Origin of the sequence: Paenibacillus sp. 2RAB27, assembly GCF_052115445.1 — a bacterium.
Classification (GTDB): Bacteria; Bacillota; Bacilli; order Paenibacillales; family NBRC-103111; genus Paenibacillus_E.
In genome coordinates this window covers 403,700-461,370 of record NZ_JBFRGR010000002.1, presented here as the reverse complement: position 1 = coordinate 461,370, position 57,671 = coordinate 403,700, and the positions used below count along the sequence as shown (strand labels likewise).

The window sequence follows — 57,671 nt, the reverse complement described above, 5'->3', positions numbered from 1 at the left end:
TCATTGATGAGGAAGCGCTGGTCGCGGAATTGCGTCAAGGAAGGCTATGGGCCTGCTTAGACGTCACGCAGCCTGAACCGCCAGACGTCCAACATCCGTTCCGTTCGCTGCCTAATGTTACACTGATCCCGCACATTGCTGGAGCGACTAACAACGGCCTGCATCGGCTTGGCAGCTTTATCGCTCGAGAAATCGATCTCTTCGTTCAGGACAGTCCGCTCTTAGGCGAAGTGAAACTATCAGGGCTTCATTCGATGGCTTAATGGTTGTAGAACACAAGAAGGCTTACGCTTGCATCATGCTTGCGTAAGCCTTTCTGTGTTAAGTTCCGTTATTTCGATATTCGGCTGGCGTAATACCTGTATATTTTTTGAAAACTTTATAGAAATAGGTGCTGTTGTTATAACCGGTCTTCTGCGAGATTTCCTCAATGGGAGCATGCGTGGAGAGAAGAAGTTCCTTTGCTCGCTCTATTCGGAATTCGTTCAAATAATCGGGAACCGACTGGTTGGCGAGCTTTTTGAAAATACGCCCCAGATAGGCAGGAGATAAGTCGAGGATCTCCGCAATTTTAAATAAGGATAATTCCCGGTCGGCGTAATTCTGATGAATGATGTTATCAATGGATGCGATTAGGTTATCGTGTTTTGAGCTTTTTTTGTCTTTGAAGCCTAGACAAAGCTGATCGATCAATTCGCAGAAATGATTGTGAACATCTTGAAGCGTCTCCAGCTTATGCATGTGATGGATAAAGGAACTGAAATCGTAATCCAGGGGGATACCAGTATTCTTATCCATTTGGAGTGCCGTCGTACTGAGCGAGAAAGCCAACTGATTAAATAACATGTTATACACGATATAGGATGGCGGGTCGACGGCACGTACAACCTCACCGAACCATTTCTTAGACTCTTCCGCTTTGCCAAGCTTAAGCGTCTCCAACATGTTGTTCTCAAGTCCAAGAGGATGGATGTACGGTGTGATCGTTTGCGGACGATGCTGACGGCTATGCAACAGACAACGGTAACCGTCGGTGAATTTGTATTTTAACTGTTGCAGGGCTTCTAGATATAAGTCTGATATCTCAATTAGGCTATCGCCCGTTCTGCTAATGGAGGCGGACAGCGAGATACCGAGGAATTGCTCGGCAGCGTCTTGCACGTTTTTTACGGTATCCATCCATGCATGATCACTTTGGAAGCTGCCATTCAGAAGAACCGCAATGGTCTTTTCATCGATATCAATGCACTCGCAGATGCCGATTTGTGAAAACAGTTCAGAAGCGATGTTCATCATGCCGTATCTGAGCAGCACCCGGTCTTCAAAGTGATATTGTTTGGAAAATGAATCAAATCGGTCGATTACGAAAAGAACAATGATAAAATCACTTGTCGGATCCATCACGATATCGAACTCACTGAGTTGTGTTTCGATATCTAGTGGTTTCCTAAATCCGCTATTATGAACAAGCTGACGCAAGAAATTTTGCTTTAACTTATCGTGATTATTGCGTTTTTCCTTCATTAAAGTATTTAATTTGGATGTGACTTTCTCTATCGGCTTGTATAGCGTTCTGGATAAGAAGAAGGAAATGCTGAGCCCGACTAACAGAATGACTAAACAGATCCAAAGAACGGTTTTCTTGATCGTTTCAACTTTTCCCATAATGGTGTCATAAGGCAGTACCCGGATGAAAAGCCAGTTGGTAAATTCATGTTTGGAGTACACAACTAACGATTTCACACCCTCTACATCATCGACAAAATAATCGGAAGCTTGATTGGCGGAAGCAGTCCTTATTTTTTGTACATAAGGCTTATCCTTCAGATCTGCCAGGAAAGGCATTGAATCGGTACTGGTTACCAGGGTGCCTTTGTTATCAATGATAAACGTTGACCCATTTTTGTTCATATCAAGGCTTGTAATGGCGTCCTTCATCCATCGCTCGGGTACATTAAGCATAATCATATTGTCGAGGTCCTTGGACTGGCCTTGCAGATCATAGAAGACGAAAGTATACACATTGGCCATTTTGACTTCCTGAAAAGGGGTTTGAACCGGTATTGCCCGGGGAATAGGGGCTAACCGTTTGTAATTTGTGAAATGCTCCACCAACATGCGCGCATCGGCATCGTAGAAATCATCAAGGCTCTGAACGGTATTGACGGAGGACAAGGTGGCAGAGTAAACCGTTTTGGAGTTTTTGCTGTACAGATAAATGGAATGGATGAAATAGTTCATATTCAAATAAGCATTTAAGCGATTTAAAGCGGCATTCGTTTCCACATTACCTGGGGATGTATAGTGAAGGAGCTTATCGAGCAGCGGATCGGCGTATATTTGCAGCGCGTAGTTAGTCGAATTTTCAATCATCGATTTGGCGCTGTAGCTCGTCTGGGACAAACTGCTTTTCTCCGATGCATAGATGTTCGATAAGGCGATCTTCTCGAAGCTCGCGTAGAGAGTAGAGGACAAGGTTACGATGGTGAGGATAATACAAACGATGAGCGAAAGAAAGATGTTGGCGTAAAGCTTATTGGATGTGCGAGCCGCTGTGAGTTTCATCGTAATGTCCATGCTCCTTCGTTATTCGGGATCGTTGCCATTATTATAATGAATATTTAGTAAACAGGTAAGAGCACGTACAAAAAGTGTAAGGCTGAACAAATTCGTTTAGTTGCATTTCACAAAAAAATGGAGACTTTTCACCGGTTTGTGAAGTATACGGGGAACTTGATCGTAGTCTACTATGGAATTAGGAAACCGGTTGTCCTAAACAAAGCGAATTGATGGAGGGCTGCATGGAGAGTAAGCATTCTGTAGAGAAATATGTGTTCCAAATCATCGGCTATTTCTTCATATCGCTGTTCGCAGTCATGTGTTTGATTCCGTTCCTAATGATCGTCATAGGCTCATTCACGGAGGAATCCCAAATTATTAGAAACGGATATAGCCTCATTCCTAACAAGCTTTCATTCGATGCCTACGCATTTATTTTTAAAAATCCGAAGCAGATCGTATCGGCCTATCAAATTACGTTGTTGGTTACAATCGTCGGTACATTAGTCGGGTTGTTCCTAACAGCGATGACAGCTTATGTGCTGCAGCGAAAAGATTTCAAGTACCGAAATGTATTCGCTTTCTATTTCTTCTTTACTACCTTATTTTCCGGTGGACTTGTGCCATGGTACATTATGATCGTCAAGTATTTAGGATGGAAGGATTCGCTCTTGGCCTTAATTGTGCCTGCCTTATTAAACGTGTTTTATATCATTATCATGAGAAGCTTCATTAGCTCGACGATTCCAGATGCCATTAGCGAATCGGCGAAGATCGATGGTGCCGGCGATTTCCGTATCTTCTTCTCCATGATACTTCCGCTGACTAAGCCGGCTCTGGCTACGATTGGCTTGTTCATTGCGCTTAATTATTGGAACGATTGGTATCATGCAACCTTGTTCATCAACAAAGAAAATCTGTACCCACTGCAGTATTTTCTCTATAAAATCTTGAGCAGCATCGCCTTTGCCAACTCATCCGTGGCTTCGCAAGGCTCTGTCGTCATGGATACGCCGAAAGAATCTTTTAAGCTCGCCATGACGGTCATCGCAACAGGACCGATCGTTCTTCTTTATCCTTTTGTTCAAAAGTATTTCGTTCAAGGTATTACGATAGGCTCTGTCAAAGGATGACGCCGGCTGCGGCCGTTGATCATAGATGAGTGAATCACTAAAGGGGAGGATTTATCGATGAAATATGTAAAGACACTGATGACAGTCAGCTTAGCGGCAGTCATGCTTATGGCAGGATGTTCGACAAACTCAAGCCAAGGAACGGCATCACCTAATCCAACAGCAGGCTCGAATACGGCAACAGCATCGAACAAACCGGACATTTCTAAAGAAGTGAAGCTGAAAATGTACCTGATCGGGGATCAGCCCAAGGACATCGGGCTTGTCTATGACGAAGTCAATAAGATGCTAAAACGTGATATTAATGCGACTGTTGAGCCTATTTTCCTCTCTTGGGGAGATTATCTGCAGAAGTATCCTCTTCTGTTCGCTACAGGTGAAGATTTCGATTTGGTTTTCTCAGCAAACTGGATCAAATATGGTGAGCAAGCAGTTAAGGGGGCATTCCTTGAGCTTACGCCGGATCTGTTAAATAAATATGCACCGCAGACAATGAAGGAAATGCCGAAAGAAGCCTGGGAGCAGGCGAAGGTACAGAATAAAATTTATATGGTTCCTGCCTCGACCAAAGATTTCTCTATGGCCGTTGTCGGTGTCAGAGGCGATTTGAGAGCGAAGTACAACATCCCTGAGTTGAAAACGATCAATGATTTTGAGAAGTACCTTGAAACCATTTCCAAAAATGAACCGAACATGGTGCCTTTCGATGAAGGCATTAATGCTTATACGATGTACGACTTCATGGTTGGGACTGAATTAACACCTAAGCTCATTATTGGTAATTCGCTCGTTTCTGTGGACTTAAAAGATAAGTCTGGCAAATTGATTGATATCGCACAAACGCCGCAATATTTGGAATTTGCGAAGAAAATGGCCGATTGGAATAAAAAAGGCTACTGGTCCCAGAATGCTCTGCTGAATAAGACGCCAATCAAAGATTCGTTTCTTGCTGGCAAAAGTGCATCGATGGCCGGAAACATTCAGGATATGAGTCTCGGTGTAACGGCAGCGAATCAGAAACATCCAGAATGGAAAGTTGAGCTGTTTGATCTATACAACGGCAAGGCAACCTATGTTAATCCGTATATTGGAAATGGAATGTCGATCAATGCCAACTCCAAAAACCCAGAGAGAGCGTTGATGCTGCTCGATTTGTTCCGGAACAACGCGGACTATTTTAACCTGACGACTTATGGCATTAAGGGCAAGCATTACGAGCTAACTGCGGACAAAAAAATACAGGCGCTAGGCGGAACGGATTCAGGCTATAAGATCGACTCCGGTTCACCTTGGGGCTGGCGAACAGAAGGATTGATTAAACCGCTTGCCGACGAACCGAAGGAAGTTGCAGCCATTAAGGCTGGATGGACGAAAACCGCGATTACGAATCCGCTGCTCAACTTTGTGTTCGATACAACGAATGTGAAGAATGAATTGGCAGCGATCAAAAACGTCAAGGATCAATATCGGAATCCGATTACGCTCGGTGTCGTGAATGATCCAGCAGATGCTGTAAAGACTCTCAACAACAAAGATAAAGAAGCCGGTCTAGATAAAGTGATCACAGAAGCACAGAAACAGCTGGACGACTATGTAAAGAATAATAAATAACGTTGGTGAAAGGATGAGAGAGGCTGCGGTCATCAGGCAACAGTCACTCTCATTTTTATTCCATAGGAGGACATCCGTATGCATACGAAAGGTTTTCTAGGCGATTTGCGAAGGAATCGCACACTATATCTGATGATTTTACCAGCGTTTTTATTTTTTCTGATCTTCTGTTACTTCCCTATGGCGGGAATGGTCGTTGCCTTTAAGTCTTATTCCTACAAGGATGGTATTTTTGGAAGTCCCTGGGTTGGTTTCGCTAATTTCGAATTCTTTTTCAATTCAGGGAAAGCTTTTCTTGTAACGAAAAATACGGTCATGTACAACTTCTTGTTTATGATTGTGAATAACCTGCTCGAAATGAGCATTGCTATTGTGTTATTCGAGCTGGCAGGTAAATATGTCAAGAAATTTTTGCAATCGGTCATCTTTCTGCCTTATTTCATCTCGTGGGTTGTAGCGGGAGCTATTGTCTATAATTTTCTCAATTATGAGTTCGGCGCGGTGAATACATTCTTGAAGTCGTTAGGTTTCAACCCTGTAAACTTTTATAATAATCCGAGTTTGTGGCCTTATATTCTAGTTTTTTTTAGCGCATGGAAGTCGGTAGGGTATGGAACCGTTATCTACCTTGCGAGTATTGCAGGCATTGACTCGGAAATGTACGAAGCGTCCAAAATTGATGGAGCGAATGTGCTTCAGCGGATTGTCCATATTACGATCCCATCCATCATTCCGACCATGATTGTTCTGCTGCTGCTGAAAGTCAGTCAAATCGCAAGAGGGGACTTCGGCTTGTTCTACCAGCTGATCGGCGATAATGGACTCTTATATGATAAAACCGATATTATCGACACGTTCTCCTTTCGGGCGCTCCTCGATTTGCAGGAATTCGGCATGGCAGCAGCAGTTGGCTTATATCAGTCCGTCCTCTGCTTCCTCATTATTGTGTTTACCAATGAATCTGTGAAACGAATCAAGAAAGAAAGCGCCTTATTCTAAGAAAAGGATCGTTGAGAGTGAGAGGGGGGATGCTCGACAGTAGGAAAAGTTAGCTTGAAAGGAAGGCAAAAATGGGTATAGGGCCTTACGAGAAATCGTAAGGCTATTTGAGTTCTCAAGCTAATTGAAAATGCTTAGTTTAAACGAAGCGCACTTCTCTCAAAATGTTCTTCTTCCGGGCTTCAGTTGGGTAATCGTATTCATCAATCACGCGGCGAAGAAATATCATTAAAATATTCTCCACGCTTCAGGGCATCGACAAATCGCTGGAGCCATTCGTAATAGGTATGCCCATGTCGAAGTTTATATAGATCTTGAAGAGCGAAATTACGCTCCTCGTCTGTAATATGTTCGTCAAGAATCAATTCAGTCAACTTAGGAAGAGCTTTACTTATGGCTTCTGTCATTACATTGATTTCGCGCTGGAGCTTTAGCGTGAAAAAGTTTTGAAAAGCAAGAAAAAAATCAACCTCAGCAGCATACAATTCTTTTCGCTCCTGTTTTTCCTCTAGTTTTTTGACCATTTGGGATTCTACCAATGATCTAACCGCATAGCTCATATTACTTTTACTCATATTCATTCGAATCTTCATCTCATCGAGAGTCATCGGCCGATCTTCAAAGAACATAATCCCATACAATTGACCAGATGAATGAGTTGCTCCGTACAAATCCATCGTTTCTGCGATAGCATCAATGATGTCTTGTCTGATACGTCCCCTTTGTTCTGCTGCGTGATTTTCTTCTATTTGTGACATTAGAATGCTCACTTCCCTATTCTTGATCGACTAATAGATTCAATAGATTTTGTTTGAATTACAACTATTATAGCAAAAAAACACTTGAGACAGTCGAGAAAAATGAAGGGGGGCTTTTACATAATCTTAATGATGAGTTTACGTTCAGTTGACACAATGAAGAAATTACTAGTGTACAATAATTATTGTACGAAATAGATAAAAGCAATAAAAAGGTTATAAAATCTTAATAATTCAAAAATAATTGAATGAAAAGAGATTTTCTTTTCTGCTTAATTAGTTTCGTATCGCCCATCACAATCGAAATAGAATCGACTCAAAACTATGAAATTAGGAAAAGGGGATTTAACGATGAAAACGAAATGGAAATCACTTACGTCAATGTTACTTATTACAGGTTTATTAGCAGGCTGTGGTACTGCGAAGCCGGAAAACGCAGCTAGTAGCGGCCAGCCGAGTCCAACAGCAGCTGCAAACAAACCAGCGGAAATCACCGTTTATTCCGCAATGGAAGAAGAACAAATTAAAACCTATCTTACTTCTTTTAAGTCTCAGTATCCTATGATTAAGGTAAACATTGTTCGTGATTCGACAGGGATCATGACAGCTAAGCTAATTGCAGAAAAGGAAAATCCTCAAGCTGACCTCATCTGGGGATTGGCCGCCACAAGTTTACTAGTTATGGATGATCAAAAAATCTTGGAGCCTTATGCGCCTAAAGGTGTCGATCAAGTGCTCCCTGAATTTAAAGATAAATCGAGCGTTCCCAAATGGGTCGGTATTGATATCTGGGAGACTGCCATCATTGTAAACAAGGTAGAGATGGAAAAACGTCACTTGGCTATTCCCCAATCGTACGAGGATTTAGCTAAGCCGGAATACAAAGGGTTAATTGCTATGCCGAATCCCGCATCTTCAGGTACAGGATACTTGACGGTTAATGCACTTATTCAATTGTACGGTAAGGATAAAGCTTGGACTTTTATGGATAAATTGCACGATAACATGATGATTTATACCCATTCTGGATCCAAACCGGCGAAAATGGCAGCTTCAGGAGAAGTTCCGATTGGTATCTCATATGGATACAGCGGCATTTTGGAGAAGAAAAAAGGGTCACCAATTGAAGTTATTTTCCCTAAAGAAGGATCAGGTTGGGATATGGAAGCCAATGCATTAGTGAAAAAGAAAGATATTAAGCCGGAAGCGAAGTTGTTCTTGGATTGGGCGATCAGCGCTGAGCCTATGAAGGAATACAATAAAAATTACGCTATCTTAAGCATTAAACAAGAAGGAAACCAAATTCCTGAAGGCTACAGTAAAGATCCGGTATCCCAATTGACCAAATTGGATTTGTATCAAGCCGCTAGAGACCGTGAAGCTGTACTGGCAGATTGGGCAAAGAAATATGATTCCAAATCAGAGCCAAAGAAGTAGAAAGTAGATTACTGTGGGATGCCGATGTTGGCATCCTTCCCATTTTCAGGGATTTATGTAGGGGAATTCGTTAAAAAGGAGCATTAGTTATGAAGCCAGGGTATTTATCGCTTCGCAACCTTTCTAAGCACTTTGGGAAGCAAACTGCGCTGCAGGACATAAATTTAGATATTCATCAACATGAGTTCATCTGTCTGTTAGGGCCAAGCGGATGCGGGAAAACAACGTTGTTGCGCATTCTTGCGGGTCTGGAAAAAGCAGATAGGGGCTATTTGACCATCGAGGGAAGAGATATCACTTCTGTACCAGCTGGAAAACGGAACTTCGGCATGATGTTTCAATCGTATGCGCTATTTCCTAACCTAACGGTTTCCGAGAATATTGCGTACGGACTTCGCAATCGTTTAACCAAGTCCCAAATCATTGATCGCGTGGACGAGCTTCTAGGATTAGTGGAATTAAAGGAACAGCGCCATAAAGTACCCTCACAATTATCGGGGGGCCAACAGCAACGTGTAGCTCTTGCGCGAGCGCTCGCATTTTCACCAGATTGTTTGTTGCTAGATGAGCCATTATCTGCACTTGATGCAAAGGTTCGTGTCAAGCTGCGACGTGAGATTTGCCGACTGCATCAACAATATGGGATGACGACAATTATGGTGACGCACGATCAGGAGGAAGCCTTAACGATGGCTGATCGCATTGTCGTTATGAATCAATCGCGAATCGTTCAAATCGGCAGCCCGAATGACGTGTATGAACGTCCGAATAGTCCCTTTATTGCCGATTTCATTGGAGCAGTCAGCTTTATCGAAACGAATAACGGAAAGCAAGATAACCCAATACTGGCAATTCGTCCAGAGCATGTTCAATTGGTTCGGGAAGCTCATGAGAAAGGCAGACAGGGGATCGTACGGGAAATCGAATATCGAGGGACACATTATCGCTTGGTTCTAGAATTAGTGGATCATCAGGATTTTCCGCTTAGGCAGTTTCTTACTGTTGATCAGCAGGCGCAAGCTATGAAGACTTTTAACATCAAACTAGGTCAGAAGGTCACTTTTAACTTGCTGCCTGAACACGTCATCCGATTTGATACGGTATCCGATATTGCGGTTGGGTGAGGAGGTGAATGGTATGGATACGTGGTTAAAAAGAGTACGTCCGAATGCAAACGAATGGAGTCAAAATAGTATCATTTTTATAATGATTATCGCCTTATTCTTTACGATCCTAATGCCGCTTGGCGAACTCTTAATCAAAGCAGTTAGTAATCAAGATGGGAATTTTGTTGGACTTGCTAATTTTTCCAAATATTTTTCTACACCGACACTTGTATCTTCATTATGGAATTCTATAAAAGTTTCATTCATTACGACTATAGTCGCTGTGACACTCGGATTCGGATTTGCCTATGCGCTTGAGAGAAGCGGAATCCGAGGGAAATGGTTTTTTCGTTCCGTAGCGTTACTTCCACTTTTTGCACCTTCGATGCTGCACGGATTAGCATTAATCTATTTGTTTGGCAATCAAGGCCTTATTTCAACTGGGTTCTTTGGTTTGCTGCCTGAATTTCGAATCCAACTTTACGGGCCGATCGGGATTGTGTTATCCGAAATTTTATATACTTTTCCACAGGCATTTCTGATGTTATCGGTAGCTTTTGCAAGTTCGGATTATCGCTTATACGAAGCAGCAGAGACGCTTGGTGCGTCGAAATGGCGTACGTTTTGGACGGTGACTGTACCAGGTACCAAGTTTGCGCTCATTAGTACGGTATTTGTTTGTTTTGTCCTGACGTTCACTGACTTTGGAGCACCTAAGGTTGTAGGCGGACAATACAATGTTCTTGCGACCGATTTGTTCAAGCAAGTGATTGGTCAACAGAATATGCAAATGGGGGCCGCCGTCGGTGTGCTGCTGCTAATTCCAGCGGTGATCTCGTTTGCCATTGACCGAATTTCCCAGCGAAAACAGAGCGGATGGCTAAGCGCCAAATCAATGCCTTATCGAATTGAAGCCAATAAACTGCGCGATGTCCTATTATTCCTACTTTGTTCAATTGTATCTGCTGTCATTCTAAGTATTATTCTTGTGGCGCTCTATGGATCAATCGTGAAGGTATGGCCATACAACTTACAGCTATCTTTGTCCCATTATGATGGATTTCTTGACGGGGCAGGACCGTTTGTGAATAGTTTGATCATTTCGGCTGGTGTTGCTCTGATTGGCAGTGTAGTGACATTCCTATTTGCCTATCTCATTGAAAAATCTCGCGGTTATGTCGTATTGCGAAATAGCGCATATTTTCTATCCATGCTGCCACTTGCCCTGCCGGGATTAGTACTAGGTCTCATCTATGTATTCTTCTTTAATAATCCGAACCAGCCCCTAAATGGGTTATATGGGACCATATGGATTATGATTATATGTAATATTGTACATTTTTATTCGGTTTCATTTTTAACGATGACCTCAGCGCTTAAAAAGCTGGATAGCGAGTTCGAAGCAGCCTCAGAAACGATGAATGTGCCTTGGTACAAGACACTTGTCAGAGTCACGCTGCCGATGTCATTGCCGTGCATTGTGGAGATTGGAATGTATTATTTTATCAACAGTATGGTGACGGTGTCGGCAATTATCTTTTTGTATGCGCCAGACCTGAAACCGGCTGCCGTGGCAATTGTTAATATGGAGGACTCAGGTGATATCGCTCAGGCGGCAGCCATGTCGCTGTTAATTATTTTGGCAAACCTGATTATGCGAACAATAGTCATGTTATCGTCTGGGAGAATGCGTCGGAGAACGGAAGCATTATTGGTTAAGAAAGATAGTTAGTATTCACCTATATGAGGATCTCGGGAGCGATTGGAATGCCAAAATTGATGGTTAACAAGAAAAGTTATTCGGTAGAGGGTGTGTTATTTGATAAAGATGGCACAATACTCGAATTTATAAGTCTTTGGGGATATTGGAGCGAATCGTTGTACCGGAATTATGCAAGTAAAGTATTGTCTGTTGCAACGGACGGAGTCATCGATCCCATCTCAGATTTGTGGGGGACGGTTTATGATCACGCTGGGCATATGATTGATTATAGTAGAATCGGGCCACTGGCCATGGGATCGATTGGCGATTTGCTTGCTATATTAGCATGGCAAGGCTATCGGCTAGGACTTCCCTGGAGTGAATCCATGCGGTTAGCAAGGGAAAGTAAGCGACTGGCAGATGCAGAAATGGAACAGATTCGGCCCGTGATTCCGATGCCAGGAGTTATAGACTTTCTGAAGCAATGCCATGATCACAAAGTGCCCATAGGCATTGTAACGGCTGATGAGACAGCGGAAGCGGAAAAACATTTGCAGTGGTTGGGCATTCGCCAGTTTTTTAAAGTTATTGTCGGGAACGATCTGGTGGAACAAGGTAAGCCTTATCCAGAAATGGTCTATAAGGCCTGCAAAGAGCTTGGATTAGCACCAAACCAAGTGGTCGTGATAGGGGATACCAACAGCGATATGCAGATGGGGAAATCCGCAGGGGTTGCAGTCACTATAGGGTTAATGAGAAAGGATGAGCCACAATCTAACGAATGCTGGCTAAAAGATGCGAATGTGACAGTCTCATCGTACGCGGAACTTCATTTGGAGGAATCCGCAAATGAAGGGTGAGAGCGGATTGGGATGGGTACTTTTAATACTTGCCATCCTCTTTGAATTATCGGGAACGACGTCCATGAAGCTATCCGAAGGTTTCACCCGATTTTGGCCATCTATTTTGATGTTTATTTTATATGGCTGCAGCTTTACCTTGCTCAATTTTGCTCTTACTTACATTCAAGTTGGCGTTGCTTATGCGATTTGGTCAGGTGTCGGTATTGTTCTAATTACGCTTGTGGGACTTGTGCTGTTCAAGGAATCATTTAATATAACCCAATTAGCTTGGATATTACTCATCGTTGTCGGTGTCATCGGTTTGAAGTTAAGCAGTAAAGTTCATTGATATGGCGGTTTGCAGTCTCATGTTTACAATAAATAAACCCGCATTTTACATGTAATTAACCTATTGAACGCAATTTAATTGTACAATATATTTTGTACATACGTGAAATGGTAGATTTTTTAATGAGAAAATTATACGTGTAAAAATTTTATTGAACGTAAGCTATCTTCGATATGCAAATTTTTTTCCATAGGGATGAGAGAATTTTGGGAGGTGGTGCTTACGGATTGAAATGGTCTTTATTTATTGAATCCGACTTTGGTGAGTTTTATTTTTTACTTAATTTTACGAGCTTTTTGAACAGATCCTTAAACAACTAGAGTATGGAGGTTTTCTGTAGTGAAAAGAATTTTATCCGTTACCCTCGCATCAATGATGTTAATCGGTACGTTATCGAACACTGCAGTACATGCAGAGAATGGCGTAGTAAATGCCAATCCCCTTATGGCATCGATTAAATTCGATAATAATTTAAACGACGATGCAAATCAAGGGCATCCGTTGATAGGACATGGAAATTATAGTTATGTAGAAGGTGTATTACCCGGGACCAAAGCTCTGCACGTAGAAAGCGGAAACGGCAATTATGTCGGTACGACGCAAAGCTTGAATGTTGGTAATGACAGTTTTACCACATCCTTCTGGTATAAGGGCGACACTAAGGATAATCAGGTCATATTATCGAACAAGGATTTTGGTAAGAGCTCTAACGCAGGCTGGGCGATTTATACATCACCCAATTCGGTCAATATGAATTTAGGATTCCCGGCCGCATCAGTAAAATTTGGTCGCGACACGTTTAATGCTTCCGCTTGGCGTTACGTGACATTTGTTGTAGACAGAGATAAAATGCTCGGGTCGTTGTATATTGATGGTTACGAAATGGCTGAAACTTCGCTGGGGATCGGAACTTTAGATACATCGAACCCATTAAATATAGGCAGTGACGGAGTGGGCGGCAATGGTGGCAATTCATTCGATATCGCTGATCTGAAGGTTTGGAGTGGTGCACTAAGCAGTGATGCAGTTCAATCTAGTTATAATGGTTACGGTTTAAATAAAGTAGATATGAACGCACTTAACGACAACATATCAGAAGCAAATACATTCATAGCAGGCGGTCTCGGCGAGGGCTTTAGCCAAACCGATTTTGATTATTTGAAAAATGTTTTTAATATGGCAACTTCGGTAGTAACAACGCAAAAAGTAAAATTATATACACAGGAAACCATCAATTATTACGAACGTGAACTAAACAACGCCATATTCATCTATCAAAAAAGTAATAAAACATTAACTCCCGCCGATTTAAATATAGCGGATAGCAGCGACCCGGAATACAATGGTGATACTGTAAATACGCGTCAGGAAGAAGATATTAGAAAAGACTTGCAAGTATTCCCGCAGGCCGACGTCATTGTACAGCCTGGCGACATTACTGGCGGTAACAACGCCAATGAATATGTGTGGATGGATAGTTTTAAAACCGTATACAATAAACTTAAAGCTGAGGGCTTATTTAAGACTACGAAGTTATATGTAGTAAAAGGCAATCATGATATGGGCGGCTCCGAAGCCTTTGTACCTGATGGTACGGCGGGCGCGTGGAACGAATCAACGCAATCGTACAATAACGATTTCTCTAATAGTGCTTATAGAGTAAAGATAAAAGGATATAATCTGATTGGTTTTGATGCAAATGTTAACAACAGTAACACGGTGGGAAAAGCCACCAATTTCCTCAACGAAATTAAAAGTGAAGCGGATTATGATCCGAAAAAACCCATAATTGCCATGTCTCACTACCCGATAGGTGGAACCGTGTGGTCATCGGCATGGAGCAGCGCTGCAAGTAATAATTTCGGTAAATTTATTGCCGACAATAATTTTTCGCAGGTGTTTTATATGTCAGGTCATACGCAATACGATCCGACCGACGAACGTTCTCTCTATCAAGGTGCGGCTACGTATCTCGATTCTGGTGGGTCGAACTATTCCAGTTATCAAGACGACGGTCCGTTCGGCGGATATATAGAAGGCTCATATGGAAGCTATCATACTACACCTCGCATCTCGAATTTCATAGAGGTTTACGGTACAAAATTGATCATCAAGCAGTATAATTTAGCTACAGATGAATTTGTAAGCATACCTCGTGTAGTCAACGTGGGCGAAGGCAAAGATGCCTTTAACTATAGCAAGCGCGATACAAGAGAACTCGTAGCTCCGCAGTTTGATGAGGGCATTAAGATCGATTCCTTGAATGCCAACGAAGTTGCTTTTACAATGAAGCAAGCAAATGACAATGTACGGGGTATGGAATATAATATTCAGCTGATCAACAAGCTCACGGGGAAAGTGGACAAATCGTTTAATAGCCTTTCGTATCCTCTGGACAAACCATACGATGTATACAGGCAATATAAGTTTACAAATTTGTCGCCGGGTACTCCATATAAAATCAGGGTGTTCGCCGACGATTCCATGTATAACCGTTCGTCGCAGGATATTGAAATTAATGTTAACAGTGTTAATTTAAACAGCATCACTACGCCTGCATCGGTATCTGCGAACAACGGAACGGCCAAGACAGCGGAAGCTCTTGGATTGCCCATAAAAGTAATTCTTGCAACCGATGGTGGTAGTGTGGACGCAAGTGTGAATTGGGATTTAAGCGGCATTAGTTACGATCCGTCTATCAAGACGGTGCAGACCTTCTCGGTACCAGGAACCGTAACCCTGCCTCTCGGAGTTGAAAACCCGAACAGCGTTCCATTGACGACAAGCATTAACGTTACTGTTAAAGAAGTTGGAGCAGCTTCCGACTATCTAACACTAGACAAATCCCAGTACATCCAAGGGGAAGCCATTACCCTATCCTATAATGGGGCTGCTTTAAACGGGAAAGATTGGGTCGGCATCTACAAAACCGGAGCTGTTCCTCCAGGTGCCGGTGTATCTTTATTATGGAGTTATCTAAAATCTGGATCCGGAAGAGTTAGTTTAAACAGTGGACTGGCTCCTGGCACTTATGATGCACTCTTTATGCTCAATGACGGTTATACGATAGTGGATCGCAAGACATTCCAAGTCGTTCAACGCGTCCCTGTGAGTGGGGTGACTCTTGATCAACAGAACGTAACAATGACTCAAGGCGAAACCAGAACATTAACAGCTGCCGTTCTGCCCGCGAATGCGAACGATACCCGAGTATCGTGGATAAGCAGCGACCCAACTGTTGTATCTATAAACTCAACAGGAAGCGGCGCTTCGCTGATCGGCAATCGTCCTGGGACGGCGACAGTGACGGTCAAAACTTTAGATGGGAATTTTACGGCTTCTGCGAATGTTACAGTGAACCCAGCAATGCCTCAGTCTACATTGTCAGGTTTACAGCAGGTGGCCCCAGGCCAAACATTCGATGTAATGATGGGATTGAGCAACGTTACGCAAAGCGTATACCAGCAAGTGTATGGGCAAGATTTGACGCTTCACTATGATCCGGTAACTTTGCAGTTCAATTCGGTAACATCATTAAAAGAAGGATTTCAAGTCATCGATCAAAACGAGACGGTGCCAGGACAAGTCCGGATTGTGGCTGCCAGCGTGGGTTCGAAAGTGGATGCCCAAGGAGATATGCTCTCATTCCAATTTACGGCCAAATCTGTGACTCAGGCAACCAATATGACGACAATTTCTGTCGACAATGTTGTGTTTGCCAATGGACAGGGGAATGAACAGCAGGTCGGCGGAGCCTCCCACGAGATACAAATAGCTATACCTAGTATACCTGTAGATAAGTCGATCTTGAATGCTTTGATCGCAGACGCTCAGGCTAAGTACAATGCAGCAGAGGAAGGCAATGGAAACGGCCTGTATGTGATTGGTGCCAAAGCGCAGTTGCAGTCGGCAATCGATGCGGCTAATATGACAGCAAAAGATCCGAATGCCACTCAGCAGCAGGTGGATAGTGCGAAAGTCGCATTGGAAGCAGCAATACAAGTGTTTGAAACTAAGAGAATAAACGCCGATATCAATGGAGGCGGTGTCTCGATTGGAGACTTGGCGATTGTTGCATCTGCTTATGGCAAACAACAAGATCAGGCGGGTTGGGATGCGAGAGCGGATGTAAATCACGACGGTAAGGTTAACATTGTAGACCTTGCTATCGTAGCCAAAGCGATCTTGAATTAAAAACAATCCCACAATTATGTTTGCTTTAAATTTAGGATTGATCGGCAATGAAATGGGAGGGGAGATCAATTTTCTCCCCTCCTCCCTTATCACGGGTATCATTATGACAGAATACATCTTCAATCCTTCAAAACCTTATTTATAAGCATCATGTTGGAAGCAATCCCGTTCATCATGCTGGGCGTCTTGCTTTCCGTTACAGAAAGGGCGAATTGTTCAATGATAAAAAAACTACTTGCATTTAGTCTGGCGTTGCTTTTGACAGTACTCGTACTTCCCCAAGTCGTTACTCATGCAAGCTCCGGCCCGAGCTTTTCACTGTCCGTCTCGGATAAGAGCATATCTGCAGGCGATGACTTCCAAGTGACGGTGAGCGGAAAACAAGTAAGCGACTTGTACGCATATGAAATCAATTTAACCTATGATACCAGCCATTTGGTATTTGTGAAGAATGTTACCGAAGGCAAAGGCTTTACCGTGAATCCTATTGAGAACGGAAATAAGATCCAAATCGCGCATACGCAAACAGGTAATGTTGCAGGCCAGAACGGGAATGTAACATTGGCCACGCTGACATTTCATGCAGCTAGTCAGGGTAAGGACGATATTGTACTGGACAGCGTGAAAATGGTCAATTCGCAGATCGTGTCTACTGAAGTTTCAGGCAATAGCAAGTTATCGGTTGATGTAAAAGCATCTAGTCATTCGGGTAATGGCGGTAATAACGGTAATGACGGTAAGTCTAAACCTACGAAGCCTGCGGCTAATGGATTTAAGAGCGACATTGTTAATGTAACAAAATTGGCTAATACAATCTCGTCCAACGTAGAGGAAGCTAAGAAAACTGATGTGAAAGTTGAAATGGCTGACATTAAAGGACATTGGGGCGAAAAGACCATCGGTATGTTCGTGAAACTGCACGTTATCGATGGGTATGGGGATGGAACGTTCCATCCTGACGGCAACATTACACGCGCCGAATTTGCAGCGATCATTTCTCGCATATTCGATATCAACGGCGGCGCCAATCAGTCGGTTGCTCTGAACGATATTGACAGCCACTGGGCTAAAGACGCCATTGAGAAACTCGCTAGCGCAGGAGTGATTGCCGGATATGGAGACGGGACGTTCAAGCCGGACAAAACGATCAGCCGCGAAGAAATGGTCATTATTCTTTCCCGCATTGTGGACTTTAGTAACGTGGACATGGATGCTTCCAAAGGCAATTTTGCGGATATAGCAAGCGCAAGCTCTTATGCAGCAAATCTAATCAAGGATGCAGCAGAAGCGGGTATTATCAGCGGCAAAGGCAATGCCTTATTCGATCCGCAGGGTAACTCCACACGTGCGGAGGCGCTAACGATCATACTGAATGCCTTGAACCTTAACCCTCAATTAAAAACACTCTTGGACAGCTTGAACGAAGTCGAGCAACATGTTCAAGTTGCAGAATGAACGGTCGTGACCGATAAACTAAATTGCAGATTGTCATACATGCATTCATGAAAAGAGGTCCCGCTATGAAGCAGCGTTCATTCCTGTCCTTGTTCATCATGATCTTATTATTTTTTGGGACTTCCACAACTTCGTTCGCGCATGTTCAAAGTATGGGTTTCTCGGAATTAAAGATTGAACAGAACGAGATTCTCTATGAACTTTTTCTTGATGAAAGAGATTTGATTCAACAATTCGGTATCAACACCAACTTGGATAATCTGGTGAACGAGGAACAGTTCTCGCAAAAAGTTGAATCTTTTCTACAGAAAGGACTTCGCATAGACGCGGATTCGAAGCCCTTCACGATGGAATTGCTTTCGATGAAGATGGCGAATAAGGCTGGCATAAGAGGCGTGGAACTTCAACTGAAGTTTACCGCAGATAAAGTGATCGAACAATGTACTCTTCATTACGATCTGGAGCTGTTTGACCATGTGCCTGCTCATACGAGTGGACTCTTGGTCCATGCAGGGGAATATGTCCAGCAGGATTTGATTGATAGCACGAAAAGAGATATTCAGATCAATCTTCCCCAGCATAACCAGCAGGATACGATTGATAGCACGAAAGGAGATAGTCAGACCAACCTTCCTCAGCCTAAGACTGGTGCTGTTTTATGGAAATACTTTAAGCTTGGAATCGAACACATTTTAACAGGTTACGATCATTTGCTGTTTTTGTTATCCTTAGTATTAATTGCATCCCGCTTCAAGGATGCGTTGAAAATTGTTACTGCTTTTACAATCGCCCACAGCATTACACTATTCTTGGTGGCGTCGGGCCGCCTTCATGTCATTCCATCTTGGGTGGAAGCGTTGATTGCGGTGACGATCTGTTACGTGGCCCTGGAAAATATGTTTGTCCAAAAGGCGAAATGGCGATGGGCACTGACAGCGATATTTGGCCTGATTCACGGTATGGGCTTCGCCGGGGCTTTGGCTGAAACAGGACTTCCGAAAGGCAATCTGATTGGCACGCTCCTGACGTTTAATTTAGGAGTAGAAACTGGCCAATTGATGGTTTTATGCCTTCTACTGCCCCTCTTGATTTGGCTGCGAAGGTTTCCATGGTATCGTAAAATGATGATTTCAACGTCTTGCCTTATTTTTGTAATCGCATTATATTGGTTGATTCAAAGATTGTAAACCATACCCACTTTTCAGGGCATTCGCACTGAATAGCGGGTATTTTTATTTGTCTCAGACCATTACGGGCGAAATAAGATGACGCAGGAATACTGCGTCTTTTTGTATTTCTTTAATATGATACATTATATGGTGTATTACCCCTGATTTCATTTTATAATACGTTTTATATGATGATTTAAATTATATATTGTGTCATTAATAATATGGTGTTATATTTATGACATACTAAATAATGAATTGTGATAAGGGCTTAAGAATATGGCGTGTATCGAAAACAATAAGGAGGATAACAAATGAAGACTCAGAAACAAGTGCTGCTGTTCCAAGAGGGAGACGCTTCAATGAAAACGTTACTAGGAGGCAAAGGGGCCAATTTAGCAGAGATGACTCGTGCTGCCCTTCCGGTCCCTCCGGGATTTACAATTACGACAGAAGCTTGTTTAACTTTTTTTAAGGTGGGAAATCGGATCTCCGATGGGTTGCTTAAACAGATTTCAGCAGCGCTCCAAGAGCTTGAGAAACAAAAAGGACAATTGTTCGGGGATGCTACAAATCCCCTATTGGTTTCTGTACGTTCGGGTTCTGTAAGTTCGATGCCAGGTATGATGGATACCATTTTGAATCTTGGACTTAATGATCTCACCGTACAAGGGTTGGCGGCTCTTACAAGTAATGAAACATTTGCATACGATTGTTACCGTCGCTTGATGCAGATGTTTGGGAACGTGGTTCTGGGCATTGAATCCTACCACTTCGAACAGCTATTGCATCGCTTGAAAGAGAAAGAAGGCGCAGAGCATGATCAAGATATTTCGGCCGTCGGTTGGAAGCTGCTCCTTGAGGATTATAAGAAGTGTATTTTGGCCAAAACGGGCTGTGCTTTCCCGCAGGATGTACATGAGCAATTGAAAATGGCGATAGAGGCTGTGTTTAAGTCATGGAATAACCCACGGGCTCAAATTTACCGTAAAATAAATCGGATTCCAGATGATCAAGGAACAGCAGTCAACATTCAAAGTATGGTTTTTGGTAATAGGGGAGGGAATTGTGGCACAGGTGTTGTTTTTACTAGAAATCCATCTACAGGTGAGAATACATTTTTCGGTGAATACCTCATTAATGCGCAGGGCGAAGATGTTGTAGCAGGTATAAGGACGCCGCTTGCGATAGCTGCTTTGAAGGAAGAGATGCCAGAGATTTACGAGCAATTGTTTGCGGCTTCCAAGCAGCTTGAGAGGCATTACAAAGATATGCAGGATATTGAATTTACGGTTGAAAATAATAAGCTTTACTTGCTGCAAACACGTAATGGGAAGAGAAATGCCCAAGCAGCTCTGAAAATTGCGGTCGATTTGGTCCACGAAGGGTTATTGTCAAAGCAGGAAGCAATTGGACGTATAGAAGTGTCTCATCTTGATCAGCTCTTGCACAGAGGAATTGATGAAGAGGCCATTAAGGATGTGCTGGCAAAAGGACTTCCTGCTTCGCCGGGTGCTGCGGTTGGACAGCTTGTATTTGATGCTGACACTGCGGCAGAGTGGAACCGTGCTGGTAAGACGGTCATTCTGGCTAGAAATGAAACGACTCCTGAAGATATCCATGGCGTAATTGCCTCGGAAGGCATTCTTACAAGCCGTGGCGGGATGACAAGCCATGCAGCTGTAGTGGCAAGAGGAATGGGGAAGCCATGCGTATGCGGCTGCGAAGAAGTCCGAATCATGCCTGATGATAAGCAGATGACGGCTGGAGGCAGGATCATGGAAGAAGGAGATTGGATTACACTCGATGGTGCAACCGGGCGTGTCATTCTAGGTGCCATGCCTTTACGAGAAGCCAAAATGACGGACGAACTTCTCATTGTACTTAATTGGGCGGATGAAATTCGAACACTGAAAGTTTACGCCAATGCAGACAATCCCGAAGATGCCAAAATCGCCAGGCTATTAGGTGCTCAGGGGATCGGATTATGCCGAACAGAGCATATGTTTTTCTCCCCTACTCGCTTACCTGTCGTCCAACAAATGATTCTAGCGGATACGAAGGAGAAAAGAATGCAGGCGCTTGCGCAGCTGCTTCCCATGCAGCAATCCGATTTTGAAGGCATGTTCGAAGAAATGAACGGTCTTCCGGTAACGATCAGATTGCTGGATCCGCCTTTGCATGAGTTTTTGCCAAACCTCGAGGATCTACAAAAAAGACATATGCAGTTGACCTATGAGTTGGATGGGGCAGATTCGGAACGGGAAGAAACGGCTGATCTTCTGCGTAAGGTACAAGCGCTCCACGAGACGAATCCCATGCTCGGACAGCGTGGATGCAGATTGGGCATTGTATTTCCAGAGATTTATGATATGCAGATTGAGGCTATTTTCCGTGCGGCTTCTAAGTGTATGAACAAAGGGATTCGAGTTATTCCTGAAATTATGATTCCGCTGGTTGGCCATGCGAATGAACTTAAACTATTAAGAGAGCTTGTTGATTTTGTTGCCGAACAGGTGTTGGGAAATGACAAATTTAGAGAGTGCCCCTACAAGGTAGGGACGATGATTGAGGTACCACGTGCCGCGCTTACTGCTCGTCAAATTGTGGCGTATGCGGATTTTTTCTCCTTTGGCACCAATGACTTGACACAGATGACATATGGGTACAGTCGTGATGATGCGGAAGGGAAATTTCTAACTCATTATGTCGATCGCAAACTTCTTCCACATAACCCTTTTCAAGTATTAGATACAGAAGGGGTCGGACAATTAATTGAATTAGCCGTGAATGGAGGGCGTTCCATTAAGCCTACTCTCAAAACAGGAATTTGCGGCGAGCATGGCGGAGATAAAGAATCGATTTTCTTTTGTCATTTGACGGGACTAGACTATGTGAGTTGTTCCCCTTTCCGCATTCCTTTGGCACGCATAGCTGCTGCACAAGCATTCATCCTACATGGTAATCCTAGTGAAATAAAAATAACTCAAGTAGTTTGATACGAAAGTTTAGGGAGGGGTAGACGATACAACTTACATCCCGTCAAATGGAGATCATTGAAATTGTTAAGAAACACGCTCCGATAACAGGAGAGAGCCTTGCAGAATTGATCGGAATCGCTCGTCCAACTATTCGTTCCGATCTTTCATTACTTGTGATGCTTGGTTATTTAGACGCAAAGCCCAAAGTGGGTTATTTCCTCGGTATGACACTAGAACGTGAGGAAGTTGCTTTTAAGAAGCTAGACGATATTAAGGTCAAGGATGTCATGGGGTTACCTATCGTCCTAATGGAAAAAGCTACGGTGAATGATGCCGTAGTTACTTTGTTTCTGGAGAATGTCGGAACCCTGATGGTTGTCAGTGATAAACAGGCGTTAGTGGGTATTGTTTCGAGAAAAGATTTGTTAAAAGTAACACTAGGTAATGCGGGTGCTCCTACAATGCCAATTAGTCTAGTGATGACCAGACATCCGAACATTGTGACAATAAATTTGAATGATCATGTCCTGGATGCAGCTCGAAAAATGATTTTCCATCAAATAGACAGTCTGCCTGTTATGAGAACGGACGTTGTACATGACCATGAAGAAATTATTGGACGAATAACGAAGACAACCATAACCAAATTACTTTTGGATCTAGCAACGAATTAGGAGGTAAGCAAGGATGGAAGATAAAGTTCAAACGATATTCGTTTGTTCGGATTCGGTTGGAGAAACTGCGAATACGGTCGTTCAAGCGACAATTCGTCAGTTTAATACTAACCAGGTTTATGTAAAACGGTTCGGATCTATGCGTTCGGAAGAAGACATTCGAAATATGATGGAAGAAGCTTCGCGTATAGGAAGTTTTGTTGTCTACACACTCGTTCTTCCAGAATTAAGAGAGATGATGCGACAAGAAGCGATACGCCTAAATGTGATTAGCATAGATATCTTAGGTCCTGTTATGCAAGCTTTTATTGATACCTATAAAGATTCACCTAAAAAGAAAGCCGGATTGCTGCATCAAATGGACGAAGAATATTATAAAAGAGTGGAAGCCATTGAGTTCGCTGTCAAAAGTGATGACGGTAAAGATACGAGTGCTTTAAAACAAGCACATATTGTTCTTCTCGGCGTTTCTAGGACATCGAAAACACCACTTAGCATTTTTTTGGCTCACAAAGGTTATAAAGTTGCCAACTATCCGTTAGTACCAGAAGTAAAGCCGCCGCTGAACTTATTGATGAACAACAAAAGCAAATTAGTTGGCTTGACGATGAGCGCCGATCAACTAGTCAAGATCCGTACAGAAAGGCTGAAAGCAGTAGGTCTGCCATTCGGCGCTAAATATTCAGCATTAGAGAGGGTTGTAGAAGAATTGGAATATGCGTACGGGATGTATAAACAGCTTGGATGCATGGTGATAGATGTTACTGAGAAAGCCATTGAGGAGACAGCTGGAATTATCTTGGACGCTATGTAAGGATCGATGTTGGCATTCGTTGATGATATAAGATTAATATGTATAGGACATTTGTCCTTAGCCAGCAACTGCGTTCACTCCACAGGGTGAACGCAGTTTTTAATTTCAGGGGGACGTAACTGCGACAATTTTTATAATTTCCGACGTAATTTACAGTATACATTTTAGCGTGTGTTCGCTACGTTTAAACGAAGGAGTAGGTTGCTGCCCAATGGGCTCACCATACTCGAAATTCACATGGAGATGAATGCATAATGGAGACCATACAGCTTCGAAATCGTTTAACACAAGTCAAAAGTAAGCTGCAAGCAGGGCAATTAACGTTGGGTTTCATTGGTGGATCTATAACCGCAGATAGCAGAGTGATGGCGAATTGGCCGGAGCCTGTCGCACGTTGGTTTGTAGAAACATTTCCTCACGCACGCATCACAGTGGAGAATGCTGCGATTGGTGCGACAGGCAGCGATTTGGCTGTTTTCCGTGCAGACCGGGACTTGATTAACCATCAATGTGATCTAATTTTCATTGAATTCGCTGTCAATGACTACAATACACCGTCTGAACAGCGGATGAAGGCGAGAGAGGGGCTAATCCGCAAGCTATTGGCAGACGGACGAAGTGAGCTCGTATTTATTTATACCTACTGTCAGAAAATGTACGAGGACATGTCTCAAGGGAAAGTTCCAGCTAGTATCGCTGAATTCGAAGAGTTAGCGGAACATTATGGCATCAGCACAGTTTGGGTTGGACAGCATGCCTGGCAGGAAATGAAGAAGGGCCGAATGACCTGGGACGAGTGGTTGCCAGATGGGCTGCATCCTACGCATCGAGGCAGTTTGAGTTATGGGCATTGTGTGATTGACTATTTGGCTAAAGAATTGCTAACAGCTCCCGACTTGGAGAGGGACATAACCTCTAATCTGCTCGCAGCGCCGCTTAATAGCAATCATTGGGGACATGTGAGTACGCTCTCCTTCGATGAGGTTCAGTTGGATGGACCATGGATGACTAGACGCGCTGCGGCTCACATATCTTGGGTTGATCAAATATTGAGCACATCAGCGATTGGGGCTAAGCTGTCTTTTTCATTTTCAGGCAAGGGGCTGGCGTTAGCTTTCGATTTTGGCAAAAAATCAGCTGAATTCACGTATAAGCTTGACGGTGGCCCTGCGATTACGACTTGTCGCGATCGGCCTAATTGGTGTGAAGATGGAGGCTGGTTCCGCATCTATTGGATCGCGGATGATCTGAAGGACGGGCTGCATCATATGGAGCTAGAGGTTGTTCACGGTAACAGAGAGGAATGCACGGGGACGAATTTTCATTTGGGACTTATTGGAATAGTCAAGTAAGAGGAGCGATGGCAATGAAACTACTTTTAAATGAAGATTGGCACCTAACGTGGGAGCCGCTCTATCGCCAGACGGCAGATTATTTTCAAGTTAAAAATAAGCAACAGAATTGGCTCATGTCCGATTTGCCTTGTGATGTGCATATGCCGCTCATCGCACAAGGGATCATCGCGGAGCCGCTAGTAGCGGATCAGTGCTTTTCGAGTGAATGGATCGAGGACCGCTCTTGGTGGTTTAAGAAATCTTTTATGCTGACGGAAAATCAGCTGCATGCAGACCAAATTATTCTTCGATTTGAATCTTTGGATGTAGAAGCCGATATCTGGTTGAATGATGGCCATCTGGGCCATCATCGCAGCGCTTTTTATCCATTTGCTTGTGATGTGAAAGGCAAGGTGCAGCAAGGGGTTAATCAACTTTTTGTGCGTGTTACCACTGGTTTGGAGCACTATTCAGAGAATGATCTTGCGCTGATTCGTGAAGCCAAAGTGGTGTACAGGAACGAGCAGATCGGGCATCGAGGCGATCATCGCCGTGGCATGCTGAGAAAACCGCAATATGTATTTGGTTGGGATTGGGGACCAAGGGTCGCGACGTGCGGGATCATGGGCGAGGTGAGTATGGAATTTGCTCACAGTTTTCAAATTCGCGACGTTCAAGTCACAACGACAAGCTTGGATACTGTGAGCAAATCGGCACACTTACAGTTGCAATTAGAACTGGAGAATCTACACCCTTTTCAAACGTTAGAAACGGAATTGAAACTGGAAGTTCTTTTCCAGGGGGAGCAGGTACAGATGATTCAAAAGGATTGTTGTCTTCGTTCTGGGCTGAACTATATCACAATTCCGATGGAGGTGCCTGAAGCTAAGCTTTGGTGGCCCAATGGGATGGGTGATCAGCCGCTGTATGCGGTTCGGGCAACGCTCAAGTCGACTACGCATGTTGTGGAATATCCCTCCTTCTCCTATGGGATACGCACATTGCATCTAAACATGGATAAGATCCCAGATACTCAGGATGAGCGTTCGTTTACTTTTGAAATTAACGGTGTGACTGTCTTCAGTAAAGGTGGAAATTGGATTCCTGCGGATGCCATTTATGCTCGGGTCACGGATGCCAAATATGAAGCCCTGCTCAGTGAAGCCAAGGAAGCTAACTTCAATATGCTGCGTGTGTGGGGTGGGGGTATTTACGAAAGAGATATTTTCTACGACAAATGTGACGAGTACGGGATTCTCATTTGGCATGATTTCATGTTCACCTGCGCGAAATATCCAGATCACTTAGCTTGGTTTCGGGACGAGGTGGAGCGGGAGATCGATTATCAGACTCGTCGGCTCCGCAATCACTGCGCGCTCGCGCTTTGGTGCGGCAACAATGAGAATCATTGGGGCTTTGAGGAATGGTGGAATGAGACGGAAGCTGCGGATTTCTACGGGGGAGCGGCCTGTTACAATGACATCGCGCCACGACTTGTTCAGCGGAACTGTCCGGCTATTCCCTATTGGAATAGTTCGCCGTACGGTGGTGTCCATCCGAATGGCAACCAATCTGGCGATACGCATCATTGGAACGATTGCATGATGCATGCCGACATGGAAAAGCGAATTACACCCGAGGAATATGACAAGGTGAGCGCTAAGTTTGTCTCGGAGTATGGATACATTGGTCCCTGCCGGAAGCCATCCATGGCTATCTACCATAACGGTCAGGAAATGGATCGCGCGAGCAAGCTATCGCAGCTTCATACGAATTTTTTCGAAAAAGATACGGTACTTGCCGGTATAAACAAGCATTATTTGGCTACCGAACATTTGGAAATCGACGATTACTTGCTATTCGCGGGTTTATGTCAGGGTCTGATGCTGGGGTATTCGCTTGAGGCGATTCGGTCTAAGTTGTTTTGTTCTGGCGCATTATTTTGGATGTACAATGACTGCTGGGGGGAGGTTGGCTGGTCGATCATTGACTATTACCTCACGCGCAAAATTTCTTATTATTTTGTAAAACGAGCATTAGCACCGGTAAAACTCATTTTACGCGAACAAGATGGGATGATTCAGCTCACGGCCATCAATGAAACTAGCTCGGTTATTCGTGAAGTCCTAGAATACGGACTTGTCTACTATGATGGGAGCGGGAAGCAAGCGACGGAAGTAACAGTTGAACTCCAGCCATGCTCGCGGGTAGTCGTCCTGCAATGGGCTACGCCTGTCTATAATTCGAAAGAGGCATGTATTTACGTCAGAGCGCTAAGTGAATCCAGCGAAATTATGCCGGCTACCCTACAAAGCGATGTGTTTCGCGATCTCATTTTACCTGACCCACAAGTAAAGGTGTCAAACATCCATGCCATCGAACCAGGGCAAATTCGCCTTACGGTTTCATGCGAAACCTTTGCGCATGCGGTGCATTTCGGATTGGATGAAACGATTCAGTTGAGTGATGAATATTTCGACTTGCTCCCAGGCGAGAAGCGGGAGATTACGATACGACACGGGGAGATTGCCCTCACCTCAGATCAGATTGTACCTCGAGGAATCACACTAACTAATAGAGAAGGCGGCGTATAAAATGAAACGGAAATTTGCGGTACAGCTGTATACCTTGCGTAACGAATGTGAGCAAGATTTTCCGGGGGTGCTTAGAGAACTGAAACAGATGGGCTGGGCAGGGGTTGAACTTGCAGGGCTACACAGTTACTCGGCAGAAGAAATTTCCTCCGTGCTGCAAGAAACAGGCTTACAAACGGCAGGTATGCATGTTTCTTTTCAACGTCTAAGCAGTGAGCTGGAAAGTGTGCTTAAGGAAGCACGATTATTCAATACGACAACATTAATCTGTCCCTCCGTCCCCCATGAGCTTCGAAATGAGGAAGGTTACCAACAATTTCGTAACCAATTAAATGATATTGCGAAGCAAATACAGCCAGATGGCTTTACCCTCAGCTTTCACAATCATGCTTTTGAGTTTGAAACAACTGTGGATGGTAGAAGTGCTCTGGAATATCTAATTGAACCTTCTGCTGATAATGCAATACTGGCTGAAATTGACGTCTATTGGGTGAAAAAAGCTGGCAAAGATCCGGCTGATTTCATTCGTCCATATAGCCACCGGATGCCAACGATGCACGTAAAGGATATGACCAACGACGAGAGGCAGACGTATGCTGAAATTGGTACGGGTGTGATCGATTTCGATCCTATTTTGCTATGGGGAGAGCAGAATGGCGTGGAGTGGTACGTTGTGGAGCAGGATGTTTGTCAAGGTAATCCCATGGACTGCGTGAAGTTAAGCTTAGAGAATTTACACCGAATTGCTGAAAAACTCGTAGCAAATACATAAATCTATATAAGGAAGAGCTGCCACGAGGCAGCTCTTTTAATATGGAAGCTTGCCTGAATGCCAATGAAAAACCTAAGACTTCCAAACCTGAACCTTCTCTTTCATATAGGTGGAGGGAAGGGTACCGGTACATTTTTTAAACACCTTGTTAAAATATGACTGCTCGCAAAAGCCGAGAAAATCGGAGATTTCTCCTACATTCATCTGAGAGTTGGTTAACAGGTCGCAGGCGGCGGCAATACGGATTTGCTGGATATAGTCCGTGACGGATTGTCCGGTAACTTGTTTGAAAATCGTGCTGACATAGTTAGGGGTCCGATCCGCATATTCGGCTAATTCGCTCAAGGTAATGGTTCGGTGATAATGATTGAGGATGTAGGCTTGAAGCAGCATCACGATGCTGTAAGATTTGCCCTGTGTAGATTGCGAATCAATTTCTTCATTGATAACCGCGAGCATTTCAAGCAGGATGCCGTGGCAGATCGTGTCTGAATAGACGGATTTGCGCAGCCAATGCTGGGTCAACAATGAAAATCTTTGCTTCATATAATCAAAGTTAAAAGGTCTGGTTATGCAGCGATCAGGTGTGATCAGTAGCGGCAGTCCATCCCCATCCCCTTGATAATGAAAGTGCGCGACATACATATCATGCGGTTCTTTGGTCGAATTCATCGCGCTGCGCCACACACCTTGAGGGACAAATAGAAGATCGCCTTTTTGCATTGTAAAGGTATGATCTTCAACGGTATAGTGAATGGTTCCATTGGTCATGAGGATTAAAATATGGTTGTTCGTCTTACTCTTGGGTACATGCCAATTCGGCTCACAATGCTCGAAATAAATAGCAACAGGTTGGATCATAACGTGCTCCTTTCAGTAGATACTCACACCTCTGTGAGGTCTAATACTCATTCTCTTAGTATAAATGAAATCGTAGAATTATTGAAATAATTATTGGATAGTTCATTGTTTCAATAGCCTGATTTTACTAAGCTTAAGATGAAAGATATGCGGGGAGGATGAGGGAGAAATGAGTAGTTTATTCCAAAAAGTAAAAGCGCGTGTAGGCGTGATGACGGTAGGTCACCAGCCATATTGGGTACAATTTCCGGGGTTGAAAGAGGAGCTGGAAGGTTACGGACGTGAATTCGAGGAAATGCTTCGTAAGCATGACGTCGAAGTGGTATCGGCAGGCTTTGTCGATACGGTAGATAAGTCTTTTGCTGCTTCCTCCTATTTGAAAAGCCAAGATGTTGACTTCCTATTTTGCTTCTTGAGCACGTATGTGACGTCATCAACAGCTGCTACCCCGATCCTGAACTTGTCGGTTCCGACGGTACTTGTTGCGTTGCAGCCAAGGAAGCGGCTAGACTATCGCAACACGACGACGTATATGCAGCTAGCCAACGATAATATTTGTTCACTTCCTGAAATAGGCGGTGTGCTTGTGAGGGCAGGAAAACCTGCGGCAGGGATGATTGTGGGAACGCTCTATGATGATCCACGCGCGATGAAGGAGTTACAAGGATGGTGCCAAGTCGCCAATACGCGCAGAGCGTTTAAATATGCCAAGATCGGCTATATGGGGCATACCTACGAGGGTATGTATGATATGAACTCCGATCCGACTGCTTTTACGGCTGCTTTTGGTTCGCATGTGCAGATGCTCGAAATGTGTGATTTAGCCAAGCTAGTCAATGGTGTAACAGCGAAGGAAACTGCTGACAAATTGGATGAAATTAAAAGCGTTTTCAAAATATCCGATCCGTTTATCGATCCTGTGACAAGACCGATCAAACAAGAGGATCTCGATTGGTCAGCTAAGGTTGCGGTTGGGCTGGATAAGCTGATCGTTGAAAATGGCTTAACGGGTCTGGCCTATTATTACCGGGGTCTCGACAATAATGAATATGAACGGATCGGATCGAACATGGTGCTCGGTAACTCGCTGTTGACAGGCAAAGGGGTTCCGCTTGCAGGAGAAGCCGATTTGAAGACATGTGCAGCGATGCTAATTATGGATCGTCTAGATGCAGGGGGTTCGTTCGCGGAGCTGCATCCATGTGACTTCGTTGACGATATCGTGTTGGTCGGACATGACGGGCCGCATAATATTAAAATTAGTGACGGGCAGCCGATCATTCGCGGATTGGATCTGTTTCATGGCAAAAGCGGATCTGGTATCGGCGTTGAATTCAGCATCAAATCAGGTCCTGTTACGTTGCTCAGTATTTCACAAACCGCTAACGGCAAATACAAAATGATCGCCACAGAAGGCGAATCCATCAAAGGTGAAATTCCGCAAACGGGCAATACCAATACACGCTGTAAATTTAATTACAGTGTTTCAGAATTCGTAGAGAAATGGTGCTCAGCAGGTCCTACGCATCACTTTGCGCTTGGTGTAGGGCATGTGGGTTCCAAGATTCGTCATGTAGCCAAAGTACTAGGCATTGAGGTGGAAGTCATATGACAACACTCGTAAAATCGAAGAAGTCCTTGCAGAGAGTTACACTGGAAATGAGCCTCAAGCCTTTTAAAAGTATGGCACCTGAGGCCATCGAAGCGGTATGTACCGAGGCCATTCGGCAATGGCTCCCACTAATCGGCATGGCAGACAGCTGTTCAATCCTGCTGTGGGTCGCTGATGGAAGCGAGATCCTAGTTTGGGACGGCGATTTGCAGCGCGAGATTGAATGGGGCCGCTATATCGGATTTGCCAATGAGGAGTATTTCGGCCACATCAGAGACGATAAAGACCCGCGAATCGCCTCACCTTACATGAGTGAACCGGCACGAATCACCTATGGTGATTTGCAAGTTATTATCTCGTCTTTTAAAAGAATTGCCTCCGAGCGTTATGGTATTCGCATGGAGGTAGGAGCGACTTTTGACGCAGGACCTGAATTTGCCTACTCGGATTTCAAATATAAGCTGCACCCGGAAATCAATCGCGCCGAAGTTGGCGGGCAATTTATTTCACTGAAGGCGGACTATACCGTAGTATGCAGTTGGTCGAAGCTAAAAGAGGACCACGCAGCCTATGCGGCTTATCCTGAAGGCATTCCAGAAGGCACAGCGTTTGGCGAGTTTCTGGGGAGGCAGTGTGCTAGCTTTTTGCCTACATTAGGCTTTGATTATATATGGTTTTCCAATGGATTCGCGCTGTCGTACTTTCCTTGGACCTATTTAGGCGCTAACTATGATGGCACGCAGATTGCGATGGCGGAGTATGAAGAGCTATCTTCCAAGATGCTGTCATTCTGGGAAATATTCAAGCAAGAGTGCCCGAATTACCGGACAGAAATCAGAGGGACGAACTACGGAACAGGCATGGATCTTGCCAAGGACTGTATCCCCTTACTTGATCTGTATGAGAGAAAATATGTTGAATATCCGCCGCCGAATTCGCCATGGGGAGCTCTTAACTATGATTTCGGCTTAGAACTGACGGGCTACATGTCGCGTATTGCTGTATTGCCTGCAGAGACGTACCTCTTCCGCTTTTATGCCAATGATCCGTGGTTCTGGCAAAATCCGTGGTGGGATCTCTATGACCGGGAGCCGCATGATATTTATTGTCCGCTCACGGTCGCTCGAGTTAATACGGAGGGCGAGCTGGAGAGCCCGGGTGTCGTAGAAATTTTGACCATCGATTCGGAAAAAGGCGAGCTGGATGCAGATATCCCGATGGAAGTGATTCCTCATATTAAAAGAGCATTCAAAGACGCACCCGACCAACCGGGAATCTTAACTTGGTTATACCCGTTCCGAGAGCTACATGAAGCGATGGCAGAATCGGGCGAGCATTCGAGCGACGTTTTCTTCCATGATTGGTTTGTACGCAATGCGATTAATCAAGGCTTGCCGCTGAACACGGTTGTTAGCACCGATGACTTTTTCGCGATGAATGACGATGTGATCCATAAAATGCAAGATACGATCTTATTCACTTCGGCCTTTTGGATCAAAGGGGAGAAAGCGCAGCGAATCATCGAGTATGTTCGTCGTGGCGGAAAGATCATTTTCTATGGCCGTGTCGAGGATCCTGAACTATATAAGCTGCTGAATCTTAGAAACGAGCCTGAGCTTGAAGGTGCTTTTTCTGTGAACCTCTCATTGCCAGAAGATACGATCAAGAGTGCGGAGCGCACAAAGGGTGAGGCGACTTATCAACTGCAACACTATCCCCACATTTCAGGCGGTGGGTTGAGTGAAGTTGTGGACGATCTGGCTGATCGCGCAACACAAATTCATGCAAGTGTGAATCAGAGAGGGCTAGAACGTGCATTTACAATAACTAGAGCTTTACCTGAATGGGATGGAGGCCAAGTGGGGTGGGTGCGCGGTTCGCTGCCATTCCAAGCAGCCGGCGTCTCGCATTTACCGATTCGGCAGGAAAAAGAATTTCTAGATTCCTCGCTCTTCGTGCGGTATGTCCTGCGACAATTTGGTTACTCACTGTACCAGGTGAAGGAAGAGGCAGCATCTGAATCAGCGCTGATGTTTATCACAAGAAATGACAATGCATTTATCTTTACGGGATGTAAGCAGGATACATCTGTTGGGCTTCAGCTTCAATTTCCCGATGGTGCTCCACTGATCATCGGTCAGTCCGTTATGATTGGAGAAGGAATGGTTGCTGCTTATACACTGGATCGCACGTTTCATGATGAATGCCGCGTGTTTGTTAATCAAAAGCAAACATCTCGCATTACGTGTAGAGAAAAAGCTCCTGATCCAACACCACAGAAGCGTAACCGTACGCTTCGCAATTTTGCTGTGCACAATCTGATTGAGGCCGATCTTACCATATATCCACCACTTGCACAGCTGCAAGCAGGCAGCGTCGAAGTGAAGAATGGGGAGCATAACTTGGAATTATCCAATAAAGTGGTAGGGAATTGTATACGACTAACCCAAATTAGCGGGACCATTGATATATCATGGTAGGCATCTAATTGTTTTGTTACTTGAATCAATCCGTTATGTGAAAGGTTGGTGAAAATACATGAATGCATCAAGGAAGAATGAGATCGAGAAGCTGGACAGTAGTATGAAAATTGATGTCGATACCAACAACGACTGGGAATGGCACTCACCGCGAAGTGAACCTTTTCGAATAACAGGACTGCCTTGGCTGGAACAAGACGGCGTATATCGAAGATTACCAATTGAACCAAGCCATCCGATTCGATCAGAGGTAGATCGACTTGCGAATTATACGGCAGGCGTGCAGATTCGTTTCCAGACAGATTCACCAAAACTTTCTGTAAGGGTTGTTCTGGCTGACAAGTCCACTATGTACCAAATGCCTGCCACTGGTCAATGTGGAGTTGATTGCTATATCGGTTCGACTGGAGCTCAGCTTTATGTAAATACCACTCGCTTTGATCAGTCGCAAAACGAATACGAATCCATACTCTTTGAAGCCTTACCATGGGAAATGCGGGAAATCACACTTAATCTTCCACTATATCAAGGCGTGAAGGAGATTTGGATAGGTTTGGATCCTTCTTCATCGGTAGCTGGATTTCCTGGCTTTGTCACCAACAAGAAAGTACTTATCTACGGAACATCCATCACTCACGGCGCTTGCGCTTCGAGACCTGGTATGGCCTACTCCAACATTTTAAGTCGGAAATTTCCGATTGAAATGGTGAATCTCGGTTTCTCTGGAAATGCCCAAGGGGAACCAGAGCTTGCCCATTTGATCAGCCAAATCGATGAACCGGCGTTGCTTGTTCTGGATTATGAAGCGAATACACCAAGTACAGAACGCCTTCAGGAATCGTTGCCTGAATTTATCCGGATTTATCGTTCACGGCATCCTGAAGTTCCAATTCTCGTCATCTCACAGATTCGACTAGCGAAGGAAGCCTTTGACGAAACCATGCTTCGCCGCCGGGAAGAACGGAAACAGCTTCAAATAGCCATCGTTGAGCGATTGCAGCAGGAAGGGGATACGAATCTCCACTTCTGTGATGGTGCAGAGTTGTTAGGGGCGGATTACCAGGAATGCACCACAGATGGTATTCACCCTTCGGATTTGGGTTATTTTCGTATAGCGGAAACACTTAGCCCTATTCTTGGGAAACTGATTTTCTAATTGCGTATTTAGACTATTTTGTAGATCGCCTTGCCCGGATCGTAGTTCCGGACGGGGCGATTTTTTTAAAGTTCCCTTATTTATAGGAAATGACGTATATTAAAGTATACATTCGAACTTCATACAATTACATTTAGATAACATACTAACATGCAAAATGTAGGAGTTTAGACGTTGGATTGCGCGGTGGGACTGGTGCATGCCAGTCGCTTTCACTTCGAATAAAGGAGAATATAAAGGCATGAACATAAAAGCTTTTTTAGGAGCTAAAGCCTATTTTATAAAAATGGTTCTTTGGATTAGCATAGCTATTTTGATTCTTGTTGTTGTACTTTCAACGGTCATTTATATTAATTCGCAAAATCTTTTGGTCAAAAATGAATATGCAGCCAATCAAAAAATACTGTATCAGGTCAAGTATAATATGTCTTTTATGGATCAAACGATTTCCAATTTATCGAAATTTCTTTACTTGAACAGCGATGTAACCGCTATCATGTATGCGAAAAAGGAAGATATGATTGAAGTGTCAAGCCACATGTCTAAAGTCGTTAGCTCTGTCACTTCAGCTATTCCTTATATTCACTCTATTGGCATTTATAATCGAAATTTGGATCATTCCTATAGCACGGGTTTTCCTTTATTTTTTAAAGATCAGATGCTCTTCGATTTTATTAATTCGGATCAAGCGCTGCCTAAGTTGAAACCGATTTTCCGTGATATCAAAAAACTAGTAAACGGGGTAACCGAGTCTGAGTATGTATTCTCCTATTTCATATACGAAACGACAGTGAGTGGGGCTAAGCCGGATGGTGTTGTCGTTATTAATGTTAAGCCGGAGTGGTTGCTGGAGAATATTAATCAAATCAATATGATCGATAAACAAAAGGGAGATAACGTATTTATTCTAGACCAGGCTGGCGAGTACTTGGATGATAGTACCAATGACCCTGCAATCAAGAAGTGGCTGAAAACTGACTTTTTGGAGTATAAAACAGCACATCCACAGGCTGATCGAGATGGTTTTTTTCAAAGCAAGCATAGCGGAACGAAATATTTAGTCACGTACACAAATGTCGACAACACGGGGATGACGCTGTTAAAAACGCAGCCTGTTCTTGAAATTTATACCTATATCAACAGCTTAAGAAATAGTATTATCATCATCACGCTCATTTTTCTTGTCATGGCCATTGTGATTTCTATTGGCATATCTCGGAAAATATATGGGCCCGTGGGGAAACTGGTGAATTCGATTATGTTGGATCGGATACGGAGATCGGACAAAGACGAGGTCGTCGATGAGATCTCGTATTTGAACACCGTTTACAGACAATCCATGGAAATGCTCGATCATTATGATAAGGAAAAGATGCAATATAAAGATGTCATGAAGCATTATTGGTTAAGCAGACTGCTCACGGAAAGTTTATCGATCGGCAGGTCGGAATTGGAAAGCATTTTTAAAGAAATGAGGATTTCTTTAGTTTTGGATGGTTCCTATGCCATATGTGTATTGAAAATTGATAACTATAAGGAATTCCAGCATGCGTTCCATGCCAAGGATAAAGACACGATTCGCTTTGCTATGATCAATATTGCATCAGAAATTATGGCTAGAAAGTACCCGAACGAAGGACTGGATATGAAGGACGATCATGTCGTCTTGATTGTAAGTATTCCGGAAGAAGATGATCAGTTTCAATCACATATCCATTCACTTATCAAAGAAGCTCAAGAGAATGTTTCCCGATTTTTTAAAATCTCCTTTACGGCATCGATTAGTGAAAAGACGAGTCATATGCAGGAATTGAATGGCATGTATCATAAGTCTCTCGATCAGGGGATGTATCGCTTATTACTAGGGCATTCCTCGGTCATAACATACGAAACGGTTAAGAAAAATGTGGAAAGTAAAAAAACGGGATATTCCAAAAATCATGAGGAATGGCTTGTGGAAGCGATGAAATCGAGCAACACCGCAGCGATAGAAGAGGTTTTGGGGAATATATTTGAAGAGCTGGGCACGCTCAACTATCACAATGCTTTAGTCTCCATCATAAGACTTGTGGATGCAGTCATTGAGACATTAGAAGAAATGAAAGTGACAGCTGCGCCATCTTTGCACATCTCTTCGATCAGCCGCAATATTTTGGAGAAGGAGACGATTGCCGAGATTCATCGGATCATAGTCGGTGCCCTGCAAGATTCGTTCAAAAAAGATTTCGAGGGAAATGCCAATAAACTAAACTACTTTTTGGTGGATGCGGTCACGGAATACATACATAACCATTATCAAGACCCTACCTTGAGCTTGACTTCGATTGCTTCGATGATGAAAATATCGACAAGAAATTTAAGCAAGACATATAAGGAAGCTACCCAGATATCGATTCCTGATTTTATCAACGAGTTTCGATTAGCCAGAGCGGCAGACCTTCTTATCCAAGATGACCTTAGTGTGTATGAAATTGCTGAAAAGGTCGGGATCTTGAATGAAACTTATTTTTTCAGTTTGTTCAAAAAGAAATATAAGGTCACACCGAAGGAATATGCCTTGCGGAGAAATATGACGAATTTGATTCAAAAGTAAAATATGAAAGCTATTGGCTAGGTTCATTTCACCTGATATTCGGCAACGGACAGACTAGCGTAATCGCCTACAAGTTCACCTAACCCGGCAGGGACTACGCGGCATACACGATGAGCATGAGGGAGCGCCTCCCTTTGAAGTTCCTCAAGTGCGAAAGCTTCAAGCAGATCGCGCTGCCTGGCATACATGCTGCCAATGACGATTAACTCTGGGTTTAGAAGGTCCACCAGGACAGATAGCCCTCTTCCAAGCTGTACCCCTACAGTACGAAATACTTGTAAGGCTAAAAGATCCCCTGCTTGCGCGGCCTCCGCGATCTGCTGAGCGGTCAACGAGTCCAATTGCGACTCGGATCGGCAAAAGCTCGGAGGCTGCCCAATCTCCAAAGCTTCCGCGGCTTTCATTCGTCCCAATTGGGCGATGCCGCCTCCGCTGCAGAAGCCTTCGAAGGAACCGGCTTTGCCATAACCGATGGGTCCTGTAGGCTCAAGCCTCATATGACCGATCTCACCAGCCATATCATTGGTCCCCGTATATAGCTTGCCATCGAGAATAAGGCCAGCGCCCATACCCGTACCGAAAGTCAGGAAGATCATATTCCGGGTTCCAACGCCAGCACCCCAGCGCCATTCTGCCAACGCACAGGCATTGGCATCATTCTGCAAGCCAACGGGAACACCAAAGTGTTCCTTGATTAACGAAGTAATAGGAATGTGATCCCACCCTGGCAAATTCGGTGGTGAAAGGATGCCCCCTGTTTTGCTGTCAAGCGGCCCCCCGCAACTGATGCCAATCGCTGCGAGTGAACCACCTTGTTCTAGCAATAATTGCTCTAAGACTGAAATAAGCTTCGTGATGGTCTGATACGGATCTTTGGGAGTGGGAAATTGAACTTTCCCAAGTAGCGTAATCTCATTATGATCCATCCGTCGCCCGACAGTAACGGCACACTTGGTTCCTCCAATATCAAAGCCAGCAAGGATCATGCTCATCCGAAAAACTCCCTTTCCAGCATCGTACATAGGATGTGATAAATCGGTAGGTGACGCTCCTGGATATCTGGTGTTCGCTCCCAAGGCACCCTAATGGTCACGTCGCATAACTCCTTCAATCGGCCCCCCTGTTTTCCGGTTAATCCGATGGTACGCATTCCTAACGCTCTCGCGGTTTGGACAGCTCGAAGGACATTCGCGGAATTCCCGGAAGTGGAGAGAGCTAGGAGGACATCTCCCTTTTTCCCATAGCCATACACTTGTTGGGCAAAAATCATCTCCGGTTCTACATCATTAGCATACGCGGTTATCAAGGCAGCGTGATTGGTAAGTGAAATGGCGGGGAGCGCCTGCTGCAGATGATCTGCTAAATAGTCCCCTTCTTTTTCATCCCATTCTTGGATTAAAGAACCACGGAATGATAAGGGGACAGGCCTTCTGGATAGAAAGCCTTTCATCAGCTCACCGGCAATATGATCACAATCGGAGGCGCTTCCCCCATTGCCGCATAGTAGCATTTTACCAGATAAATGGAAAACGTCTGTGCATAATTGGAAGGCTGCAATAATGTCAGATGTACAACCTTCCAAGTCTGGGTATCGCTCTACGAGTAGTTGCATATAGTTTTCGAGTATCAATTTCTCCATCGAAAAAACCTCCTTATCGACCGATCTCATCGGCTCGGAAATCGTTAGAAATAGCGGCAATTTGCGGCAACCAGCCTTTATATGTTTCCAAGGAAAACGCCGGGAAGCCAAGCAGATAGTGATTGCCATAGGTTCGTCCATTGAGGTTCCATTCCAATAGAAACAATTGCTGATTGGAATGGGAAATTGGGATTTTCCCAAGCTCGGAAGTCCCGTTCGACTCCACCTCGAACCTACCTTCCATAAGCGTTTCTTTGGAATCGGCATCCCAAATGCGATATGAACCAGCAGCGGATTCTCGGGAGTCATTGCCTACGGCTACTCGCACATGCCAATTCTCAGGTTCATCGATCATGATGCAGACAGGGACTTGGCTTCTTTGGATGTAATGAAAAGCCAACTTCTTGCCATAGTAATAATCAACGACGGCATCTGAGAATTGCGGCCAACCGTCAATCATATTCCACCAAATGATCCCTGTTTTCCGCCATTTTTTGAGCCGAGTCGTCTCGATGAAGAACTTCTTGGCCTCAGCTTGGGAAATTTGCGAAGCAAGTAAGAAGTCTTCCATGGATTCAGGAATAGCCCCAAACAGCTCTTTAATTTGATTCGCCATTAATTGGATCCGTGTCGCGTTATGTCCTTCATAGCCGCTAACTGCCGTTGCGTGGGCGACCCATTGCTCATCCTTACTGTTAAATGGCCATAGATGATCGTGTTCGATGAACTTCTGAATTGACGATAGATTCGGACAGCCGTGATAGCCAATTTCAGATATAAAATGGTCACTACTCGTCTTATAATAGGAACTTTTATAATAATCCCGCGGCCCCCAAAGATGCCGTTCAGGAGCTAGGTTCATGTTGCCTGATCGGATAACCTCAGGTGACAGATAGGGAGAACTTGGCAAATAAGCACGGTGAGGATCATAGAGCTGAATCACTTGCGGAAGCAGGTTACGGGTAATGGAATTCACATTAGGATCAGACAACCCATACCACCCATAAGCCTCGTCGCATTCATTATCCCCGCACCATAGGACAAGCGAAGCGTGGTTCCGTAATTTGCGGACAACAGCGCTTGCTTCAAGTCGCATGGACTCGCTGAACTCAGGCGTCTGTGGATAGACAGCGCAGGCCATGGCAAAGTCCTGCCAGACCATCAAGCCATGACGGTCGCAGAAGTCAAAAAAAGCATGATCCTCATAGACATTGCCTCCCCAGCAACGAACGATATTGCTGCCTGTTTCAGTGAACAGCTGGAGAGCCTTCTCGTAGCGGCTGGCGTCTCGGCTATGAAACGCATCCATCGGCACCCAATTTGAGCCTTTGCACATGATCGGGGTATGGTTGACTTTAAATAGAAATTCGCCGCCAGCTTCAACCGTGGTTGTTTCTGTGCGAATCAATTGAACTTGACGAATGCCGATCCGCTCTGTACGTGAAGCGAGTACACGTCCTTGATGAATCAGTTCGGTGGTAACCTCATAGAGATGAGCTTCCCCGTATCCATTTGGCCACCAGAGCAGGGGATTCTCGATGGATACGGTCAGGGAGCCGACGTTGAATAAGACGGGCCTACTCATCTGAAACTCGGATGTACCTGATTTACCTGTTATCCGAATCTCCAATCCATGATAAAAATAAGCAGGATCTGTGGCCACTCGGTAAAATAATCCGATTTGTGCAGCTGAAAGATTTTTATCTACAGATAGGGTATAGAAATAAAGGTCGGTCAGGGCATGATCCTCACATGCGACCAACGATACGGATCGCCAAATGCCCGCAGACACTGCGCGGGGCATAATATCCCATCCGAAGCTATGAGCGGTCTTCCGTACGAATAACTGCTCGCTATTGGTGACCTGTCCATAGCAAATCGCATCGGTGCTGCGCTGCCCTGCCTCGATAATCGGCGAACGCAACCGTACAAATAGCGTATTCTCACCATCGTGCAGGAGCGACTTCGTTGTTTCGAGACTCACCTCAATGAACATATTGTCGCTGGAGCCAAGCTCTTCGCCGTTCAACCAGTAGGTTGCGCAGCAGTCAACCCCTTGAAACACCAGTTCGGTTCGCTTGCCCGCCATCGTCGGCGGAGCGGTGAACGTTAAGCTGTACCACCACTCATAGAGCTCGTAAGGGCGGAGTTCATTGATATTCGTTCCCAAGAAGGGCTCAGGAAGCAGGCCGCTCCTTACCAAGTCGAGCTCGACATTCCCTGGTACTTGAGCGTTAATACAAGGCAAAGCTAAGCTGTTCAATTCATCTGGATGGTGGACCTGCCATTCTCCTTGCGGAAAATAAACAAGCTTCCATTGACCGTCCAGGCACAGTTCTTTTGTCATTTAAAAACCTCCTTCAATTAAGTGCCAATGGATCCATTGTAAAAGGGAGGCTCGGATAAAACTTGCCGTATGTTCAGAATACTTGCACGATTATCGGATATGACTCATTTTGAAGTAAAATGCCCAATGTGTAATGTACTTTCGCGAAATCATCACCTAAAGTGGAGTTGTGTGGCAGGTAGGAAGGCAGTATAAGTAATCGAGAGAAATGAGGTCGTCACATGGTTACGAATCATTATGAGATTCACCGCCAGATTCCAGATTTGATGGCTTCCAATGTAACAAGACATCCAATGGATTTGAAATGAGGCTGACCTCGGGTGAATATGATTTTACAATTGAAGGAGTTGTGTGCCCATGAATCCAGAGAGCCGCAAACAGACTGCGGAAGCATTCATTTTTGTAAAAGAAGAGAACGTGTCTATTCGATACCGCCCTTTAGTCAAGCAGGGTATGGTATTGCGGAGTCATGCGGATGAGGATCATCCGGGCAATATCAATTACGGAGAGGGAATAGACTATGTCGTCGATTACGATCGCGGTGTCATTCGCCGGACGAAGCAAAGTCAAATCCCAGATTGGTCCCGTCACGAATTATACGGCCAAACGGTGTTTGATCATGCAGCGTTCAAAAACTGCAGCAATCGTGAATTTACCGTGTATGGGGATTATCTGTATGAGAACGATCCGTTTACGGACAGTTTCGTAGCCCACGATAGCGGAAATCGAGCCGGGATGGAACGCTGGCTTTCCAAATTGCAAACCGGCGAGGAGAGCTCAATCGTTGTTTTTGGTGACAGCATTAGTGCAGGTGGGGAGGCGAGTGAAGAAAAGTTTATGTACTTCAACCGTGTTCATCAATTTCTCACTGCATACTATCCGCGCAGCCAAATCCGTCTGTTGAACAAATCAGTCGGCGGTGAAACGAGCAAAGATGGAATGAATCGCATACAGCGCGATGTCATTGCTTTGGACCCTGATCTCGTGATCATCGGATTCGGCATGAACGATCAGAACAAATATGGGGATGGGGTGGGCGTTCCGCCGGCGGATTTTGAAAGTATTCTCCGTCAAATGATCGAGGCCGTCAAGAAGTTGGACAGCAGTGATCTTGTGCTCGTGACGCCTTGCCTGCCGAATCCGAAATGGTGGTATTCCAGTGGATTGACTGGCAGGTATGCGGAAATCATCCGCCGGCTGGGCCGGGAATACGGTGTCGGCGTAGCTGACGTCACTGCGGTTTGGGAGCAGGAACTGGCAGCTGGCAAATCGCCGGGAAGTCTGCTCCTGAACAATATCAATCATCCGAATGATTACGGGCACTGGCTGTATTTCCAAGCTTTTGTCCCGCTGCTGAAAGCTTGAGAAATCAAGCTTTTTTGTCATAAGGTAGAAAAGAAAGAGGTTAGGATTCCATCCCAACCCCTCTTCAAGCCACTAAAGTTTGAATTACACCAAAGGACCTGAGTCAGAGCCTTTTTTTACCATGTTAGCGTATAAATTTCCGGGCACCAGATAAAACCTAAGGTACCTCCCTCGTTCGACGGGCGCTAGCGCACAAATACTGTGCGCAAGGGAGGTACCTCCCTCGTTCGACGGGCGCTAGCGCACAAATACTGTGCGCAAGGGAGGTACCTCCGTCGTCCGACGGGCGCTAGCGCACAAATACTGTGCGCAAGGGAGGTACCTCCGTCGTCCGACGGGCGCTAGCGCACAAATATTGTGCGCAAGGGAGGCACCTCCGTCGTTCGACGGGCGCTAGCGCACAGTATGCGCTGCAGAAAAACCTGAGTCAGAGCCTCAGGTTTTTCTTTTCATTGGACTCCTTCACAGAACCCGCCGACCAGCACGCGGAGACACCCCATATTTACTTTTAAAACAACGGATGAAGTAAGGCAAGGAATTAAAGCCGGATGCTAGTGCTATTTCCGTAACGGGTAAGGAGGAATTGTGCAGCAACCTATGGGCATATTGAAGCCTATGGTCCTGGACATATTGTTGAAAGGATTGACCGATGATGGTACTGAACTTTTCGCTGAAATAGTTCGGGCTCCACGATGTGTGGGCGGCTGCTTGTTTCAGTGTAATGGGTTCGCGGAAATGGAAATCGATATAGTTCAAGGCTTTGCGCAGCTTACTTCGCTCAGACACATCGCTGGACGAAGTCTCTATGGTACTCTGGGGATCATTCGGAATCATACGCAGCAGATCAACAAGCAATCTGTCCAATGTGGCACGGATCGCTTGTTTTTTGCCGATTTGAGATGTCATGCTTTCCGCCAATAATCGGCGGCATTCCTTTTCGATGTCAGCCAAATGTTCACCCTCGCAGCGGACGGACAAGCGATTCGGCTGCCTAAAGAGCAAGAGTCGCAACTCCTCATCGAGCCACTCCTCGGTAAATTTCAAATTAATTAAACGAAGAGGAAAACCAGGATCAGGAGTAATGGTATGGAAATCGACAGGGGTTAAAAGATAAACCGAGCCGGGGGTGAGTCGGGAGGACTCTCCGTTCAAAATTTGTGTGCCTTTTCCAGATAAAATAATCTCCATCTCAAAAAATTCATGGCCATGCAAATCGTGAAACCGACTTACTTCATACTCGGAGATACTGAAATGAAAAGACGGAGTAAGAAATTCATCGATCATATAGCGATAGGGCACTACTACTTTTCGCATGTTTACGCTCCTCTCCATGTCTTCCCATGTGTGTAGTATACAGTATCATTCTCCTAAGGTGGAGGATACAATGCAGTTTCCTTTCTATGCCTACGAAGGTTAGAGGAACTCACTTGAATTGGAGTTTTCTATCCTCAAGGAAAGGCAGCTTACCTACACATTTTTAGAGGAAAGTGCCTAGTTCATAATATACATTCCCTTGGGCATCACCTAAAGTTGGGATATCGACCAAGATGACAGTCAAAATTACAAAGCTAGGATGTGTTGGATGGATGGTAAGAATTTTCAAGAAAAATTTCGGAGTGACCCTGCTGGCACTGCCAGGTTTCCTGTTGATTTTGCTCTTTAATTATGTGCCGCTTTACGGATTGCTGCTTCCTTTTAAAAATTATAAGTACAATCTGGGGATTTGGAATAGCCCTTGGGTAGGGTTAGACAATTTCGGATTCCTATTTAATGGCAATGTACTTTATCGTGTTCTGCGCAATACTCTCCTGTACAACATGGTATTCATTATTTTGGGGACGTTTCTCTCCATCGTCATTGCCTTATTGTTATTTGAGCTGAGTCGGAAATTTGTAAAGGTGTATCAAACGATTTTGTTCATTCCTTACTTTATTTCCTGGGTGGTTGCTGGCTTTGCCTTCAGGGCGTTGTTTGATATGGATCACGGTGTTATCAATAGCATCTTGGTTGCTGTGGGTAAAGCACCCATCCTCTGGTACAGCGAACCTCAGTATTGGCCATACATTTTGGTGGCAGCTGCTGTTTGGAAGGGACTCGGATATGGATCTGTCATCTATTACGCTGCTCTGATGGGGATTGATGCTGAGTATTATGATGCTGCGAAAATCGATGGAGCAAGTAAGTTTCGCCAAGCATTTTCGATCTCAGTTCCAATGATCAAACCCATGATTACCATGTTGGTTATCCTTCAAATCGGAAGTATCTGCTACAGTGATTTCGGTTTGTTCTACAATGTGACGTTGAATTCATCCTTGATCTATCAGACAACAGATGTCATTGATACTTTCGTTTATCGTTCTCTGATTGATATGGGGGACATTGGGATGGCATCGGCAGCGGGATTTTTTCAATCGATCGTCGGGTTTTGCCTCGTTTTGTGTACCAATACTATCGTGAGAAGGATTAATCCTGAAAATTCACTTTTCTAAGGAGCATCGACTATGAATCCTCAAAAAGCCATTCGGTTACGACCTACACTAACAACGGGTAAATTAGTGATTCATATCCTATTTATCTTGTTGTGTGCCGTGTGTGTGTTTCCTTTCCTTGTCATTATCGGCACCTCGTTTCAAACGGAAAATGACATTATCAAATATGGGTATTCCATGATCCCTAAGAACTTTACGTTAGATGCGTATAAGGTGATTCTGCGTGAGCCAACAGTTCTGCTGAACTCTTATCTGGTTACGATCGGTACGACGGTCATCGGTTCTTTGATTGGGATGTGGGTGACCACGACCTACGCTTATGCGATTTCGCGCAAAGATTATTCCTACCGTACGTTCCTTGCCTTTTTCATCTTCTTCACGATGCTCTTTCATGGGGGGATGGTTCCTTCTTATATTCTCATGGTGAAATGGTTGGGACTCCGCAACAATATCCTGGCACTCATTTTGCCGTATCTGATTAGCGGTTGGTTCGTGCTCCTCATGAAAGGATTCTTGCAGACCATACCGGATGCCATCATCGAGTCAGCTAAAATGGACGGCGCAGGCGAGCTGCGAATATTTACGCAAATTGTTCTGCAAATATCCAAACCGGCATTGGCGACCTTAGGTCTGTTCTTTGCACTCCAGTACTGGAATGACTGGTGGCTGACCTTGCTCTACATGGATCAGAACAATTTAATGAAGCTGCAATATTTACTTATTCGTGTTCTTAAAAATATGGAGTATTTGAATTCCAGTGAAGCCATTCAGTATGGACTTGTGAAACCAGGTATGCAAGTACCTTCATTAACTGCTCGCATGGCGATGTGTATTTTGGCTGCAGGACCGATGCTGCTTGTTTTCCCACTGTTTCAGAAGTATTTTGTTCAGGGGTTAACGGTAGGTTCTGTCAAAGGTTAATAGTTTCAGGTGCAGGAGAAACGCGCTGCGTCTGTAAATTATATAAAGACAATATAAGGGAGGCAATCCACGTGAAAGGTCAAAAAACAAAAGCGTCAAAATGGTTTGGACCAGGAACATCCGTCTTGCTTGCAACAACGATTGTGATTAGCGGCTGCAGTACGGATAACAAAACGAGTGAAAGCGCTAGTCCAGCAGCTAGTAGTGCAGCAAGCACGAGTCCGACGAAAGATTATGTGGATATTAGCTGGTACATGCCAAAACCGATCGACAATATGAAGGATCAGGAAGCGGTTGAAGCGGCAGCGAACAAACTGATCAAGGAAAAATTGAACGCCAATGTACACTTTAATTTAATTGATAATGCGGGCTGGGAAGATAAAATCAAGTTGAAATCAGCTGCTGGCGAGCCTTATGATCTTGTATTTACTTCCAATTCTTCCAATAACTTAAATGCGAATGTGCAAAAGGGTGCCTTTATGCCCCTCGATGACTTATTGCAGAAGTATGGTCAAAATATTTTGAAGAAAGTAGATCCTCGTGCTTGGAAAGCAGTTACGTATAAAGGGAAAATTATGGCGATTCCTGCACAGACCCCTTACAGTCCGGCATCTGCGTATGTATTTAAAAAAGATTTAGTTGAAAAGTATAAATTTGATTATAAGAGCGTCAAGAGTCTTAGTGATTTAGAGCCATTCTTAAAAACAATTAAGGAAAATGAGCCGAACATGATTCCAGTTATTGCGACGGCCAATGGAGCTACCTCTGGCGTAGGATTACCCGACTATACAACAGTTGTAGGTGGAATATCTTTTAGCGAGAAGGATGGTAAATTCGTCAAAACACTTGATATTCCACAGAATTATGAAAATTATCGAATTATGAATGATTTCTATAAGAAAGGCTATATTGCCAAAGATGCGGCGATCAAAACGGACTATTTGGCTGAAGCGAAATCCGGGAAATATGCCGTGTTGCGCGATTCAGGCGGTTATACCGAGGATGGGTCGAAATCGACGAGCACGTATGGATTCCCAACGGTTGAAACATTTAGCTCACAACCAACGATTTCAACTGGCTCTATGACAGCAGCAGCGACAGCGATTAGTGCAACGTCGAAGAATCCAGAGAGAGCGATGATGCTGCTCGATTATATTTGGAGTGACAAGTACTTATTAAATACACTTGCTTATGGCGTTGAAGGTAAAAATTACATCGTTAAATCGGGTACGGTTAAAGATGCTAACCCAACGATCGAGGCTAAAAGCGGTGCTGAACAAACATGGGCGATTTGGCACAACTGGCTTGGGCCGCTTTGGGATCAATGGGATTCCAACTGGAATTCAACGAAAGCCTTAGAAGCGATGAAAAAAACAAACGACAACGGTAAGGCATCGGGTCTGCTTGGATTTGTCTTTAATAATGAGCCGGTCAAGACCGAGATTGCGCAAATCAATGCGGTTAATAAAGAGGCGAATCCGATCTTTACGACGGGATCCATGCCGGATTATCCGAAGTACGTCGAGGACACGAAGAAAAAGCTGGTGGAAGCTGGTATAGACAAAGTGATGGCTGAGATCCAGAAGCAATATGATGCTTGGAAGGCAGATAATAAATAAAGTTAAACTCGTGACAACAATGACTCTACTAATTTAAAGTAGGGTCATTGTTTTAATAAAAGCTAATCCAATAGGAAAGGGAATTTATTGTATGCGCATTCATTTTGACTTTCCAGTCAACGGATGAGCGATGTATGGGGTTGCGATGTGGGAAGGCTATCCGGAGTGGGACTTGATCGATGGCAAGCTTCAGTATTCCGGGATACAGCCTAATATGAAAGAAGCTATCAAATGAGAAATTCTAAAATGGGTCTGGACATGTACACTAAACCAAGCAAAAAGATCAAGCTCACATATAATAGGGACATCATAAGGATAAGGGTTGATTCAGATGCCATCTATAATCGGTACCTCAAAAGTAGTCACTAACTCAGGAAACATAATCAACGGTGCATCATTAATAATTATGGCGCCAACTCAAATCTCCAAATCTTTCAATGGGGCCGACGCCAGCATTACTGGTGCCCACGCCATGACGTTTTCTTTCTTTAGCGTAACGATAACGTTGAGTCCGAACGGTAATGGAGAGTTATCAAAGCATCGAAGAAAGCGCACTCGAACTGGCTTGACGGTTAAATCACGAAATGGGTATCAACCTAGTGCGAAACCATCCACTTGACCATATATTGGTATTGATACCCAGCACACTCAACTTATTCGTCACCCTCATTTATAAAACGAAAAAAACGGTCTGTATTCGCATCTACTTCGCGATAAGACCGTTTTTGTGATGTTGGTATAAGGTCAGCATCTTGGCATTAAAAACGCCTGTCCGGTAATCCAATGATTGGCTTAGGTGAGGAGCTGCTGCTTCCTTCAGATGAATGATTTGGATGGAGCACGTGAGAGCCCTGTTTCAAGCGTCTTACTGCACGGTTGTTTGATACAAAAAAGAGAGACGCTGTGAAAGTTAGATTGTATATTAAGCCTCCGATAAAGGGAGACTTTTTTATGATAAAAACAACGAGAAAAAACGGTCCGTAATTTATTTCGCGGCCGTTTTTTCTCATTATTATTTGTGTTAGTTTAAGGAATTACCATACAAAAGCTGATGTGATGATAACCAAAAGAATAAAAAGAACCAAAATAGCTGCTGCGCTTGAACCGTAACCTGCACAACTTCCACCGTAACCAACTGCTCCCATGTGTACTCATTCCCCTCTGGTGATTTGTCACTACGGTATAAAATATGTTCGTTAAATAGTGATTGATTGGACATTAGTCAGGTATTCTTTGCTGGAAGGAAAAAAATGCCTGTTGGGCGAGTGTAAGGGGTTTTAAAACAGCATCCACATTGTTTTTCAGGTGCACATTTACATTTGTCCCCACATTTACAATTTGGATTATGACAATTCGGGTGATGACAATATAGAAATCTCTATTCAACAATTTTTGATTATGTAGTGTGCAGAATCATTGAATATTGAGAGGATGTTATGAATCGGAATCGTCTTGTAACATTCCTGAAGCGTTCACCGACATAATTTCGCGGCTGAACTATCGAGGAACGAGAGTTCAATAAATACGAAGAACGAAGAAACGGCATAGAAAAACACCCCTTAGCAGACTTCGGTTGAACCTGAATGGTTATCCGATATCTCGACTAAAGGGTGCTTTTAATAAGTGGGGAAATCTGTTATTCTTGTGCGTTGGATTCGTCTTGTTTCTCTGCGATAAATCCATTGATGCTCTCTTTGCGGCGAGCATTTTTGGATTCGATGCTCTCTTTGTCTACAGCAGAAATTTCATCCGCATGTTCATCCAAGTATTCCTCAGCTTCGTTTAGATTGGCCATTGTATTATCGATGGCATTCTGAATACGGGCTGGGTTATCTTCGCGATTGTCTGGCTTAGCCATAGTAGTTCCCTCCCTTTGTTGCGATAAATTAACATCCTGTTATACGATTCCAAATGATCAATCAAATTATTCATTCAAACAAAAAAACGGCTACGCCTAGGATGAAAGCCTAGGTAATTAAATTTAGACATATTACCTTAATATTGCACATTGCTCGCATTAAAGCGCAATCCTCTACGTGGAAGGTAAACCTAAATCTTTATCAATTGGGAGGAATGACAAGGGTGAATTTATTGGTTATTGAATTATTAGTACGATCGTGCTAAATTTTTATCCATGAGTACTAGATTCTGCCTATTTATTCGGATTGAGGCTTTCCGCTTCATTGCATATAATGAAGGTACCACCCTTCGGGGAGATAGTTAAGGGAGGCCGCGATGAACGAGACCGCATTTGACGAACCATTATTTGCAAGCTTGAAGCCGGGCTTAACCTCGTTCTGTTACCGAATGCTAGGCTCCATGGACGATGCGGACGATGCCGTTCAGGAGACGAGTATTCGGGTCTGGCAGAGCTGGAGCACGTTCAGACAGGATTCCTCGTTCAAAACTTGGGTCTATCGGATTGCCTCCAACCTGTGCTTGGACAAGCTGAGACAATCCAAACGCCGCGCACTTCCCGTTGACCTGTTCGACCCGGCCGTCTCCATCGTCGAGCCGCGCGACACGCTGCCGGACTCTGCCTGGATCTGGCCGTCTCCCGACTTTGGGGGCAATCCGGAGGATCGGCTCGTCCGCAGAGATACCCTTCAACTGTGCTTCATCGCTCTCCTGCAGACCTTGCCTCCGCGGCAGCGCGCGGTACTCATTTTGAAGGATGTATTTGAATGGTCCTCCAAGCGGATCGCGGAAACGTTGGCGATGTCGCCGGCAGCGGTGAACAGCGCCTTGCAAAGAGCCCGAGAGACGATGGACCGGGCGCAGCTTCGCTCGGATGAGCTCAGCAGCATGGACGTTCAACCGGAACAGCAGCTGCTGTCCCGGTATGTGGAGGCCTTCGAGCAATTCGATATTGCTGCGCTCGTCGCGTTGTTCCACGAGGAAGGCTGCATGTCGATGCCGCCCTTCGAAATGTGGATCCGTGGCAAGGAAGATTTGTCCGCTTTCTATTCGCTTACTCGCTGGCATTGCGAAGGTTCGCGATTTGTGCCCATTACGGTGAATGGCGGTTATCCGGCGTTGGCCCAGTATATGCCTGGCAAAGAGGGCTCTGGCCTGGTACCCTGGGGCATCCACGTCATCGAAACCAAAGAAAATCAAATCCTGCACGTTCAAAACTTCATTCATACGCCATTATTTTCGCGATTTGGGCTGCCTGAGCGAATTGACCAATGAATTTCGTCATTTGCTTACGTCTATATCATTGAGAATAACCAAACGACGAATATCATGAGAAAGGTGTCGGCGGCAAGTTTCTGACACGGATGGAAGCGAAGGATGGCAGCATGGGCTTTGACTTTGGCGGCGTCTACGATGTCGTGAATCGGCATGAGGCGATCGGCTACACCATGGAAGACGGAAGAAGAGTGGATATTGCTTTCGTCGATCAAGGGAATGAGACGAAGGTCATTGAAACGTTCGACGCGGAAAGCTCCAATCCCGTCGAGTTCCAGCAAGCAGGCTGGCAAGCGATCATGGACAATTTCAAAGCCTATACCGAACAAAACTAATCATCGCGAAGAAGACGCCGGGGAAGATGCCCGGCGTCTTTCTTTTTGAACCCTAGTACGAGCGTGCTCTCCGTTAGCCTTAACCTTGTGCCGCATCCATGTTCATGTAGTTAATGGCCCACAGATGGCCGTCCAAGTCCACGAAGCCCCAATGATACATGATGGACCCATGATCTTCAGGTTCAGCGTGCAATTTCCCGCCCAAGGAGACCGCGGTATTCACGATTTCATCGACCTTTTCCCGGCTCTCGAAGGCCAATGCGATCGTCATCTGCGCATACTTGCTCGTATCGACGGATTGCTTCTCCGTGAGCGTATTAAAGAATACTTGATTGATCAGCATGACCTGCAGGTTGTCGCCGATCACGATGGCTACCGAATTCTCGTTCACGGGGAATTGCGGGTTGAGCTCGAATCCGAGTCCGGTGAAGAACGCTTTCGATTGTTCTACGTTTTTTACAGGTAGGTTGAAGCTCGTGAATGCGGACGTTAATGCCATTTTCAAAACACCTCTTCGTCAAATTAGTTTGTGTTCATTTATGCCTTCGTTTATATAGACGACAGCCGATCCGGGAATTCATCGGTCTCATGGATTCGGAAGCGTAAATTTTGAAAAATAACTTGGTATTGAGTTCGGATACCCGCCATTCCCGTAAGGTTGCTTATTCTTATTGTGCAGGGATAAAGTTTGAACCTCTCTAAAAAGGAAATACGCTCGGTTCATTAAGCTATCGGGCAGATATGTTGAACAAGTTAAAATTACCGTTACGTTATATCCTAATTTTGGTAGAATAATAGAAATAACGTTGGAGGTGTGCTTGTGAAAACAATAAAGGTTTATCATTACGACGCATTCAGTAATATTCCCAACATGGGAAACCCAGCGGGGGTAGTATTGGATGGCGAAAATCTTACTGAAGAGCAAATGAGAGAAGTGGCGGAAAAAGTAGGGTTTAACGAAACGGCTTTCCCACTTAAATCTGATAATGCTGATTTAAGAATTCGTTTTTTTACTCCAGGTCATGAAATAAATCTTTGTGGTCACGCAACAATGGCAACTATTTATGCGTTAAAAACGAAAGGGTTGTTGGGTGATAAAACTGATTTTACAATTGAAACAAAAGCAGGGGTTTTGCCGATTAGACTTAATTCAAACGACGGACTTTACATAACAATGAGGCAAGCTGTTCCCCAATTTCTAGAATTTAATGGCTCTTATCAAGAATTGGCTCTTTCTATGGGAATTGAAGAGAGCGATATTGAGACAGAACTACGAACCTTGTATGGTAGCACAGGTACGTGGACATTGTTAATTCCAATTAAAAGTCTTGCTGCTTTCAAACGAATGAAGCCAAATAACAAGCTTTTTCCGAATATTTTAAAGGAAATGCCTAAAGCATCTATCCATCCTTTTTGTGTAGAAACATACGATACCAATGCGCATATGCACGCTCGTCATTTTTCATCACCGTTTTCTGGTACAATTGAGGACCCAGTTACTGGTACTGCCTCTGGGGTAATGGGAGCTTATTATGCAAGATTTATAAAAAAGGAGTCTGAAACTTCATTAAGCCTTTTAATTGAACAAGGTCAGGAAATCGGAAGGGATGGCAGAATCCGAGTAACAGTAACAAATGGAGATGTCATAGAAATTATGGGTAATGCTGTTTATGTTAAGGACTTTGAGGTATCAATTCATGTTGACACTCGACAAAAATAAAAAAAGTTGGAAATGACGGAGTTATAAAAGAGCTTGTTAGCAAGGGGCTAGATGCTCAAGTAACCAACTCAATACAGGATTTACTTGAATTGGACAACTCATCGTTTGAAATTGTATCAAGAAAATATGGAATCCAAGATAAGCCTGGCGCACTAGAAGTCCAATCACTTCAAAATATCATTCATGACTTAGGATTAGAGCAAATATGTAAGTTTGATCCCTTCTTGTCACGTGGGTTATCTTTTTATACAGGAGCGGTCTATGAGATCTTTGATGACTTCTGTCTCTTTCTCTTCAAGCTTAGGCGGTGGTGGTCGTTATGATGCCATAATTGGACAGCTAATCGGTAGAGATGATATTCAGTATCCAACAGTAGGAATTTCTTTCGGTATGGAATCAATCATGGCGATGCTTGAGAGTCGCCCAGCTCAAATTTCAAGTGCTTTAGTCGTTGTCATTCCTATAGGGGAAACTGTAACAGAAGTGCCTAAAACAGCAGCTAAACTGCGAGCAAGTGGTTTTCGTACAAAGACAGATACGAGTGGGCGAAAGTTAAGGAAATCTCTAGCAACCGCCTCATCTAAGGGAATTCGGTATGTGATTTTGATAGGTAAAAATGAAGAGAAACTTGGAAAACTACGGTTGAAAGACATGGACGAGCAGAAGGAGTTAGTACTGAGCATTCAGGAGGTTATTGACTTAATCTCCACAACTATTACGTCAGTGGGCTAAAGCTCTATGGCTCATAATTGGAAACTAATTACAATATTGTAGTGACTGCCGATAAACTGGCAGCCCTATTACGCTAAAGGGCTTATGCAACACCGAGCTATCGAAAACTCAGAAGGGTGGTGCGGAGTAACAATGTATATTAGATTTCATGGTAATTATAATAGTCCTAAAACTAAAAAACCTTTTGGAATCTTTGTAGTAATATATCACCTATATCGTGATGGAAAGCTTTCTGAATGGGAGAGCAAGCTATATCTCGAGACCAAAGATTGGTTTGAACGAAATTTACCTAACCCACCGTATTATGAGGATAATAATTCAATTAACGCTGTAACTTGGTTTAAAGATGTTGATAGAACAGAAACCATGCTAGTTCATCTGGAACCTTTCTTTGGAATTGCTGAGAAACATCGAATAGAAATAATAAAATCTGTTTCCAGAGAACTTCCTGGAGTTCTTGCATACGAGGATGAATATCAAGTTGGAGTATTCTAGGATGTTGCCTATTAATAAACATAATGATAATTGGAACGCAGAAGAACAACTTAAGAATATTGAAAATCTAACAATTGTACCTCACTTACAAAAACCTAGACGAGGCTGCCAGCATTAATCGGCAGCCTCGTAAAAATAACGGGAAGACAAGGACAGTCACATATCGAAGTAGATTGCTAAGTATGTGTAATGAAATGATTTCTTTAGTAGCATAGAAGAGATCAGTAGCAATACTATTAAAACGGTGTTAACCGTTTACATATTTAGACACAGAGAAAGAAGCCTTCACGCGTTGGTGTAGGGCTTCCTTGCACGTTGGCAAACTTGGTTTAGCTCGGCTGGCCTATTGTCGCAGCCTCATTGGATGTCTCCGCTTCACCCACACGCTCCTCATTGTTCGCAGCCACTGGTGTCTCCGTTTCCTTCTGAGGCACCAGAATTGTCACGACGATATCATTCGGGTCCGATTTCATTTCAATGCCGGAGGGCACTACAATTTGACTGACATGCAGGTTGTCACCTAGCCCCAAGCTAGATACTTCCACTTGAATGGAAGTCGGAACTTGGCTCGGCATGCAGCGAATCTCGATGTTGTGCATCTGAATTTGAAAAATCCCGCCATCATGCACACCCACAGCATCACCAATAAATTCCAGCGCAACGACCGTTTTGATCGGCTCATCCATATTAATTTGATGGAAGTCGATGTGGGACAACTCGCGGTTCAGCGGATTGCGTTGGATTTCATTAATCATGACAGGTTGACTTCTCGTACTGCCAGAGATAGTCAAATCAATAATGGCATGAGGATTTTGCCGAAGAACGACCTGCAATTCTTTCAAATCGATGCTTAGGACCGTAGTCGCCATTTTCTTGCCGTACACGACAGCGGGAATTTTCCCTTTTGAACGCATTTGCTTAATTTCTGATTTTGTTGCTTCTTCGCGGACTTCCGCTTGTAAAGAGACAGCCATATGAAAAACCCCCTAAAATTTGGCCCGGTATCCAATGGAGCCATAGCTCACACCGGGTGATTTACAGCTAGTTCATAACATACCCCAACTTTCGAGGTTCCATCCCCGAAATAAACTGTTGGGTAGTTTGCGATAATGAACTCTCGACATTCAGAGAGGGATTAAAGAGCAATGCTACGAATAAATACATCTTATTCTTTATTGAAATGAGTGATGGGTTTTTAGGATTTAATGAGGAAAACTTCTGGATTAGTGTAAATGCACTTGAAAGAGCAAGTTATCAAACAGAGGGTGACCCTCGGGGTTAAGATAGGTTAAGGGAATGAGTAAGAAAGATACTTAGGTCGCTCCAGCAGTAGAGGAGTATAACAAAAAGGGAAAGAATTATGATTTTTGCAACATATTAAGTAATCCAATGTTTAATAAACGGGCATTGAATGCACTCCATGAACTATTGAAAAACATGAAGGCTGAAGCATGTTTGTCGAAAAGAAGCCTGCAGCCTGCTAGTCAAAGCGGGAGCTGCAGGCTTCTTCTCGTTTTGCTTGGGTCTGGCACAATAGGCGCTGCCCAGTTGACGTGAAAGAGAAATGCTTATGAGCTGATCTTCCCTGCGCGAGCCTTTTTGTGTGCTGCCCGGGAAGACGCACCGACGCGGAAGTAACCGAAGGCCGCGGCCGACATGAGCGCGGCGACGGCGACGCCGGCGGCGCCGATCCAGGTGATAGCGGTCAGCGAAGAGCCTTCCACGACGATGCCGCCGATGCCCGCACCGGCTGCCATAGCTAGCTGCACGACGGAGCTGTTCAGGCTAAGCATGATGCTGGTCGCTTCGGGCGCGAGAGAGATTAGATGATACTGCTGCGTCGGACCGGACGACCAGGCGGAGAAGGACCAGAGCATGAGCAAAGGGAACATCAGCCCCGGCGAATGGGCGGCGAACGAAATCACGACCAGCCAGGTTGCGTGGAACAGCATGCCGGTCACCAGTGTGCTCTTGAATCCCCACCGGTCGGTGCCGAACCCGCCAAGCTTGGAGCCGATCAGACTGGCAATGCCAAACGCGAGCAGCGCGATGCTGACAAATTTCTCGCTCATGCCCGTAATATCGAGCAGAAAGGGGGAAATATACGTGTAAGTGATGGAATAGCCGCCTAGCCAGAAGAACGTTATGCTGAGCGCGACGACGATTTTCGGATTCTTGAGCAGTTTCAGCTGGTCGCGCAGCGGTACTGGCTGCTCGCCGTCCGTCTTCGGAATCGTGGAGGCAATGAGCAGCAACGCCAGTAGTCCGAGCAGTCCGATGCCACCGAAAACCACCTTCCAGTCATAGGCGGAAGCGACTAGCCTACCAAGCGGTACGCCGACGATCAGTGCCGTACTGAAGCCCATGACGAGCGTGGCAATGGCACTACCCTGCTTCTCCACCGGTGCGAGTTTCGCAGCGACCGTGAGCGCCGTGACAACGAATACGCCGCTGCTGAGCGCTACGATAACGCGAGAAACGATGAGGGCACCGAAGCCAGAGAACAAGTAGGCTGCGACATTGCCGATGATGAATACCGAGAGCGCGTATAGCATCAGCTTTTTGCGGTCGACTTTGGCAGCGGCTGCCATCAGGAAAGGCGTCCCGAACCCGTATGCAAGGGAGAACACGGTGATCAGCTGGCCTGCTGCTGCGACCGAGACGCCGATATCGTCAGATACTTTATCCAGAATACCGGCAATGATGAATTCGGAGGTACCGACGAGAAAGCTTACTAAAGCAAGCATATAAATTTTCAAATTGTAAGACAAACGTTCCAGCTCCTTATCCATTTCTCTCTATATTATATATTTTTATATTTCTAAATATATCGAAATATACGGCAAAAAAAATGGCTACCCCAGTAGATACGGGGCGTACTTTCGCGCGACTTCTTTATTAACGCTGTAATAAATGTACGTTCCGTCTTTGCGCAGCGTGAGCAGGCCGCATTCCGTAAGCTGTTTCAAGTGATGCGACAGCGTGGAACCGGCAACGGACTCGAGCTTGCTACTGATGTCGGAGCAGCAGAGATTCATCTCTTCCGTAAGAAGCATCGCTATTTTGATCCGGGTCGGCTCTCCGAGTGCTTTGTAGACTTTCACTGCCTGTTTGACTTCCTCGTTGTCCTCGACCATGGGTTCTCACCGCCTTTTCAAATGTATTTCGAAAACTATAGAAACAAGAGTAACACAACTAGGCAGCCATTGTAAATGGGCAATTTGACGAATGGATGGGGTTAGACTCTGAAGTAGAGTTGATATCTGGATAGGTAATCGGTTGCCGCGGTATGCGCATGGACGTCTGTTACTACGAAAGGCCGGTCTTAATCTAGCTGAAAGTACGTCGGGGAAACGAAAGGGACAGATCGTCATATCGAAACGAGGAGATTCTACTTTACGAAAATATCTGTTTCTCGCTACCATCCAGCTCATAGGTGTCAATTCTGTATTTCGAGAACTACATGAGTATAACGTTAAAGTTAAGCATATGAAGAAGCAGAGATCTGTATTTAAACTGCTGGGAAAAGTAGCTCGAATCTTAATCAGTATTCCGTCCGCTAAACGCGTTCGGTCTCCACACCTTGGATAAGTATGACGATGAATGTTAGTGCTAAGACCCGTAGAGCCATG

44 protein-coding genes and 2 pseudogenes (1 of these 46 cut by a window edge) are annotated in these 57,671 nt (G+C 44.5%); 33 read left to right on the top strand and 13 right to left on the bottom strand.

Annotation, left to right across the window (positions count from 1 at the left end; genetic code table 11):
• Window positions 1–263 carry the 3' end of a hydroxyacid dehydrogenase gene (locus AB4114_RS04620; protein ID WP_441987359.1) on the top strand. 736 nt of this gene lie to the left of the window's left edge, so 263 of the gene's 999 nt are visible here — the last part of the coding sequence; its start codon lies off the left edge, out of view; the stop codon is at window positions 261–263.
• A gap of 58 nt (window positions 264–321) precedes the next feature.
• Here the strand turns inward: AB4114_RS04620 and AB4114_RS04615 are convergent, their stop codons facing one another.
• The gene (locus AB4114_RS04615) at window positions 322–2,565 is read right to left on the bottom strand and encodes an AraC family transcriptional regulator (protein ID WP_441987358.1); all 2,244 of its coding nucleotides are present in this window, start codon (window positions 2,563–2,565) and stop codon (window positions 322–324) included.
• A 236-nt stretch (window positions 2,566–2,801) separates the two neighbouring features.
• On the opposite strand from AB4114_RS04615, the gene AB4114_RS04610 reads away from it, so the two are divergent.
• The 3 genes from AB4114_RS04610 to AB4114_RS04600 all read left to right on the top strand — a co-directional run bounded on the left by AB4114_RS04610 (window position 2,802) and on the right by AB4114_RS04600 (window position 6,302).
• Entirely contained in the window at window positions 2,802–3,692 is an 891-nt protein-coding gene (locus AB4114_RS04610; RefSeq protein ID WP_441987357.1) for a carbohydrate ABC transporter permease, read from the top strand.
• Window positions 3,693–3,749: 57 nt separating this feature from the next.
• The gene (locus AB4114_RS04605; RefSeq protein WP_441987356.1) at window positions 3,750–5,303 is read left to right on the top strand and encodes an ABC transporter substrate-binding protein; all 1,554 of its coding nucleotides are present in this window, start codon (window positions 3,750–3,752) and stop codon (window positions 5,301–5,303) included.
• A 78-nt stretch (window positions 5,304–5,381) separates the two neighbouring features.
• The gene (locus AB4114_RS04600) at window positions 5,382–6,302 is read left to right on the top strand and encodes an ABC transporter permease (protein ID WP_441987355.1); all 921 of its coding nucleotides are present in this window, start codon (window positions 5,382–5,384) and stop codon (window positions 6,300–6,302) included.
• 203 nt (window positions 6,303–6,505) lie between these two features.
• On the opposite strand, the gene AB4114_RS04595 is transcribed toward AB4114_RS04600, so the two are convergent.
• A complete protein-coding gene (locus AB4114_RS04595) occupies window positions 6,506–7,060 on the bottom strand; it encodes a GbsR/MarR family transcriptional regulator (RefSeq protein ID WP_441987354.1) in 555 nt (184 codons plus the stop codon).
• Between the two features lie 351 nt (window positions 7,061–7,411).
• On the opposite strand from AB4114_RS04595, the gene AB4114_RS04590 reads away from it, so the two are divergent.
• From AB4114_RS04590 to AB4114_RS04525, 14 genes are all read left to right on the top strand, one after another.
• Entirely contained in the window at window positions 7,412–8,497 is a 1,086-nt protein-coding gene (locus AB4114_RS04590) for a putative 2-aminoethylphosphonate ABC transporter substrate-binding protein (protein WP_441987353.1), read from the top strand.
• A gap of 89 nt (window positions 8,498–8,586) precedes the next feature.
• Complete coding sequence (locus tag AB4114_RS04585; protein WP_441987352.1) at window positions 8,587–9,621, top strand: ABC transporter ATP-binding protein; 1,035 nt, start codon at window positions 8,587–8,589, stop codon at window positions 9,619–9,621.
• A gap of 13 nt (window positions 9,622–9,634) precedes the next feature.
• Window positions 9,635–11,335: a putative 2-aminoethylphosphonate ABC transporter permease subunit gene (locus tag AB4114_RS04580; protein WP_441987351.1), complete on the top strand. Its 1,701-nt coding sequence runs from the start codon at window positions 9,635–9,637 to the stop codon at window positions 11,333–11,335.
• Window positions 11,336–11,370: 35 nt separating this feature from the next.
• Window positions 11,371–12,165, top strand: coding sequence for an HAD family hydrolase (locus AB4114_RS04575; protein ID WP_441987350.1), 795 nt, complete (start codon window positions 11,371–11,373; stop codon window positions 12,163–12,165).
• Entirely contained in the window at window positions 12,155–12,496 is a 342-nt protein-coding gene (locus AB4114_RS04570; protein ID WP_441987349.1) for a DMT family transporter, read from the top strand. Before AB4114_RS04575 ends, AB4114_RS04570 begins: the two co-directional genes overlap by 11 nt.
• A gap of 339 nt (window positions 12,497–12,835) precedes the next feature.
• Complete coding sequence (locus AB4114_RS04565) at window positions 12,836–16,690, top strand: LamG-like jellyroll fold domain-containing protein (RefSeq protein ID WP_441987348.1); 3,855 nt, start codon at window positions 12,836–12,838, stop codon at window positions 16,688–16,690.
• Between the two features lie 219 nt (window positions 16,691–16,909).
• A complete protein-coding gene (locus AB4114_RS04560; protein ID WP_441987347.1) occupies window positions 16,910–18,145 on the top strand; it encodes an S-layer homology domain-containing protein in 1,236 nt (411 codons plus the stop codon).
• A 65-nt stretch (window positions 18,146–18,210) separates the two neighbouring features.
• On the top strand, window positions 18,211–19,332 hold the full coding sequence (locus AB4114_RS04555) for a HupE/UreJ family protein (RefSeq protein ID WP_441987346.1): 1,122 nt from the start codon (window positions 18,211–18,213) through the stop codon (window positions 19,330–19,332).
• 296 nt (window positions 19,333–19,628) lie between these two features.
• Entirely contained in the window at window positions 19,629–22,313 is a 2,685-nt protein-coding gene (gene ppdK, locus AB4114_RS04550) for a pyruvate, phosphate dikinase (RefSeq protein ID WP_441987345.1), read from the top strand.
• 47 nt (window positions 22,314–22,360) lie between these two features.
• Window positions 22,361–22,969, top strand: coding sequence for a helix-turn-helix transcriptional regulator (locus tag AB4114_RS04545; RefSeq protein WP_441987344.1), 609 nt, complete (start codon window positions 22,361–22,363; stop codon window positions 22,967–22,969).
• A 13-nt stretch (window positions 22,970–22,982) separates the two neighbouring features.
• The gene (locus AB4114_RS04540; RefSeq protein ID WP_441987343.1) at window positions 22,983–23,783 is read left to right on the top strand and encodes a pyruvate, water dikinase regulatory protein; all 801 of its coding nucleotides are present in this window, start codon (window positions 22,983–22,985) and stop codon (window positions 23,781–23,783) included.
• A gap of 254 nt (window positions 23,784–24,037) precedes the next feature.
• Window positions 24,038–25,135: a GDSL-type esterase/lipase family protein gene (locus tag AB4114_RS04535; RefSeq protein ID WP_441987342.1), complete on the top strand. Its 1,098-nt coding sequence runs from the start codon at window positions 24,038–24,040 to the stop codon at window positions 25,133–25,135.
• A gap of 14 nt (window positions 25,136–25,149) precedes the next feature.
• Window positions 25,150–27,711 carry a glycoside hydrolase family 2 protein gene (locus AB4114_RS04530; RefSeq protein ID WP_441987341.1) on the top strand — a complete coding sequence of 854 codons (2,562 nt, stop codon included), beginning with the start codon at window positions 25,150–25,152 and terminating at the stop codon, window positions 27,709–27,711.
• 1 nt (window position 27,712) lies between these two features.
• Entirely contained in the window at window positions 27,713–28,483 is a 771-nt protein-coding gene (locus tag AB4114_RS04525; RefSeq protein ID WP_441987340.1) for a sugar phosphate isomerase/epimerase family protein, read from the top strand.
• A 72-nt stretch (window positions 28,484–28,555) separates the two neighbouring features.
• Here AB4114_RS04525 and AB4114_RS04520 read toward each other — a convergent pair whose 3' ends face one another.
• Window positions 28,556–29,344, bottom strand: a complete 789-nt coding sequence (locus tag AB4114_RS04520) for a helix-turn-helix domain-containing protein (RefSeq protein ID WP_441987339.1) — start codon at window positions 29,342–29,344, stop codon at window positions 28,556–28,558.
• A 169-nt stretch (window positions 29,345–29,513) separates the two neighbouring features.
• On the opposite strand from AB4114_RS04520, the gene AB4114_RS04515 reads away from it, so the two are divergent.
• The 4 genes from AB4114_RS04515 (at window position 29,514) to AB4114_RS04500 (ending at window position 37,185) form a co-directional block, all read left to right on the top strand.
• Complete coding sequence (locus AB4114_RS04515) at window positions 29,514–30,956, top strand: L-arabinose isomerase family protein (RefSeq protein ID WP_441987338.1); 1,443 nt, start codon at window positions 29,514–29,516, stop codon at window positions 30,954–30,956.
• On the top strand, window positions 30,953–33,436 hold the full coding sequence (locus AB4114_RS04510) for a hypothetical protein (protein WP_441987337.1): 2,484 nt from the start codon (window positions 30,953–30,955) through the stop codon (window positions 33,434–33,436). The genes AB4114_RS04515 and AB4114_RS04510 overlap by 4 nt, the downstream gene beginning before the upstream one ends.
• A 58-nt stretch (window positions 33,437–33,494) precedes the next feature.
• Window positions 33,495–34,592, top strand: coding sequence for an SGNH/GDSL hydrolase family protein (locus tag AB4114_RS04505; protein ID WP_441987336.1), 1,098 nt, complete (start codon window positions 33,495–33,497; stop codon window positions 34,590–34,592).
• Window positions 34,593–34,833: 241 nt separating this feature from the next.
• On the top strand, window positions 34,834–37,185 hold the full coding sequence (locus AB4114_RS04500) for an AraC family transcriptional regulator (protein ID WP_441987335.1): 2,352 nt from the start codon (window positions 34,834–34,836) through the stop codon (window positions 37,183–37,185).
• A gap of 23 nt (window positions 37,186–37,208) precedes the next feature.
• Here AB4114_RS04500 and AB4114_RS04495 read toward each other — a convergent pair whose 3' ends face one another.
• From AB4114_RS04495 to AB4114_RS04485, 3 genes are read right to left on the bottom strand one after another with little or no spacing between them, the layout of a single operon-like run.
• The gene (locus tag AB4114_RS04495; RefSeq protein ID WP_441987334.1) at window positions 37,209–38,177 is read right to left on the bottom strand and encodes an ROK family protein; all 969 of its coding nucleotides are present in this window, start codon (window positions 38,175–38,177) and stop codon (window positions 37,209–37,211) included.
• On the bottom strand, window positions 38,174–38,824 hold the full coding sequence (locus AB4114_RS04490; protein ID WP_441987333.1) for a D-sedoheptulose-7-phosphate isomerase: 651 nt from the start codon (window positions 38,822–38,824) through the stop codon (window positions 38,174–38,176). Before AB4114_RS04490 ends, AB4114_RS04495 begins: the two co-directional genes overlap by 4 nt.
• Window positions 38,825–38,837: 13 nt before the next feature.
• Window positions 38,838–41,171 carry a glycoside hydrolase family 2 protein gene (locus AB4114_RS04485; RefSeq protein WP_441987332.1) on the bottom strand — a complete coding sequence of 778 codons (2,334 nt, stop codon included), beginning with the start codon at window positions 41,169–41,171 and terminating at the stop codon, window positions 38,838–38,840.
• A 357-nt stretch (window positions 41,172–41,528) separates the two neighbouring features.
• Between AB4114_RS04485 and AB4114_RS04480 the strand changes: the two genes are divergently transcribed.
• Window positions 41,529–42,536 (top strand): SGNH/GDSL hydrolase family protein, encoded by a 1,008-nt coding sequence (locus tag AB4114_RS04480; protein WP_441987331.1) that lies wholly within the window; start codon window positions 41,529–41,531, stop codon window positions 42,534–42,536.
• Between the two features lie 462 nt (window positions 42,537–42,998).
• Here AB4114_RS04480 and AB4114_RS04475 read toward each other — a convergent pair whose 3' ends face one another.
• Window positions 42,999–43,850 carry an AraC family transcriptional regulator gene (locus AB4114_RS04475; RefSeq protein ID WP_441987330.1) on the bottom strand — a complete coding sequence of 284 codons (852 nt, stop codon included), beginning with the start codon at window positions 43,848–43,850 and terminating at the stop codon, window positions 42,999–43,001.
• A gap of 272 nt (window positions 43,851–44,122) precedes the next feature.
• Between AB4114_RS04475 and AB4114_RS04470 the strand changes: the two genes are divergently transcribed.
• The 3 genes from AB4114_RS04470 to AB4114_RS04460 all read left to right on the top strand — a co-directional run bounded on the left by AB4114_RS04470 (window position 44,123) and on the right by AB4114_RS04460 (window position 47,565).
• Window positions 44,123–45,025, top strand: a complete 903-nt coding sequence (locus AB4114_RS04470; RefSeq protein WP_441987329.1) for an ABC transporter permease — start codon at window positions 44,123–44,125, stop codon at window positions 45,023–45,025.
• 12 nt (window positions 45,026–45,037) lie between these two features.
• Window positions 45,038–45,946: a carbohydrate ABC transporter permease gene (locus AB4114_RS04465; protein WP_441987328.1), complete on the top strand. Its 909-nt coding sequence runs from the start codon at window positions 45,038–45,040 to the stop codon at window positions 45,944–45,946.
• A gap of 71 nt (window positions 45,947–46,017) precedes the next feature.
• The gene (locus AB4114_RS04460; RefSeq protein WP_441987327.1) at window positions 46,018–47,565 is read left to right on the top strand and encodes a DUF3502 domain-containing protein; all 1,548 of its coding nucleotides are present in this window, start codon (window positions 46,018–46,020) and stop codon (window positions 47,563–47,565) included.
• A gap of 1,021 nt (window positions 47,566–48,586) precedes the next feature.
• Here the strand turns inward: AB4114_RS04460 and AB4114_RS04455 are convergent.
• Window positions 48,587–48,784, bottom strand: a complete 198-nt coding sequence (locus AB4114_RS04455) for a hypothetical protein (protein ID WP_441987326.1) — start codon at window positions 48,782–48,784, stop codon at window positions 48,587–48,589.
• A 417-nt stretch (window positions 48,785–49,201) separates the two neighbouring features.
• On the bottom strand, window positions 49,202–49,423 hold the full coding sequence (gene tlp / locus AB4114_RS04450) for a small acid-soluble spore protein Tlp (protein ID WP_236291939.1): 222 nt from the start codon (window positions 49,421–49,423) through the stop codon (window positions 49,202–49,204).
• 377 nt (window positions 49,424–49,800) lie between these two features.
• On the opposite strand from tlp, the gene AB4114_RS04445 reads away from it, so the two are divergent.
• Both AB4114_RS04445 and AB4114_RS04440 read left to right on the top strand, forming a co-directional pair.
• The gene (locus AB4114_RS04445) at window positions 49,801–50,757 is read left to right on the top strand and encodes a sigma-70 family RNA polymerase sigma factor (protein ID WP_441987325.1); all 957 of its coding nucleotides are present in this window, start codon (window positions 49,801–49,803) and stop codon (window positions 50,755–50,757) included.
• 65 nt (window positions 50,758–50,822) lie between these two features.
• Window positions 50,823–51,092: pseudogene (locus AB4114_RS04440) on the top strand (SRPBCC domain-containing protein); the annotation flags it as partial.
• A 79-nt stretch (window positions 51,093–51,171) separates the two neighbouring features.
• Here the strand turns inward: AB4114_RS04440 and AB4114_RS04435 are convergent.
• Window positions 51,172–51,591 (bottom strand): VOC family protein, encoded by a 420-nt coding sequence (locus tag AB4114_RS04435; protein ID WP_441987324.1) that lies wholly within the window; start codon window positions 51,589–51,591, stop codon window positions 51,172–51,174.
• A 321-nt stretch (window positions 51,592–51,912) separates the two neighbouring features.
• Between AB4114_RS04435 and AB4114_RS04430 the strand changes: the two genes are divergently transcribed.
• The 4 genes from AB4114_RS04430 to AB4114_RS04415 all read left to right on the top strand — a co-directional run bounded on the left by AB4114_RS04430 (window position 51,913) and on the right by AB4114_RS04415 (window position 54,039).
• Window positions 51,913–52,812: a PhzF family phenazine biosynthesis protein gene (locus AB4114_RS04430; RefSeq protein ID WP_441987323.1), complete on the top strand. Its 900-nt coding sequence runs from the start codon at window positions 51,913–51,915 to the stop codon at window positions 52,810–52,812.
• Complete coding sequence (locus AB4114_RS04425) at window positions 52,809–53,135, top strand: ATP phosphoribosyltransferase regulatory subunit (RefSeq protein WP_441987476.1); 327 nt, start codon at window positions 52,809–52,811, stop codon at window positions 53,133–53,135. Before AB4114_RS04430 ends, AB4114_RS04425 begins: the two co-directional genes overlap by 4 nt.
• Window positions 53,074–53,544, top strand: coding sequence for a His/Gly/Thr/Pro-type tRNA ligase C-terminal domain-containing protein (locus AB4114_RS04420; protein WP_441987322.1), 471 nt, complete (start codon window positions 53,074–53,076; stop codon window positions 53,542–53,544). The genes AB4114_RS04425 and AB4114_RS04420 overlap by 62 nt, the downstream gene beginning before the upstream one ends.
• Before the next feature lie 132 nt (window positions 53,545–53,676).
• Entirely contained in the window at window positions 53,677–54,039 is a 363-nt protein-coding gene (locus AB4114_RS04415; RefSeq protein ID WP_441987321.1) for a hypothetical protein, read from the top strand.
• A gap of 329 nt (window positions 54,040–54,368) precedes the next feature.
• On the opposite strand, the gene AB4114_RS04410 is transcribed toward AB4114_RS04415, so the two are convergent.
• The 3 genes from AB4114_RS04410 to AB4114_RS04400 form a co-directional block, all read right to left on the bottom strand.
• On the bottom strand, window positions 54,369–55,013 hold the full coding sequence (locus tag AB4114_RS04410) for a 50S ribosomal protein L25 (RefSeq protein ID WP_441987320.1): 645 nt from the start codon (window positions 55,011–55,013) through the stop codon (window positions 54,369–54,371).
• Window positions 55,014–55,607: 594 nt separating this feature from the next.
• Window positions 55,608–56,810 carry an MFS transporter gene (locus tag AB4114_RS04405; RefSeq protein ID WP_441987319.1) on the bottom strand — a complete coding sequence of 401 codons (1,203 nt, stop codon included), beginning with the start codon at window positions 56,808–56,810 and terminating at the stop codon, window positions 55,608–55,610.
• 84 nt (window positions 56,811–56,894) lie between these two features.
• A complete protein-coding gene (locus AB4114_RS04400) occupies window positions 56,895–57,176 on the bottom strand; it encodes an ArsR/SmtB family transcription factor (protein WP_028554769.1) in 282 nt (93 codons plus the stop codon).
• 142 nt (window positions 57,177–57,318) lie between these two features.
• Here AB4114_RS04400 and AB4114_RS04395 point away from each other — a divergent pair.
• Window positions 57,319–57,630: pseudogene (locus AB4114_RS04395) on the top strand (transposase); the annotation flags it as partial.
• Window positions 57,631–57,671 lie beyond the last annotated feature (41 nt).

Coding starts and splice junctions, on each gene's coding strand:
- AB4114_RS04615 (WP_441987358.1), bottom strand. CDS start 2,565: ATGAAACTCACAGCGGCTCGCACATCCAATAAGCTTTACGCCAACATC.
- AB4114_RS04610 (WP_441987357.1), top strand. CDS start 2,802: ATGGAGAGTAAGCATTCTGTAGAGAAATATGTGTTCCAAATCATCGGC.
- AB4114_RS04605 (WP_441987356.1), top strand. CDS start 3,750: ATGAAATATGTAAAGACACTGATGACAGTCAGCTTAGCGGCAGTCATG.
- AB4114_RS04600 (WP_441987355.1), top strand. CDS start 5,382: ATGCATACGAAAGGTTTTCTAGGCGATTTGCGAAGGAATCGCACACTA.
- AB4114_RS04595 (WP_441987354.1), bottom strand. CDS start 7,060: ATGTCACAAATAGAAGAAAATCACGCAGCAGAACAAAGGGGACGTATC.
- AB4114_RS04590 (WP_441987353.1), top strand. CDS start 7,412: ATGAAAACGAAATGGAAATCACTTACGTCAATGTTACTTATTACAGGT.
- AB4114_RS04585 (WP_441987352.1), top strand. CDS start 8,587: ATGAAGCCAGGGTATTTATCGCTTCGCAACCTTTCTAAGCACTTTGGG.
- AB4114_RS04580 (WP_441987351.1), top strand. CDS start 9,635: ATGGATACGTGGTTAAAAAGAGTACGTCCGAATGCAAACGAATGGAGT.
- AB4114_RS04575 (WP_441987350.1), top strand. CDS start 11,371: ATGCCAAAATTGATGGTTAACAAGAAAAGTTATTCGGTAGAGGGTGTG.
- AB4114_RS04570 (WP_441987349.1), top strand. CDS start 12,155: ATGAAGGGTGAGAGCGGATTGGGATGGGTACTTTTAATACTTGCCATC.
- AB4114_RS04560 (WP_441987347.1), top strand. CDS start 16,910: ATGATAAAAAAACTACTTGCATTTAGTCTGGCGTTGCTTTTGACAGTA.
- AB4114_RS04555 (WP_441987346.1), top strand. CDS start 18,211: ATGAAGCAGCGTTCATTCCTGTCCTTGTTCATCATGATCTTATTATTT.
- ppdK (WP_441987345.1), top strand. CDS start 19,629: ATGAAGACTCAGAAACAAGTGCTGCTGTTCCAAGAGGGAGACGCTTCA.
- AB4114_RS04545 (WP_441987344.1), top strand. CDS start 22,361: ATGGAGATCATTGAAATTGTTAAGAAACACGCTCCGATAACAGGAGAG.
- AB4114_RS04540 (WP_441987343.1), top strand. CDS start 22,983: ATGGAAGATAAAGTTCAAACGATATTCGTTTGTTCGGATTCGGTTGGA.
- AB4114_RS04535 (WP_441987342.1), top strand. CDS start 24,038: ATGGAGACCATACAGCTTCGAAATCGTTTAACACAAGTCAAAAGTAAG.
- AB4114_RS04530 (WP_441987341.1), top strand. CDS start 25,150: ATGAAACTACTTTTAAATGAAGATTGGCACCTAACGTGGGAGCCGCTC.
- AB4114_RS04525 (WP_441987340.1), top strand. CDS start 27,713: ATGAAACGGAAATTTGCGGTACAGCTGTATACCTTGCGTAACGAATGT.
- AB4114_RS04520 (WP_441987339.1), bottom strand. CDS start 29,344: ATGATCCAACCTGTTGCTATTTATTTCGAGCATTGTGAGCCGAATTGG.
- AB4114_RS04515 (WP_441987338.1), top strand. CDS start 29,514: ATGAGTAGTTTATTCCAAAAAGTAAAAGCGCGTGTAGGCGTGATGACG.
- AB4114_RS04510 (WP_441987337.1), top strand. CDS start 30,953: ATGACAACACTCGTAAAATCGAAGAAGTCCTTGCAGAGAGTTACACTG.
- AB4114_RS04505 (WP_441987336.1), top strand. CDS start 33,495: ATGAATGCATCAAGGAAGAATGAGATCGAGAAGCTGGACAGTAGTATG.
- AB4114_RS04500 (WP_441987335.1), top strand. CDS start 34,834: ATGAACATAAAAGCTTTTTTAGGAGCTAAAGCCTATTTTATAAAAATG.
- AB4114_RS04495 (WP_441987334.1), bottom strand. CDS start 38,177: ATGAGCATGATCCTTGCTGGCTTTGATATTGGAGGAACCAAGTGTGCC.
- AB4114_RS04490 (WP_441987333.1), bottom strand. CDS start 38,824: ATGGAGAAATTGATACTCGAAAACTATATGCAACTACTCGTAGAGCGA.
- AB4114_RS04485 (WP_441987332.1), bottom strand. CDS start 41,171: ATGACAAAAGAACTGTGCCTGGACGGTCAATGGAAGCTTGTTTATTTT.
- AB4114_RS04480 (WP_441987331.1), top strand. CDS start 41,529: ATGAATCCAGAGAGCCGCAAACAGACTGCGGAAGCATTCATTTTTGTA.
- AB4114_RS04475 (WP_441987330.1), bottom strand. CDS start 43,850: ATGCGAAAAGTAGTAGTGCCCTATCGCTATATGATCGATGAATTTCTT.
- AB4114_RS04470 (WP_441987329.1), top strand. CDS start 44,123: ATGGTAAGAATTTTCAAGAAAAATTTCGGAGTGACCCTGCTGGCACTG.
- AB4114_RS04465 (WP_441987328.1), top strand. CDS start 45,038: ATGAATCCTCAAAAAGCCATTCGGTTACGACCTACACTAACAACGGGT.
- AB4114_RS04455 (WP_441987326.1), bottom strand. CDS start 48,784: ATGTCCAATCAATCACTATTTAACGAACATATTTTATACCGTAGTGAC.
- tlp (WP_236291939.1), bottom strand. CDS start 49,423: ATGGCTAAGCCAGACAATCGCGAAGATAACCCAGCCCGTATTCAGAAT.
- AB4114_RS04445 (WP_441987325.1), top strand. CDS start 49,801: ATGAACGAGACCGCATTTGACGAACCATTATTTGCAAGCTTGAAGCCG.
- AB4114_RS04435 (WP_441987324.1), bottom strand. CDS start 51,591: ATGGCATTAACGTCCGCATTCACGAGCTTCAACCTACCTGTAAAAAAC.
- AB4114_RS04420 (WP_441987322.1), top strand. CDS start 53,074: ATGAGATCTTTGATGACTTCTGTCTCTTTCTCTTCAAGCTTAGGCGGT.
- AB4114_RS04415 (WP_441987321.1), top strand. CDS start 53,677: ATGTATATTAGATTTCATGGTAATTATAATAGTCCTAAAACTAAAAAA.
- AB4114_RS04410 (WP_441987320.1), bottom strand. CDS start 55,013: ATGGCTGTCTCTTTACAAGCGGAAGTCCGCGAAGAAGCAACAAAATCA.
- AB4114_RS04400 (WP_028554769.1), bottom strand. CDS start 57,176: ATGGTCGAGGACAACGAGGAAGTCAAACAGGCAGTGAAAGTCTACAAA.